Annotated in this window: 54 protein-coding genes (1 of these 54 running past the window's edge); 25 read left to right on the top strand and 29 right to left on the bottom strand. The window is 63.1% G+C overall.

All coding sequences use genetic code 11. The annotated features are described in order from the left end of the window. On the top strand, positions 1-78 hold the 3' end of the coding sequence (locus ACW4DH_RS18245) for a GntR family transcriptional regulator (RefSeq protein ID WP_459637829.1). Its footprint begins 702 nt before the window's first position; only the last 78 of its 780 coding nucleotides appear in the window; its start codon lies off the left edge, out of view; it ends in the stop codon at positions 76-78. 35 nt (positions 79-113) lie between these two features. Here the strand turns inward: ACW4DH_RS18245 and ACW4DH_RS18240 are convergent, their stop codons facing one another. From ACW4DH_RS18240 to ACW4DH_RS18230, 3 genes are all read right to left on the bottom strand, one after another. Continuing rightward, positions 114-785, bottom strand: a complete 672-nt coding sequence (locus ACW4DH_RS18240; protein ID WP_459637828.1) for a metal-dependent hydrolase — start codon at positions 783-785, stop codon at positions 114-116. A 136-nt stretch (positions 786-921) separates the two neighbouring features. Next, entirely contained in the window at positions 922-1455 is a 534-nt protein-coding gene (locus ACW4DH_RS18235; protein WP_459637827.1) for a gamma carbonic anhydrase family protein, read from the bottom strand. Between the two features lie 57 nt (positions 1456-1512). After that, positions 1513-2853 (bottom strand): sodium-dependent transporter, encoded by a 1341-nt coding sequence (locus ACW4DH_RS18230; protein WP_459637826.1) that lies wholly within the window; start codon positions 2851-2853, stop codon positions 1513-1515. A 163-nt stretch (positions 2854-3016) separates the two neighbouring features. Here ACW4DH_RS18230 and prlC point away from each other — a divergent pair, with 163 nt between their 5' ends. The 6 genes from prlC to ACW4DH_RS18200 all read left to right on the top strand — a co-directional run bounded on the left by prlC (position 3017) and on the right by ACW4DH_RS18200 (position 11055). Further along, positions 3017-5068 carry an oligopeptidase A gene (prlC, locus tag ACW4DH_RS18225; protein WP_459637825.1) on the top strand — a complete coding sequence of 684 codons (2052 nt, stop codon included), beginning with the start codon at positions 3017-3019 and terminating at the stop codon, positions 5066-5068. 72 nt (positions 5069-5140) lie between these two features. Next, positions 5141-5401 (top strand): YheV family putative zinc ribbon protein, encoded by a 261-nt coding sequence (locus ACW4DH_RS18220; RefSeq protein WP_459637824.1) that lies wholly within the window; start codon positions 5141-5143, stop codon positions 5399-5401. A gap of 224 nt (positions 5402-5625) precedes the next feature. Then, a complete protein-coding gene (locus ACW4DH_RS18215; RefSeq protein ID WP_459637823.1) occupies positions 5626-6867 on the top strand; it encodes a c-type cytochrome in 1242 nt (413 codons plus the stop codon). Between the two features lie 260 nt (positions 6868-7127). Continuing rightward, entirely contained in the window at positions 7128-7580 is a 453-nt protein-coding gene (locus ACW4DH_RS18210; RefSeq protein WP_459637822.1) for a (2Fe-2S)-binding protein, read from the top strand. 17 nt (positions 7581-7597) lie between these two features. Further along, positions 7598-9811: a xanthine dehydrogenase family protein molybdopterin-binding subunit gene (locus ACW4DH_RS18205; RefSeq protein ID WP_459637821.1), complete on the top strand. Its 2214-nt coding sequence runs from the start codon at positions 7598-7600 to the stop codon at positions 9809-9811. 2 nt (positions 9812-9813) lie between these two features. Beyond that, the gene (locus ACW4DH_RS18200; protein ID WP_459637820.1) at positions 9814-11055 is read left to right on the top strand and encodes a c-type cytochrome; all 1242 of its coding nucleotides are present in this window, start codon (positions 9814-9816) and stop codon (positions 11053-11055) included. A 120-nt stretch (positions 11056-11175) separates the two neighbouring features. Here the strand turns inward: ACW4DH_RS18200 and sodC are convergent, their stop codons facing one another. The 4 genes from sodC to yddG all read right to left on the bottom strand — a co-directional run bounded on the left by sodC (position 11176) and on the right by yddG (position 14782). After that, positions 11176-11703, bottom strand: coding sequence for a superoxide dismutase [Cu-Zn] SodC (gene sodC, locus ACW4DH_RS18195; RefSeq protein WP_459637819.1), 528 nt, complete (start codon positions 11701-11703; stop codon positions 11176-11178). A gap of 76 nt (positions 11704-11779) precedes the next feature. Then, positions 11780-12619, bottom strand: coding sequence for a methylenetetrahydrofolate reductase [NAD(P)H] (gene metF, locus ACW4DH_RS18190; RefSeq protein WP_459637818.1), 840 nt, complete (start codon positions 12617-12619; stop codon positions 11780-11782). Between the two features lie 228 nt (positions 12620-12847). Further along, complete coding sequence (locus ACW4DH_RS18185; RefSeq protein WP_459637817.1) at positions 12848-13831, bottom strand: cation diffusion facilitator family transporter; 984 nt, start codon at positions 13829-13831, stop codon at positions 12848-12850. A gap of 57 nt (positions 13832-13888) precedes the next feature. Continuing rightward, positions 13889-14782, bottom strand: a complete 894-nt coding sequence (yddG, locus tag ACW4DH_RS18180) for an aromatic amino acid exporter YddG (RefSeq protein WP_459637816.1) — start codon at positions 14780-14782, stop codon at positions 13889-13891. Between the two features lie 92 nt (positions 14783-14874). On the opposite strand from yddG, the gene ACW4DH_RS18175 reads away from it, so the two are divergent. Further along, positions 14875-15831, top strand: coding sequence for an AEC family transporter (locus ACW4DH_RS18175; RefSeq protein ID WP_459637815.1), 957 nt, complete (start codon positions 14875-14877; stop codon positions 15829-15831). Here ACW4DH_RS18175 and ACW4DH_RS18170 read toward each other — a convergent pair. The 5 genes from ACW4DH_RS18170 to ACW4DH_RS18150 form a co-directional block, all read right to left on the bottom strand. Further along, a complete protein-coding gene (locus tag ACW4DH_RS18170) occupies positions 15792-16538 on the bottom strand; it encodes a helix-turn-helix transcriptional regulator (protein ID WP_459637814.1) in 747 nt (248 codons plus the stop codon). The genes ACW4DH_RS18175 and ACW4DH_RS18170 overlap by 40 nt on opposite strands. Positions 16539-16814: 276 nt before the next feature. Then, complete coding sequence (locus tag ACW4DH_RS18165) at positions 16815-17072, bottom strand: hypothetical protein (protein WP_459637813.1); 258 nt, start codon at positions 17070-17072, stop codon at positions 16815-16817. Positions 17073-17345: 273 nt separating this feature from the next. Then, a complete protein-coding gene (locus ACW4DH_RS18160; protein WP_459637812.1) occupies positions 17346-17921 on the bottom strand; it encodes a manganese efflux pump MntP in 576 nt (191 codons plus the stop codon). Positions 17922-17969: 48 nt separating this feature from the next. Beyond that, positions 17970-19424, bottom strand: coding sequence for an ATP-binding protein (locus ACW4DH_RS18155; RefSeq protein WP_459637811.1), 1455 nt, complete (start codon positions 19422-19424; stop codon positions 17970-17972). Beyond that, entirely contained in the window at positions 19421-20083 is a 663-nt protein-coding gene (locus ACW4DH_RS18150) for a response regulator (protein ID WP_459637810.1), read from the bottom strand. Before ACW4DH_RS18150 ends, ACW4DH_RS18155 begins: the two co-directional genes overlap by 4 nt. A 201-nt stretch (positions 20084-20284) precedes the next feature. Between ACW4DH_RS18150 and ACW4DH_RS18145 the strand changes: the two genes are divergently transcribed. From ACW4DH_RS18145 to ACW4DH_RS18125, 5 genes are all read left to right on the top strand, one after another. Continuing rightward, the gene (locus ACW4DH_RS18145; protein ID WP_459637809.1) at positions 20285-21331 is read left to right on the top strand and encodes an NAD-dependent epimerase/dehydratase family protein; all 1047 of its coding nucleotides are present in this window, start codon (positions 20285-20287) and stop codon (positions 21329-21331) included. A gap of 114 nt (positions 21332-21445) precedes the next feature. Then, entirely contained in the window at positions 21446-22243 is a 798-nt protein-coding gene (locus ACW4DH_RS18140) for a glycosyltransferase family 2 protein (RefSeq protein ID WP_459637808.1), read from the top strand. Continuing rightward, a complete protein-coding gene (locus ACW4DH_RS18135) occupies positions 22240-22524 on the top strand; it encodes a lipid-A-disaccharide synthase N-terminal domain-containing protein (protein WP_459637807.1) in 285 nt (94 codons plus the stop codon). The genes ACW4DH_RS18140 and ACW4DH_RS18135 overlap by 4 nt, the downstream gene beginning before the upstream one ends. Positions 22525-22559: 35 nt before the next feature. After that, positions 22560-24287: an ArnT family glycosyltransferase gene (locus ACW4DH_RS18130; RefSeq protein WP_459637806.1), complete on the top strand. Its 1728-nt coding sequence runs from the start codon at positions 22560-22562 to the stop codon at positions 24285-24287. 59 nt (positions 24288-24346) lie between these two features. Beyond that, positions 24347-24685 carry a hypothetical protein gene (locus ACW4DH_RS18125; protein ID WP_459637805.1) on the top strand — a complete coding sequence of 113 codons (339 nt, stop codon included), beginning with the start codon at positions 24347-24349 and terminating at the stop codon, positions 24683-24685. 145 nt (positions 24686-24830) lie between these two features. Here ACW4DH_RS18125 and ACW4DH_RS18120 read toward each other — a convergent pair whose 3' ends face one another. From ACW4DH_RS18120 to ACW4DH_RS18100, 5 genes are all read right to left on the bottom strand, one after another. Next, entirely contained in the window at positions 24831-25157 is a 327-nt protein-coding gene (locus ACW4DH_RS18120; RefSeq protein ID WP_459637804.1) for a four-helix bundle copper-binding protein, read from the bottom strand. 377 nt (positions 25158-25534) lie between these two features. After that, positions 25535-27073 (bottom strand): phospholipase D family protein, encoded by a 1539-nt coding sequence (locus ACW4DH_RS18115; protein WP_459637803.1) that lies wholly within the window; start codon positions 27071-27073, stop codon positions 25535-25537. Positions 27074-27218: 145 nt separating this feature from the next. After that, positions 27219-28628 carry an adenosylhomocysteinase gene (gene ahcY / locus ACW4DH_RS18110; RefSeq protein WP_459637802.1) on the bottom strand — a complete coding sequence of 470 codons (1410 nt, stop codon included), beginning with the start codon at positions 28626-28628 and terminating at the stop codon, positions 27219-27221. A gap of 83 nt (positions 28629-28711) precedes the next feature. Next, positions 28712-29992 carry a cation:proton antiporter gene (locus ACW4DH_RS18105; RefSeq protein WP_459637801.1) on the bottom strand — a complete coding sequence of 427 codons (1281 nt, stop codon included), beginning with the start codon at positions 29990-29992 and terminating at the stop codon, positions 28712-28714. A gap of 52 nt (positions 29993-30044) precedes the next feature. Next, the gene (locus ACW4DH_RS18100; RefSeq protein ID WP_459637800.1) at positions 30045-31055 is read right to left on the bottom strand and encodes a PTS transporter subunit IIC; all 1011 of its coding nucleotides are present in this window, start codon (positions 31053-31055) and stop codon (positions 30045-30047) included. Positions 31056-31228: 173 nt separating this feature from the next. Here ACW4DH_RS18100 and ACW4DH_RS18095 point away from each other — a divergent pair, with 173 nt between their 5' ends. Further along, positions 31229-32335, top strand: a complete 1107-nt coding sequence (locus ACW4DH_RS18095) for a glutathione S-transferase family protein (RefSeq protein WP_459637799.1) — start codon at positions 31229-31231, stop codon at positions 32333-32335. A 98-nt stretch (positions 32336-32433) separates the two neighbouring features. Beyond that, on the top strand, positions 32434-33441 hold the full coding sequence (locus tag ACW4DH_RS18090) for an NADP-dependent oxidoreductase (protein WP_459637798.1): 1008 nt from the start codon (positions 32434-32436) through the stop codon (positions 33439-33441). Between the two features lie 102 nt (positions 33442-33543). On the opposite strand, the gene ACW4DH_RS18085 is transcribed toward ACW4DH_RS18090, so the two are convergent. The 6 genes from ACW4DH_RS18085 to metK form a co-directional block, all read right to left on the bottom strand. Next, on the bottom strand, positions 33544-34188 hold the full coding sequence (locus tag ACW4DH_RS18085; protein WP_459637797.1) for a 3-oxoacid CoA-transferase subunit B: 645 nt from the start codon (positions 34186-34188) through the stop codon (positions 33544-33546). Continuing rightward, positions 34185-34856 (bottom strand): 3-oxoacid CoA-transferase subunit A, encoded by a 672-nt coding sequence (locus ACW4DH_RS18080; protein WP_459637796.1) that lies wholly within the window; start codon positions 34854-34856, stop codon positions 34185-34187. The genes ACW4DH_RS18085 and ACW4DH_RS18080 overlap by 4 nt, the downstream gene beginning before the upstream one ends. A gap of 182 nt (positions 34857-35038) precedes the next feature. Further along, positions 35039-37216 (bottom strand): TRAP transporter permease, encoded by a 2178-nt coding sequence (locus ACW4DH_RS18075; protein WP_459637795.1) that lies wholly within the window; start codon positions 37214-37216, stop codon positions 35039-35041. A gap of 28 nt (positions 37217-37244) precedes the next feature. Then, positions 37245-37742, bottom strand: a complete 498-nt coding sequence (locus tag ACW4DH_RS18070) for a DUF1850 domain-containing protein (RefSeq protein WP_459637794.1) — start codon at positions 37740-37742, stop codon at positions 37245-37247. A gap of 34 nt (positions 37743-37776) precedes the next feature. Further along, positions 37777-38931 carry a TAXI family TRAP transporter solute-binding subunit gene (locus tag ACW4DH_RS18065; RefSeq protein WP_459637793.1) on the bottom strand — a complete coding sequence of 385 codons (1155 nt, stop codon included), beginning with the start codon at positions 38929-38931 and terminating at the stop codon, positions 37777-37779. Positions 38932-39170: 239 nt separating this feature from the next. Continuing rightward, a complete protein-coding gene (metK, locus tag ACW4DH_RS18060; RefSeq protein ID WP_459637792.1) occupies positions 39171-40391 on the bottom strand; it encodes a methionine adenosyltransferase in 1221 nt (406 codons plus the stop codon). A 371-nt stretch (positions 40392-40762) separates the two neighbouring features. Between metK and tkt the strand changes: the two genes are divergently transcribed. Further along, on the top strand, positions 40763-42766 hold the full coding sequence (gene tkt, locus ACW4DH_RS18055) for a transketolase (protein ID WP_459637791.1): 2004 nt from the start codon (positions 40763-40765) through the stop codon (positions 42764-42766). Positions 42767-42936: 170 nt separating this feature from the next. Here tkt and ACW4DH_RS18050 read toward each other — a convergent pair whose 3' ends face one another. Next, complete coding sequence (locus ACW4DH_RS18050) at positions 42937-43989, bottom strand: class I fructose-bisphosphate aldolase (protein ID WP_459637790.1); 1053 nt, start codon at positions 43987-43989, stop codon at positions 42937-42939. A gap of 335 nt (positions 43990-44324) precedes the next feature. Between ACW4DH_RS18050 and ACW4DH_RS18045 the strand changes: the two genes are divergently transcribed. From ACW4DH_RS18045 to ACW4DH_RS18010, 8 genes are all read left to right on the top strand, one after another. Next, positions 44325-44675 carry a CidA/LrgA family protein gene (locus tag ACW4DH_RS18045; protein ID WP_459637789.1) on the top strand — a complete coding sequence of 117 codons (351 nt, stop codon included), beginning with the start codon at positions 44325-44327 and terminating at the stop codon, positions 44673-44675. A gap of 37 nt (positions 44676-44712) precedes the next feature. Continuing rightward, positions 44713-45396 (top strand): LrgB family protein, encoded by a 684-nt coding sequence (locus tag ACW4DH_RS18040; RefSeq protein WP_459637835.1) that lies wholly within the window; start codon positions 44713-44715, stop codon positions 45394-45396. 130 nt (positions 45397-45526) lie between these two features. Next, a complete protein-coding gene (locus ACW4DH_RS18035; protein ID WP_459637788.1) occupies positions 45527-46777 on the top strand; it encodes an NAD(P)/FAD-dependent oxidoreductase in 1251 nt (416 codons plus the stop codon). 174 nt (positions 46778-46951) lie between these two features. Continuing rightward, the gene (locus ACW4DH_RS18030) at positions 46952-47761 is read left to right on the top strand and encodes a thioesterase family protein (RefSeq protein WP_459637787.1); all 810 of its coding nucleotides are present in this window, start codon (positions 46952-46954) and stop codon (positions 47759-47761) included. 68 nt (positions 47762-47829) lie between these two features. Continuing rightward, positions 47830-48900 (top strand): type I glyceraldehyde-3-phosphate dehydrogenase, encoded by a 1071-nt coding sequence (locus ACW4DH_RS18025; protein ID WP_459637786.1) that lies wholly within the window; start codon positions 47830-47832, stop codon positions 48898-48900. A gap of 12 nt (positions 48901-48912) precedes the next feature. Then, positions 48913-50076, top strand: coding sequence for a phosphoglycerate kinase (locus tag ACW4DH_RS18020; protein WP_459637785.1), 1164 nt, complete (start codon positions 48913-48915; stop codon positions 50074-50076). A gap of 85 nt (positions 50077-50161) precedes the next feature. After that, positions 50162-51226, top strand: a complete 1065-nt coding sequence (gene fba / locus ACW4DH_RS18015; protein WP_459637784.1) for a class II fructose-bisphosphate aldolase — start codon at positions 50162-50164, stop codon at positions 51224-51226. A 275-nt stretch (positions 51227-51501) separates the two neighbouring features. Next, a complete protein-coding gene (locus ACW4DH_RS18010; protein WP_459637783.1) occupies positions 51502-51768 on the top strand; it encodes a hypothetical protein in 267 nt (88 codons plus the stop codon). 72 nt (positions 51769-51840) lie between these two features. On the opposite strand, the gene ACW4DH_RS18005 is transcribed toward ACW4DH_RS18010, so the two are convergent. After that, positions 51841-52635: a M23 family metallopeptidase gene (locus tag ACW4DH_RS18005; protein WP_459637782.1), complete on the bottom strand. Its 795-nt coding sequence runs from the start codon at positions 52633-52635 to the stop codon at positions 51841-51843. Between the two features lie 285 nt (positions 52636-52920). Between ACW4DH_RS18005 and ACW4DH_RS18000 the strand changes: the two genes are divergently transcribed. Continuing rightward, entirely contained in the window at positions 52921-53007 is an 87-nt protein-coding gene (locus ACW4DH_RS18000) for a small membrane protein YohP (RefSeq protein ID WP_459637834.1), read from the top strand. 39 nt (positions 53008-53046) lie between these two features. Here ACW4DH_RS18000 and ACW4DH_RS17995 read toward each other — a convergent pair whose 3' ends face one another. The 4 genes from ACW4DH_RS17995 to ACW4DH_RS17980 all read right to left on the bottom strand — a co-directional run. Beyond that, a complete protein-coding gene (locus tag ACW4DH_RS17995) occupies positions 53047-53877 on the bottom strand; it encodes an ion transporter (protein WP_459637781.1) in 831 nt (276 codons plus the stop codon). A 75-nt stretch (positions 53878-53952) separates the two neighbouring features. Beyond that, on the bottom strand, positions 53953-54900 hold the full coding sequence (locus tag ACW4DH_RS17990) for a Gfo/Idh/MocA family oxidoreductase (protein WP_459637780.1): 948 nt from the start codon (positions 54898-54900) through the stop codon (positions 53953-53955). Between the two features lie 189 nt (positions 54901-55089). Then, positions 55090-56508 (bottom strand): aldehyde dehydrogenase family protein, encoded by a 1419-nt coding sequence (locus tag ACW4DH_RS17985; protein ID WP_459637779.1) that lies wholly within the window; start codon positions 56506-56508, stop codon positions 55090-55092. 385 nt (positions 56509-56893) lie between these two features. Next, positions 56894-57671: zinc-binding dehydrogenase (locus tag ACW4DH_RS17980; protein ID WP_459634295.1), on the bottom strand; the 778-nt coding region annotated here is incomplete at its 5' end.

Genomic DNA, 57671 nt, shown 5'->3' with positions numbered 1-57671 from the left:
GGGTTACTCGAGATGGAGCGCGCCGAGACGCGCGCCCAGCGTGCATTGCGCCGCGCCCAGACCTTGCCGTCTTCCTGAATTGCGGCGAATTCTCGCCAGCCGCCTCGGGCGGCCTATCGCCATAACCCCGCCCCTTGAGTAAACAGTTGCATCAGCGAGGGCCAGGGCGGCAGCCAGGGGAACAGCCCCAGCACCGCCAGCAACATCAATACGGAATTGCCTGGTTGACGATAATCGAACAGCTTGAAGGCGGTGCCAAACGAGCGTTTGAGGCGCGAACCGACCAGGTCGACGCTGTACATCTCGTCGAGCAGCAGATGGATCATCGCCCCCAGCGTCAATGCCAGCCCCTGGGCCCAGGCCATCTCGGCACGCTGCCCCAGCCACTGGAAGCTCACCGCCGACGTCACCACGCCGCACATCAAGCTGGCCAGCAGCGAATGCCAGATGCCTCGGTGCACGGTAAAACGCTTGAATACCTCGCCGGAGATATAACGTACGCCGACATACAGCGCGCCACACGCCACCACCAGAGCGCCATTACTCAGTTGGCCCTGCAGCAGCAATGCCCCAGCGATCACCGCCAGTACCGCCAATAGTGTGAAGATCAGCCGAATAGCCCTCGAGTGATCGGAATCGATATCGGGAAGGATGCCCCCGAAGGCCACCAGCAATGCCAATGGCATGGCTTCGGTGAAGGACCACAGCCCGACCTGCCAGCCGCCATAAGCGGCCACGGCCCCGCCGCCTGCGGCGACACTGAAATGCGTGCGAAAATCGGCCATAACCCGCCTATGAAGGAAATCATGATAACACTGGATGAAAAACCAGATTATCGCTTGGCGGGCTCTTGGAAAACAACGAGTTGCAAAAAGAAAAATGCCGCAACGCAGAGCGTCGCGGCGATATCGGATATGACACCTAGCCTTCTGCCAGGTACTGATCCTTCAATTTGACGTAGTTACCGGCGGTGTAAGCGAAGAAGGCTTGCTCCTGCTCCTTGAGCGGACGCAGCGGTTTGGCCGGATTACCGGCATAGACGTAGCCACTCTCAAGCCGCTTGCCCGGCGTCACCACCGCGCCTGCGGCGATGATCACTTCATCCTCGACCACCACCCCGTCCATGACGGTCGACGCCATCCCCACAAGCACGCGGTTGCCGATCGTGCAACCATGCAGCAACGCCTTGTGGCCGATGGTGACGTCCTCGCCGATAGTCAGCGGATGCCCACCGGGATTGAAATCGCTGGCATGGGTGATATGCAGCACGCTGCCATCCTGCACGCTGGTGCGCGCGCCGATACGGATACGGTGCATGTCGCCGCGAATCACCGCCATCGGCCACACCGAGCAGTCATCACCCAGCACCACGTCGCCCAGCACCACGCTGGTCGGATCGACGAAGACCCGCTCACCGAGGCGCGGAGTCAAACCCTGAAAAGTGCGAATCGTCATGTTCATGTCCTCTGAAGCTCTTGAGGCCAGTTTATAACATTCATGGGTTGGCACTGTTCACAATAGCCCAGACAACAGCACCACTACCGTCAGCGGAATGGAGACGTAGCGCACCAGCATCCGCCAGGCGCGGAAGCCGCGCGAGCCCGTGTCCAGTGCCCGCATGGTCACGTCACGCGGCAACACCCAGGCGGCGAAGATGGCGATGAACAGCCCGCCGACGGGCAGGAAGACATCCGGCGGCACCGTGGTCACCAGATCGAAGAAGGTCATCTCGCCGATCCAGTACACTTCGGCCATGCTGGAGAACGACAGCACCGACAACAGTCCCACCGCCCACACCAGCACGCCTACGATGGCCGCCGCATGGCCGCGTTTCAGACCCGCATCGGAAAGCATCGCCACCATGGGTTCGGCCAGATTGATCGACGAGGTCCAGGTCGCCAGAAGCAACAGCAGGAAAAACGCCCCCAGCCACAAGGCTCCTCCCGGCAGCTCGGAGAAGGCGATGGGCAACGTCACGAACATCAGTCCCGGCCCCTCCCCCGGGTCCATCCCCTGAGTGAACACCACCGAGAAGATGGCGATACCCGCCAGCAGCGCCACCGCCACATCGAGCACCGCCACCGCCACCACGGCGCGCGGCAAGCTTTGATGATCCGGCATGTAGGCACCGTAGGCCATCAGCGCACAGGCGCCTACCGCCAGGGTAAAGAAGGCATGGCCCATGGCGTTGATGACCACACTCAGGGTGATGGCCTCGGGATTGGGCGTGAACAGCCAGGCCAGTGCGGTGCCGAAACCCTCGGTGGTGGCGGCATATACCGCCAGCACCACCAGAATGAGATAGAGCAACGGCATCAGCAGGTTGTTGAGCTTCTCCAGCCCTCCCGATACGCCTGCGGCCACCACCGTCATCGTCAGCAACATGAACAAGGTATGGTTGAAGATCATGCGCAGCGGATCGGCGAGAAAGGCATCGAAGTTGCCCCCAATCTCGGCCGGCGTACGCCCGGCGAAGTCGCCCTTGAAGGCATCGATCAGATACTCGATCGACCAGCTCGACACCACTGAATAGAACGATAGAATGAAGAACACGGTGATGGCACCGAACGCTCCCAACCAGCGCCAGTGCGGTGTAGTGCCGGCCTGATAGGCCAGATGCGTGAGTGCCTGCATGGGGCTACGGCGTCCGGCGCGGCCGATGAGAATCTCCGCCATCATTACCGGTAGCCCCAGCACCACGACAAAGAACACATACAGCAGCAGAAAGGCCGAGCCGCCGTTCTCACCGGTCATGTAAGGAAAGCGCCAGATATTGCCCAGCCCGACCGCAGCTCCGGTGACCGCCAGGATGAAGGCGCGCCGTGAACTCCAGCGTTCCACCGTTTCACTCATGTTCCCTGTTCCTTGTCATGTCGTGCATTATCGTGAACCACGCGCGGCGCAAGCCTAGCAGGCAGGCTGCCCCCGGCCAATCGCTTCAGGCCGGGCGCATTGAAACCCGCAGCCCCGGCCCCCATCTAAACGGCAATGCAAACAGTTCTCTGACGAGGTGGTCATGTCCTCCAACCCCCTGCTCGAACAGCACACCCTGCCGCCGTTTGGCGAGATACAGCCGGAGCACGTGATCCCGGCCGTGGAGAAGATTCTCGACGACAACCGCCGTGCCATCGACTCGCTCGCCCAGCAGGACGACATTCGCTGGGAGACTCTGGCCGCACCGCTGGAAGCGCTCAATGATCGCCTGTCGCAGGCCTGGTCGCCAGTGTCGCATCTCAACGCGACGATGAATTCCGACGCTCTGCGCGAGGCTTACCAGGCGTGCCTGGCCAAGTTGTCCGAGTACAGCACTTGGTTGGGTCAGAACACCAGGCTGTTCGAAGCCTTTCAGGCGCTCAAGGACAGCCCGGAATATGCCACCCTGAGCGAGGCGCAACAGCGCTCCATCGACAATACGCTACGCGACTTCCGCCTGGCCGGCGTTGACTTGCCCGAAGACAAGAAGCGCCGTTACGGCGAGATCCAAGCCCGCATGTCGGAGCTCTCCAACACGTTTTCCAACCATCTCCTCGACGCCACTCAGGCCTGGCACAAGGATATCGCCGACGAGGCCGAGCTCACCGGACTGCCCGACAGCGCGCTGGAGGCACTCAGGGCCAATGCCGAGGCCAAGGGTATCGACGGCTACCGCATTACCCTGGACTTTCCGAGTTTCTTCCCGGTGATGTCCTACGCCCATGATCGCGAATTGCGTCGCGAGGTGTATACCGCTTTCGTCACCCGCGCCTCCGATCAAGGGCCCAACGCCGGAGAGTACGACAATGCCCCGGTGATCGAGGAGATTCTCAAGCTACGCCGTGAACTGGCCGAGCTGCTGGGCTTTGCCACCTACGCCGACTACTCGCTGTCGACCAAGATGGCCGAATCGCCCGAGCAGGTGCTGGGCTTTCTGACCGACCTGGCCCAGCGAGCCCATCCGCAGGCGCAGATGGAGTTCAATGAACTCCAGGCCTTCGCCAAGGAAACGCTGGGGCTCGAGGCGCTCGAGCCCTGGGATGTGGGCTACGCCAGCGAGAAGCTGCGCGAGGCGCGCTATGCCATCTCCCAGGAGCAGCTGCGGCCCTACTTTCCTGCACCCAAGGCTATCGAGGGGCTGTTTCAAGTCGTCCAGCGCCTGTACGGCGTGACCTTCGCCGAAGATGACAGTGCGCCGCGCTATCATCCCGACGTGCGCTACTTCAATATCCTCGAGAACGATGCGCCCATCGCCGGCTTCTACCTGGATCTGTACGCACGCGAGGGCAAGCGTGGCGGCGCATGGATGGACGAGTGCCGGGTGCGTCGCAAGCGCGAGGACGGCAGCCTGCAGTTGCCGGTTGCCTATCTGACCTGCAACTTCACCCGCCCGGTGGGCGGCAAGCCGGCACTGCTGACCCACGATGAAGTGCTGACCCTGTTTCACGAGTTCGGCCACGGTCTGCATCACATGCTGACCCAGCAGGATGTCGCCGATATTTCCGGCATCAACGGGGTGGCCTGGGATGCCGTGGAACTGCCCAGCCAGTTCATGGAAAACTTCTGCTGGGAACGCGAGGGGCTGGACCTGATCGCCTCGCACGTCGATACCGGCGACAAGCTGCCCGACGAACTGCTCGAAAAACTCCAGGCCGCGCGCAACTTCCAGTCGGCGATGGGCATGTTGCGCCAGGTCGAGTTCTCGCTGTTCGATTTCCGTCTGCACCATGAACTGGCCGCCCCCAGCGCGACAGACGTCCAGGCGCTGCTCGACGAGATCCGCGATACCACCTCGGTAGTGCCGCGTGCCGAGTTCAATCGCTTCCAGAACGGTTTCGGGCATATCTTCGCCGGCGGCTACGCGGCGGGATACTACAGCTATAAATGGGCCGAGGTGCTTTCCGCCGATGCCTACAGTGCCTTCGAGGAGGCCGGGATATTCGATGCCGCGACCGGTGCGCGTTTCCGCCGGGAGATACTGGAACGTGGCGGCTCGCGCGATGCCGCCGAGCTGTTCAAGGCCTTCCGCGGTCGCGAGCCCAGTATCGAATCGCTGCTGCGCCACTCCGGTATCGAAGACAGCGCCGCAGCCTGACACTGTGTTTTTCATCATTTACCGTGACGGCCGGGGCGGAGCAGCTCCGGCCGTCACGTTCAGGAGTTCACCATGGCGACGACCAAACGCTTCATTGCCGGCGCTATCTGTCCGCGCTGCGCGGCCATGGATCGCATTCGATCCTGGGAGCAGAACGGCATTCGCTATCGGGAATGCGTGTCCTGCGATTTCTTCGAACAGCTGCCCATCGAGGAGGACGCCACGCTGCAGGAGCTACAGACACGCGTCAGCCACCAGCGCGGTACGCAGGAGAACAGCGACTTCCAGCCGGTGAAAATTCTCGACCCCAAGGGGCCGGGCAAACCGCATTAATCGACATCCGCTCATCCCGGCAGCCTCCTGCGGGAGGCGTTATCGCTGTCTGTCCTGTGGTGCCTTCACGATCCGACATGGTCTGCGCACGCTCTTTTGACCCAGGTCATAATCGGTACGGACGCGCCTGGCGGGGCTATCCTCGCGACGGCGATAATCGCGCCGAACCCGCCTGTACCGCCTTGTTTCTACAGACGGCCAGGGTGTGAGACGGAGAACGGAACATGAGAAAAGCTCGTGCCCTGGCGTTGATGGCAGGCCTGCTGAGTGGCATGACGGCGCTGGGGACTGCGGCACAGCCGTCAGCGGATGATCGGGAGTCGCTCACGCAGGGCGAATACCTGGCCCGCGCTGCCGATTGCATTGCCTGTCATGTCACCGAGGGCGGCGAGCCCTTTGCCGGCGGGCTCGCCTTCGAGCTGCCGTTCGGCACGCTCTATTCGCCCAACATCACTCCCGACAAGGAGACCGGGATCGGTGACTGGAGCGACGACGACTTCATCAATGCCATGCAAAAGGGCGTCGGCAAGGATGGCAGGCACTACTATCCGGCCTTTCCTTACACGTCCTATACGCTAATGTCCCGCGACGAGATCCTCGCCATCAAGGCCTATCTGTTCAGCCTCGCGCCGGTTCACCAACCCAACCGGAAAAACGATATCGGCTTTCCCTTCAACCAACGCTGGGGAATGGCGCTGTGGAACTGGCTGTTTCTCGATGACGAGCGCTTTCAGCCGGACCCGGCCCGCTCCGATACGTGGAACCGTGGCGCCTACCTGGTCCAGGGACCGGGACACTGCGGTGAGTGCCATACGCCGCGCAACCTGTTTCAGGCGCGTGATGAATCGCAGCATCTGGCCGGCGCGATCGTTGACGGTTGGCATGCCTGGAACATCACTTCCGATCCGGAAGGCGGCATCGGCGCCTGGCCGGACGAGCAACTGGTGTCGTATCTCGCCATCGGCCGTGCCTGGCGATACGGTGTGGCCGCCGGCCCCATGGCCGAGGTGGTCAGCCACAGCCTGAACCACCTGAGCGAGGCTGATATCCAAGCCATCGTCACCTACCTCAAGAGCGTCCCGGCACAACCGGCCGAGGTGACACGGCCGCCCGAAAAGACCCTGTCCAACCACATGCCGGCCGACAGCGAACATCCGCTGGGTGTGCAGGTCTTCGCCAAGGCCTGTGCCAATTGTCATACCTGGGATGGACGCGGCACGCGTTCGGCCTACGCCGCCCTGATCGGCCTGCGTACGGTGCACGACCCCGATGCGGTGAACCTGGTGCAGGTCCTGCTCGAGGGTGCCGATCTGCATACTCGCCAGGGAGCCGCCTACATGCCCGGCTTCGACACCGGCTACTCCGATGAGGAGCTTGCGGCGGTGAGCCGCTTCGTACTCTCCCACTTCGGCTCGGTCGAAAGCCCGCTAGACGCCGCGACGATCGCCAATCGCCGCGAGCCCTGAAACACGTCTCCCATTTTCTCGCTTCCCCCCCTACGCCTTCGCCTTATATCGGGGGCGCTTGTCAGACCTCGCCCGATACGCGCACATACACTGGATATCGAAACCGATACGCCAGCATGACGCATCGCGGTGTCATCCAGTCGAAATGTGCTCCCCCTGCTTATCCGATTGAAGCATCAGCCGCTTCAGTACGTTACGATAAGGACAAATCGTTAGGCGGCAAACTGCCGCTTAAAGAATCAACAAAGGATGTTTCCCCAATGCTGACGCTGAATGTGAACGGCGAGTCCCACCAGGTCGACGTGCCTGAGGACATGCCGCTGTTGTGGGTGCTGCGCGACGTGCTGGGAATGACCGGCACCAAGTACGGCTGCGGCATCGCCCAGTGCGGCGCCTGTACCGTGCACGTGAACGGCGAGGCCGTGCGTTCCTGCGTACTGCCGGTGGCCGGGCTCGGCGACAAGTCCATCACCACCATCGAAGCGGTCGGCCAGTCGGAGCTGGGCCAGCAGGTGCAGGAAGCCTGGCTCGCGCACGAGGTCGTACAGTGCGGCTACTGCCAGTCGGGACAGATCATGTCGGCGGTCGCTCTGCTCAACGACACGCCGCAGCCCAGCGACAAGGAGATCGACCTGGGGATGGCCGGCAACATCTGCCGCTGTTGCACCTATACCCGCATTCGTGGCGCCATCAAGAGCGTGGCCACGCGCTGATGACAAGGACGACATACATGCATAAGGATGACGCCAAGCTGCAGTCCCCCGAGCGTCGCCGGCTGATCAAGGTCAGCGGCCTCGCCCTGGGCGGCCTGATGATCGCCACCTGGCTGCCGCCGGCGATACGCAAGAGTGCCGCCACGGAGATCCTCGAGGAGGAACCGGGCGACGACGTGCCGCCGCCGCCCACGGCGCTGGGGGCGTTCGTGCGCATCGATCGTGAAGGGAACGTCACGCTGATCACGCCCAAGATCGAAATGGGCCAGGGCGTGCAATCCTCGTTGGCCGCGATGCTCGCCGAGGAGCTCGAGGTGGGGCTAGACCGGGTGACACTGCAGGAAGCCCCGCCCAACGAGGACCTGTACGTCGACCCGATCCTCCACTTTCAGGCCACCGGCGGCTCGACCTCGACGCGCAGCTTCTGGGAGCCGCTGCGCACCGCCGGCGCGGCCGGGCGTCTCATGCTGGTCCAGGCGGCAGCCCGTCAGTGGAACGTCGCCCCCGATACCTGCCAGGCGCGCAACGGCATCGTCTACGGTCCAGACGATCGGCAACTGGGCTACGGCGAGTTGGTCGAGACCGCCGCAGAGCTGCCGGTCCCTGAGCGGATTCCGCTGAAGACGCCGGACCAGTTCCGCCTGATCGGCAAGCCGCTCCCGCGCCTGGACACGCCGGCCAAGGTCGACGGTTCGGCCAAGTTCACCATCGATCTGCAATTGCCGAACATGAAGATCGCCACCTCGCTGACCTGCCCGGTGCAGGGCGGCCGACTGGCCTCGCTGGACGACCGCGCCGCTCTCCAGGTTCCCGGGGTACGCCAGGTGGTCAGGCTCGACGATGCCGTGGCGGTGATCGGTGATCACATGTGGGCAGCGATTCAGGGCATCCGGGCACTGGATGTGGAGTGGGATCTGGGCGACAACGCCCGGCTCGATTCCGCCCAGATCGAACAGGCGCTGCGCGACGCCGCCTCACGCGACGGAGCGCTGGCCACCGATGCGGGCGATATCGACGCCGCGTTGGAAAACGCCGCCAGCCAAATCGAGGCGGAGTACGAGATGCCATTTCTCGCCCACTCCGCGCTGGAGCCGATGAGTTGCGTGGCCGAGGTGCGTGGGGAGACCTGCGAGCTGTGGGTCGGCACCCAGGTGCCGGTGATGGCCCAGGCGGCGGCGGCCGAAGCCGCGGGTGTGGCGCAGGAGAACGTCATCGTCAACAACCAGCTGATCGGCGGTGCCTTCGGCCGGCGCCTGGAGAGCGATTTCGTAGCCCAGGCCGCGGCCATCGCCCGGCAGGTCGATTATCCGGTCAAGCTGGTGTGGACCCGCGAAGAGGACACCACCCACGACCTGTATCGTCCGCACTATCTCGACCGTTTCACCGCCGCGGTGGATGAACAGGGCATGCCGACCGGCTGGAGACACACCATCGTCGGCGGCTCGGTCATGGCACGCTTCAGCCCGCAGGCCCTGGGAGAGAATGGCCTCGATTATGACGCCATCGAGATCTCCTCCGAGCCGTTGTATCGCCTGCCCAATCTGCACGTGCGCTACGTCCCCGAGAACCCGCGGGCCGTCCGGGTCTCCTGGTGGCGCGGCGTGGGGCAGCTGCACGGCGTCTATGTGGTGGAAAGTTTCATCGACGAACTGGCGCACGCCGCCGGGCAGGATCCGGTCGATTACCGCATGGCCCTGCTGGAAGCGCACCCCCGCGCCCAGGCGGTGCTCAGACGTGCCGCCCGGGAAGCCGGCTGGGGCCAGCCGCTACCGGAAGGACGCGGGCGTGGCGTGGCCGTGCACGGCGTGTTCGGCAGTTACGTCGCCACGGTGGCGGAGCTGGCCACCGATGCCCAGGGAGGCCTGCGCATCGAACGCCTGGTGTGTGCCGTCGACTGCGGCCTGGCCACCAACCCCACCTCGGTCAAGTCGCAGATCGAGGGGGGAACGTTGTTCGGGCTTTCCGCCGCCCTGTTCAATGAAGTCACCGTCAAGGAAGGCCGCGTGGAGCAGAGCAACTTTCACGATTACCGGCAGATACGCATGAGCGATGCGCCCCCGGTGGAAGTCCACCTGATCGCGAGCCAGGCCTCGCCCGGCGGTATCGGCGAAGCCGGCACCGCCCTCATCGCCCCGGCGCTGGTCAACGCGCTGCATGCCGCGACCGGCCGGCGCCTCCGCCGCCTGCCGCTGTCGCGTGCCGGCTACCATGTCGTGGCAAGGGAGGCCTGAACATGAAGACAGCACGACGTCTCGCCCTGATCGCCGGCCTGCTGGGTTGCGCTGCCGGCATGGCCAGCGCGCAACCGTCCCAGGAGAATGGACAGAGTCTGATCGAACGTGGCGAGTACCTGACCCGCGCCGCCGATTGCCTGGCCTGCCACGTCACCGAGGAGGGCAAGCCCTATGCCGGTGGAGTGGCGTTCGAGCTGCCCTTCGGCACGCTCTACTCGCCCAACATCACCCCCGACGAGGAGACCGGCATCGGTACCTGGAGCGACGACGACTTCGTCAACGCCATGCAGAAGGGGGTCGGCAAGGATGGCAAGCACTACTATCCGGCGTTCCCCTACACCTCCTACACCTTGATGTCCCGCGACGAGATCCTCGCCATCAAGGCCTATCTGTTCAGCCTCGAGCCGATCCATCAGCCCAATCGGGAAAACGACATCGGCTTTCCCTTCAATCAGCGCTGGGGAATGATGTTCTGGAACTGGCTGTTCAATGACGACGAGCGATTTGAGCCCGACCCCGCCCAGTCCGATGAGTGGAATCGCGGCGCCTATCTGGTCCAGGGGCCGGGGCACTGCGGCGAGTGCCACACGCCGCGCAACCTGTTCCAGGCCACCGATGACGCCAAGGCGCTGGCCGGAACGACCATCCAGGGCTGGCGGGCCTGGAACATCACCGGCGATCCTGAAAGCGGTATCGGCGCCTGGCCGGACGAGGCCTTGGCCGCCTATCTCGCCACGGGGCATGCCGAGGGTTATGGCCTCGCCGGCGGCCCGATGGCCGAAGCGGTCAACCACAGCCTGCGCCACCTGAGCGAGTCCGATATCCAGGCCATCGTCACCTATCTCAAGAGCGTTCCGGCGCAACCTTCCGACGTGACGCGCCCGCCTGAACGGGAACTGGCCAGCGGCGTTCCAGCAGACACCGCGCATCCGCTGGGGCTCAAGGTGTTCGCCGATGCGTGTGCCAGTTGCCATCTCTGGGACGGCAGCGGTCGTCAGGGCCCCTACGCTGCATTGCGAGGCCTGCGTACGGTCAACGATCCACAAGGCACAAACCTGGTGCGGATCCTGATCGAAGGCGGCGAGTTGCACACCGAGCAGGGCGAAGCGTCCATGCCCAGCTTCGACGAGGGCTACTCCGATGAGGAGCTCGCGGCGGTGAGCAACTTCGTGCTGTCCCACTTCGGCTCGGTCGAAGGCAAGCTCGATGCCGAGACACTTGCCGAACGCCGTCAGGAGTGATGCGCGGCACCAGGCGTAATTCATCTCGCAAAAAAGCCTCCCGACGGGAGGCTTTTCTGATTCCGGCTGTGCTCTGATTCCTGCGGGCCGGCTTCGCCCGGTCAGAGAAGACGAGCCGCTCTACTGCTGGACGACACCGCAGGCGACACGGCTGCCACCACCGCCCAGCGCGGGCTGATCGGAGTAGTTGTCGCCTCCCTCGTGCACCATCAGCGCATGCCCCTCGAGATCGGAGGTCTCCAGGCGCGGAGCCACGACCGGCGTGGAGGCGTTACCCTGCTCGTCGACCATCAGTACCGGCAGGTCACCCAGATGGCCATCGCCATAGGGCCCGGCATGGGTGCCGGTGTTCTGCGGGTCGAAGTGTCCGCCAGCGGCGGCTGCGGCCGTCATCTCGCCATCCTTCTCGGCCGGCTCGCAGCTCGCGTTCTGGTGGACGTGAAAACCATGCATGCCCGGTTCGAGCCCGGATAGGTCCGGGGTCAGCTTCAGGCCATATTCACTGTCCTCGACGTGAACGGTGCCGATACTCTCGCCGACGCCTTCGGCGCTGACTTGATGCATCTCGATGTCCTGCGCCGCATGCGCGGTACCCGCCAGCCACAGCGAGGCCCCCAGCCCTACCATCAAATTGCCTAAACGTGCCATGTCTTTCTCCTCCATGGATGGGACGTGCAACGCTATCAGGCTAGTCAAGGCAACGAGGGTGAGCCAGTCCTTGCGTTCAGTTCAAATTATCGAGAATGCGCAGCACCGGTGCGGACTGGTTGAGGGTGTAGAAATGCAGTCCCGGCGCGCCGCCCTCGAGCAGGCGCTGGCACAGCCGGGAGACCACCTCTTCTCCGAAGGCGCGGATACTCTCGTTGTCGTCACCATAGGCCTCGAGCTGCTTGCGGACCCAGCGGGGAATGTCGGCACCACAGGCATCGGAGAAACGCGCCAGCTTGGTGTAATTGGTGATCGGCATGATTCCCGGCACGATGGGAATCTCGACACCCAACGCCCGGGCCCGATCGACGAAATGGAAATAGGCGTCGGCGTTGAAGAAGTATTGGGTGATGGCCAGGTTGGCGCCGGCTTCGGTCTTGCGGACGAAGTTTTGAAGGTCCTGCTGGAAACTGGCGGCCTGGGGGTGGGCTTCGGGATAGGCCGCCACGGCAAGTTCGAAATGCTCGCCGGTTTCCGCGCGGATGAACTCGATCAACTCGTTGGCGTAGCGCAACTCGCCGATCCCGCCCATGCCGGAGGGGAGATCGCCACGCAACGCCACCAGGCTGTCGATACCTTCCTTGCGGTAACTCGCCAACAGCTCGCGCAATTCATCCTTGCTGCTGCCCACACACGACAGGTGCGGTGCCGTATTGATTCCACTTTCGCGCACCGCACGTACCGTATGGCTCGTGCGTGCCTGGGTCGAGCCGCCAGCCCCGTAAGTCACGGAAAAGAACCTGGGCCGACGAGCCGCGAGGGCATCGCGCACGCCGACCAGCTTCTCCTGCCCGGCCTGGGTGTTAGGCGGGAAAAATTCGAAGCTGATGCCCAGCGGATGTTCGCGTGTACTCATCGGTCAACCCTCTTCTGTTGTGCTCTAGCGTTCTCCTGTAGCGCGACACTCAGCGCGGCTACAGTAGGCGATACGCATGTGGGGCACACCTCCCAGCGGAAAGCAGCCATAAGCCGCCATTGTGCCGTTGCGCGCCGCGTGCTGACCAATGAAAGTTTCATGCCTCGCACATGAGCCGCAGTCATGCAGGTAGTACCCCCGGCCGGACGCGCCCCGAAGGGCAAGACGCTAGCAATCCCCTCCGGTCAGACAGTCGCGTCCCTCCAGTTGCAGGGTGACGTGCGTGATCCCGAAGCGCTCGCTAAGCAGCGCATAGGCGCGCCGGGTCACGGCCTCGTGTTGAGTCTCGTCAGGGACGACCAGATGCAGGCTGAGCAGCGGCTCTTGAGGCGTCAGGCCCCAGAGATGCAGGTCGTGCAGGCTCTCGACGCCGTCGAGAGCCTCGAGTTCGTGGCGAATCTGCCCGATATCCAGTCCCTCGGGCGTGCCCTCCAGCAGGGTATGCCCGGAACGCTGCAGGATCTTCCAGGCGGCACGCAGAATCAGTACTGCGGCAAGCATCGACAGGATCGGATCGGCGGCATTCCAGCCGGTGGCCATGATGATCAGCGAGGCGGCGATTGCGGCCACCGAGCCGAGCAGATCGCCCATGACATGCATGGCTGCACCGCGGATATTGAGATTGTCGCGATCGCCACGATGCAGGATGGCGAACACCCCGATATTGACGAACAGGCCGAGAATGGCGATCCCCAACATGGGGCCGGCCAGTACCTCGACGGGTGTATTTAGGCGCCGGATGGCGGCGATGACGATCGCCACGGCGATGGCGAACAGCGCCAATCCGTTGACGAATGCCGCGAGCACTTGAAAGCGTTGATAGCCGAAAGTGCGCAGGCGGTCCGGAGCGCGACGCCCCAAGCGGAAGGCGAACCAGGCCAGCGCCAGCGAAGCGGAATCGCTGAGCATGTGACCGGCGTCGGCCAACAGCGCCAGCGAACCCGACAGCCAGCCACCCACCACTTCGGCGAGCATGAACCCCGCCGTGATCAGCATCGCCCAGCGTACACGCTTCTCGCTATCGGCCGTCACCGTGGGGACATGGTCGTGGGCGTGTTCGTGAGAATGGCCGTGCCCATGAGAATGATCGTGACCATGGAACGGACCAGACACGTGCTCGTGGCCGGCCGGTGAAGAATCATGACGTGCCATGAAGACTCCCAGACAGAGAATATCTCTTCAGTCTATCTGCCTGGAGCGACTTTAGGGTCAAGCGGCTTTTTTGCCGCCCCACAGCCGGCCGCTGCCCACCAGCATGCCCACGGTGATCAACACCGCGGCGACCGCCAAGAGCGGCGTCGGCTCGGCAAAGCCGGTCACGATCAGTACCAGCGTCGAGAGCAGCGGCGTGAAGTAGGACAGCAGGCCCAGCAGGCGCAGGTCACCGTGCTTGACACCTACATCCCAGGTGAAGAAGGCGCTGCCCACCGGCCCCAGCCCCAGCCCGATCACCCCCAGCCAGCCCAGCCCCTCGGGCCAGCGTGTAGATTCGAACAATATGTGACATGACGCCGCCAGCACGGCCGTCGCCAAGCAGAAACCGCCCACGGCCGCCGTCGGCACGTTCTTTACCGCACGCGACAGTACCGAATAGCCGCTCCACACGAAGGCGCAGGCAAAGGCCGCGCCGTAGCCCAACGTACTCCCTCCGCCTCCAACGTCTCCGCCGACCAGCAGCGCCGCACCGGCGAACCCCAGCAAGCCCCCGGCCACATGGATGCCCTTGAGCCGCTCCCCCGGCAGCAGCGCGACGAAAATCACGATCAAAAGCGGCCAGAGATAGCTGATCAGCCCGGCGTTGGCCGGCGGTGCGTTCTGCTGGGCGACGAAATACAGTGCGTGGTAGCCGAACAGCCCGCCGACACCCAACGCCCAGACGCGAGGCGGCTGCTTGAGCGGCGCGATGAGCGACTCGCCGCGCAGACGTAGCCACACCGCAAAGCAGACAAAGGCGATGGCAAACGCCAGTGCGGTGAGCAGAAACGGCGGTACCGGCCCGGCGAGCTGGGTCAGCGCCGCCAGCAGCGCCCAGTTGAGCACGGTGGTAGCGCCGATAGCGGTGGCGCGGGAATCGGCAGTGGCACGGATGGACGTTTCACGCATAAGGCTCTCCTTGATCCGCCTCTAGCGTAGCGGCGCGACGCCCGCAAAACTTGTCGGATCCTGATGGCCTTCGGGTCCCGCCAGCAGGCATCATGGCATTTTTTCCACTGGAAACCTCGATGCCCACCGCCAATCTCACCCAACCGTTATGGATGTTGCTGGCCTTCGTCGCCCTCGGTGGGGTATGTGCCCGTCGACTGGCCATCGACCCGCGTCCCATCGCCACCCTGCTGGTCTACGTGATCGCTCCGCTGACCTTCTTTCGTGGCCTGGTGCTGGGCGGGCCGACGCCGGACCTGTTATGGCTCACCGTGGGGCTGTTTCTGCTTGCGAGTCTGATCTGTCTGGCCGTCAGCTTCGTGGCACGACACATGTTCGGCGCTCAGGAGGCGGCGCTGCTGGCCTTTTCGGCGGGTACCGGCAATACCGGCTACTTCGGACTGCCGATCGCCATGGTGTTGCTGCCGCCGGAGGGAGTGACGCAATATCTGTTCTGCCTGCTGGGTGTGACGCTCTATGAGTTCACCGTGGGCTTCTACATCAGTGCACGCGGGCAATTCTCGGCGCGCCAGAGCCTGGCCAGGATCGTGCGCCTGCCGCTGATCTACGCCTTTGCCGCCGCGCTGCTGGTCAGCGGGCTGAGCCTGCCGGTGCCCGGCGCGGTAATGGAGGGGCTCGACTACTTCAAGTACTGCTACACGGTACTCGGCATGATGATCATCGGCATGACGCTGGGCCGGGTGACGATGCGCGAGGTCGATATCCGCTTCATCGGTGCCTGCGTTGCGGCACGCTTCGTGCTGTGGCCGCTGGTCAGTCTCGCCGCAGTCCTCGCACTGCAAGCCAGCGTGGGAATTTCCGAGACGCTGGCCACGGTATTATTGTTGCTCGGCGTGGTGCCGATGGCCGCCAATGTGGTGGTGATCGCCATGGAACTCAACATCCGCCCCGAGAAAGGCGCCATCGCCGTGCTGCTGACCACCTTGGCCGCACCGCTGCTGATTCCGCCTTACCTGTACGTTCTGCTGACACTGGCCGGGTTGGCGTGAATACCGCGCCACTCCCGTGGCGAGCAGCCGTGATGGCGACGAAAGACCCGCGAGAAGTGCGCACCATCACCGAAGCCGCAAACCAGCGCGATCTCGGTCAGCGACGCGCAGGAGTCGCGCATGTGCCGGCAGGCCTGTGCCAGACGCTGGTCGGTCAGCCAGGCATGTGGCGTCTGGCCGGTCAGCGCACGGAACTGGCGGGCGAAGGCCGCCTCGGCGAGATGACAGCGCGCCGCCATCTCGCCGACCCGCCAGGGGCGGGCCAGATCGGCCATCACCTCGGGCAGCAAGCGAATCAGGCGTAGGCGCGGCGAGGCGCTTCGAGCGGGCGGGGCACTCAACGCCATCTGTAACCAACCGGCCAGGACGATGGGAGAAGCCTCGACCCACTGGCGCGCCTGGCTCAGCAATAGCGGCGGCACGCGCCGAGGTAGGGATACATTGCCGATATCCAGCTCCAGCGTCTCGCACCAGGCCACCGGCAGATCGAGCGCCAGGCAGCCATTGTGACCAGGCGCCAGGTAGTGGTGTTCATCACCGGCGGCAATCGGCACCAGCACACCCGCACCAACCTGCACGCCTCGCCCGGCCACCTCGAGTTCGACATGGCCCTCGAGTCCCAACAACAGTTGATGAAAGGCGTGACGATCGGTGAGGACACGCGGTGGATAGGTGCGCTTTTCGATGACGGGTCGGATGGCGGACATGGACAGCAGAATACACGAGGGTAGAAGACAGAACCTTTAGTCTGCCACAAACTGGCAATGCGAACGCATGTTTGCGCGGTGCATGCAGCGAATCGTCGAGATACCGCATCGAGCCCGATCAGGGTGCCTCGGAAGAGAGGGTGCGTCTTGGCGGCTAGCGCAGGTAGGGGGAGACAGCAGGACAGCCATTGTCAGCTTGTTCAGACACGTCTTGGATTTACCCCTTCGCGAGAAAAAGGCCGCTCCCGCGCGATTCTCTGGAGCGGCCCGAGGATGTCAGTTACCGGTGTCGGTCTTCTGGGCTTCTTGCATGGCCGTCATCATGGCATTGCACTTCGCCATCATCGGCTGCATCTGCGCCATCATGCCCATCATGTTGTCGTGCATTCCGCCACCTTCCATCATGTTGTCGTGCATGCCATTGCCGATCTGCGCTTCCTGCTGGCCTTTGTCCTGGGCCAAGAGGGAACCAGCACCAAAGGTCGTGACAGTGAGTACGGTTGCGGTCAGCGCTACGTTACGTAAATTTTTCATGACAGTTTCCTCGTGTCTCACGGATCAGAACGCGACTTGCGGTTAGAATCTCTGCTCACCAGACGTAGCGCCGAGACGGCACGCACCTTATCCATCCCCACAATCGCCACATCCGGTATTGTGACTCTAAAACTTGTGGCCTACCTGCAGGTCAATAAGGAAATCGGCATAGCGTCTCTTGGGCCATTCAAGATGATGACCTATATGACCGAGGGTGGGGCGCAGCCGACGAGCTTACGGTAGCGCTTACGGCCTGTTCGGTTACCGCCTCGATCAGAAGGGTAGCGCCTCCTGCACATGTGAATAGAAGATCGAGACGCCGATGGCGATCAGCACGCCACCGCCGAGGATTTCGGCTCGGCGCCCCAGCAGCGTGCCAACCCGTGGGCCGATCAGCAGGCCCAGCGTACTCACGCAGAACGAAACACCACCGATTATCGCCACCGCGGCGCCAATATGCATGGGGATAAAGGCGAAGGTGATGCCGATCGCGGCGCCGTCGATGCTCGTGCCGATGGCGGCCAAGAGGAGTTTCGGCTTGCCATTGCCGGCACCGCTCGCAGACACGTCCATATCACTTTGCATGCCCTCATGGATCATGTGTCCACCCACCGCGCCGAGCAGCAACAGGGCAATCCAATGGTCGACTCCGGTAATCAGTTCGGCAAAGCCCGACCCCAGTAGCCATCCCATCAACACCATGCCGGCCTCGACGAGCCCGAATACGCATCCCGAACGGGCCGCCGCACGCATACCGACATTGCGGGCGGCCGCGCCACGGGCGACATTCACCGCGAAAGCGTCGGCCGACAGGCCCACCGCGATAAAGAAATGTGATACGAGCGACATCCCACTCATCCATAGCCATAGCGACAGGCTGCATCATACCGGAGATGGTCACCCTTTGTGTTCGACAGCCTGACCGTCGCGCTGCGTCTCGCCCGCACCCTGGCGCGCAGGCGGCAGCCATTCAATGCAGGCTTCCAAACCATGCGGCCGACGGTTTTTCAGATGCAGTTGCGCGCGCTGGCGCTGTACCAGCTCCAGTACGATGGAAAGCCCCAGGCCGCTGCCGGTGGTGCGCTGGTCGGCCGCGCGACGAAAGCGCTCGGTGACCTTGTCGATCAGTGCCTCGGGAATGCCGGGGCCGGTATCGCGTACGATCAGTTGCGGTGAGTCACCCGCCTGGCCTAGCTCGATCTCGACATGTGCCCCGTCAGGGGTGTAGCGCAGCGCGTTGTCGAGCAGATTACGCAGCAGGATACCGATCTCGACCGGATCGGCGCAGACCTCGAGGTGCTTCAGCCCGCTCAGTGTCAGATATTGTTGTCGGGCATGCGCCAGTGGCCACAAGTCGGCCATGAGTTCGACGACGACGGGGTAGATGTCGATCACCTGGGGCGGAGTGCTGGCGGAGCGGTCCAGCCGTGCCAGGACCAGCAATTGCTCGACCACACGCTGCAGCCGTTCGACTCCGATATAGGCCTTGTCCAGCGAGCGCTTCTCGCCGGCCCGGGCATTATCCAGATGAATCTTCAGCGCGGCCAATGGCGTCCGCAGTTCATGGGCGGCATCGGCAGTGAAGCGCCGTTCGCGCGCCAGCGTCTGGCCGAGCCGGGTAATGAAATCGTTCAGCGACTGTTGCAGACCCGCGAGCTCTCGGGGAGGCTGGGTCTCGACCAGGCGCAGATCGCGGGCATCGCGTCCCTGCACCTGGTTGGAGAGCGCACCGATCGGCGCCAGGCCACGGCGAATGATACGCGCCATCAGCCATAGCAGCACCGGCAGCATGATCAACATCGGCAGCAGGTTGTTCCACGTCACGCGCTCGACGAGGCTCTTATGAAAAGTATTGCGCAGCCCCATGCTGACCCAGGTGGCACTGGCCGCGTCGAACAGGCTGAACACCCGCCAGTGCTTGCCGTTGTATTTCACCCAGCGGTAGCCCTCTTCCTCGGGAGCGGGAAAAGCACCGGCATCATTCCACTCGGCCCCCAGCAGACGTGGAGAACCGTCACGATTCCAGAAGCCGAGGGTCAGCTTGCGCTCCTCTTCGTGGTAGAGCGTCGCTGGGATCTCGCCGACATCCATGGGCAAGGGCTCGCCATCACGGTACAACCGGGCCGGATGGCCCGGAATGGACAGATGCCGGGCGATGCGTGCATATTCCTCGCGCGACATATCCGGTGTGATCTGTCCGGCGACGATACGGCTATGCTGACTGAGCTGGGTATCGAGAATCTCTTCCAGCTCATGATCGGTAATCAAGTACGCGGCCGTGACTGCCACGCCGGCGGCGGTTACGAATATCAGCGCCAGGGTCTGCACCAGGTAACGGCGAATCGACCTCATGCCGCGCTGCTGTCCAGGCGATAACCGATGCCGCGCACGGTGGCGATCAAGCGTTTATCGAGCTTCTTGCGCAGATGATGCACATGGACCTCCACGGCATTGGATTCGACTTCATCCCCCCAGCCGTACAGCAGGCTTTCGAGTCGCGGTCGCGACAGTACCTTGTCGGGCTGGCGGGCCAGTTCCAGCAGCAGCGCATATTCGCGACGTCCCAGCTTGATCTCCTCGCTCCGCCAAGTCACGAGATGTCGCGCCTCATCGATGCAGAGCGCCCCGAGGGTCAAAAGCTGCGAGGCGCGCCCCTCGGCCCGGCGTATCACCACACGCAGGCGCGCCAGCAACTCCTGCAGGTCGAAAGGTTTGAGAACATAGTCGTCGGCGCCGGCATCCAGCCCGAGGATACGATCCTCCACTGCATCGCGGGCCGTCAGGATCAGGATCGGCAAGGCGAAATGCTGCCGGATACGGCTCAGCACCTGCATGCCGTCCATGTCGGGCAATCCCAGATCGAGCACCAGCACGGAAAACGTCTCGCTGGTGACCGCGCTGATCGCCTCGCGGCCGTGGCGAAACCAGTCGACGGCATACCCCTCGCGTTCCAGGGCGACCTTGATACCGTCGCCCAGCAGCGGGTCGTCCTCTATCAGCAGTACGCGCATGGCCTCCCTCCTCGTCAGCCCGGTGTCGCATCATCGCCTGCCACGCTTAAGCTTTCCTTAAAGCCAACCGGCCGTACAGGTCCATCCAGGGAAGAAGCGCCCCGGTGGGTGGGGTGCAGAGCAGTTTTATGCTTAAGCTCACCTTAAGATCGCCTTAAGCTTACCGGTGCAAGCTGCCGCGAATCACTACCGGGAGTATTCATGAACGTACTCATCACTGGCATGGCGGGATTCATCGGCCATGCCCTGGCGTGCCGACTTGCCGAAGACACGAATTGCCACATCGTGGGTATCGACAGTCTCAACGACTACTATGACGTGACTCTCAAGCAGGCACGCTTGGGCCACTTGTCAGATCTTGATAGCGTGCGCTTCGAGAAGCTGGACCTGGCGGATAGCGAAGGCATGCAGCGCCTGTTTGCCAGGCATCGCTTCGATTGTGTGGTGCACCTGGCGGCCCAGGCCGGTGTGCGGCACTCGATGGAGAGCCCCCTGGCGTATGGCCAGGCCAACATGATCGGCCATCTCAACGTGCTCGAGGGCTGCCGTCGCCACAATGTCGGTCATCTGGTCTACGCCTCCTCGAGCTCTGTATACGGACTGAACGCTTCCGCGCCCTTCTCGGTCCACCACAATGCCGATCATCCCGTCAGTCTCTATGCCGCCAGCAAGAAGGCCAACGAGCTGATGGCGCACGCCTATTCGCATCTCTACGATCTGCCCACCACGGGTCTGCGCTTCTTCACGGTCTACGGCCCCTGGGGGCGTCCCGACATGGCGATCTTCAAGTTTACCCAACGCCTTCTGGAAGGCCGGCCCATCGAGGTCTACAACCGCGGCGACATGTCCCGCGACTTCACCTATATCGATGATGCGATCGAAAGCATCCTGCGAATCATCGGCCTCGCTCCTCGGCGCAACGCCCAGTGGGACCCCAAACAAGGTAGCCCCGCGGAGAGCAGCGCCCCTTATGCGCTCTACAACGTCGGCCATGGCAGTCCGGTCGGTCTGATGGATGTCATCCATGCCATCGAACAGGCGACCGGCTGTCAGGCGCGCTATGAATACCGGCCCATGCAACCGGGCGATGTCCAGCACACCTGGGCGGATACCGGCCCCTTGCTGGCAGCGACGGGTTACCAGCCGCATATCGCCGTAGCGGAGGGCGTGCAGCGCTTCGTGAACTGGTACCGGCAGCACTACCATCATGCCCATTTCTCGTACCCGTCACGGCATTGCTATCTTTAAGCGCTCGGCAAGTCCGGATGCCGCTTGCGGCCGGTTCGCCACTCCGGGCGCCACGCACCCCTTATGTCACCCCGGCCTCGCGGCTTATCGTTAACGGATCAAGGATTATCACGCATGCAGACCCCTTTCGTGTCGGTCATCATTCCCGCCAAGGACGAAGCGGAGAATCTTTCGGGGCTGCTCGACGAGGTGGCCAACGCCTTGAGAGATGTCAGCCATGAGGTTCTGGTCGTCGATGACGGTTCCAGCGATGCGACCTGGACACTGCTGGAGACTCGCGCCGCGCAGGATGCCCGCCTGCGCCCCTTGCGCCATGCGCAGAGCGCGGGCCAGAGCACCTCGGTATGGCAGGCGGCCCACGCCTCCCGCGGCACCTGGCTGGCGACGCTGGACGGAGACGGCCAGAACGACCCTGCCGATATCCCGCGCCTGCTCGAGCGGGCCCGTCAGGGCGATGCCACGCTGATTGCCGGGCACCGCGTGTCGCGTCGCGACGACTGGCTAAAGCGGCTGTCATCGCGTCTCGCCAACCGGGTCCGCGCTGCCCTGCTCAACGACGGCACGCCCGATACCGGCTGTGGCCTCAAGGTCATCTCCCGCGAGGCATTCGTGACGCTGCCCTACTTCAACCACATGCATCGCTTCCTGCCGGCCTTGGTGAAATCCCAGGGCGGTCAATGCATTTCCCTTCCCGTCAATCATCGCTCGCGAAGTGCTGGCCAATCGCATTACGGTGTCAATAACCGTCTCTGGGCGGGCTTGCTGGACATGCTCGGTGTCATGTGGTTGCAGTACCGCTCACGGCTACCCGCGCCAGTCATACAAGTGCCCCCCCAGGCGCAGGAAGCCGTTTTTTCACCGGACGATACGGGCGGCAGCGTACCGCTCGACGGCCCGCGAGGTGACCTATGACCCCGTCGTGGCTGTGGTTGGCTATCGGCTTTCTCGGCCAGGCCCTGTTCTCGGCACGCTTTCTGGTGCAATGGCTGGCCAGCGAGCGAGCCAAGAAGAGCGTCGTGCCCAAGGCTTTCTGGTTTTTCAGCCTGGCCGGCGGAGCCACGCTGCTCATCTATGCCATCTACCGGCGCGACCCGGTATTCATCGTCGGCCAGGGCGCGGGACTGCTGATCTATATCCGCAATCTGGTGCTGATCCGGCGCGAGAATCGCCTCGCCCAGGAAACGCAGAACTGAGCCCCCCTCATTCCGCAAGCCACGAGTCGTCAGATATGCGCCGACCCGCTTTCCTTCGTCATTCCGTCCCCCTGGCCTGGTCCGCCATCTTCCTGTTCGCCCTCATCCTGCTGGGACTGGGCATCGGGTTGCGTGACCCCTGGCCGGCGGACGAGCCGCGCTTTGCCCTCAACGCCTTGGAAATGCTCGATACCGGCCAGTTCTGGTTCCCCCATCGTGGCGGCGAACTCTATCCCGACAAGCCGCCGCTCTTCATGTGGGCAAGCGCGCTGGCGATCGCCCTGACCGGCTCGGTACGTCTGGGATTCCTGCTACCGTCGCTGATCGCCGCCCTCGGCACGCTGGCACTGGTCATGGACCTTGCCCGCCGCCTGTACGATGCGCGTATCGCCAGCTTGGCGGGCCTGGCGCTGCTCGCCACCCTGCAGTTCGTGCTGCAGGCCAAGACCGCGCAGATCGATATGCTGCTGACCTTCTTCACCACGCTGGGGACTTACGGCCTGTTGCGCCATGCACTGCTGGGTCCGGCTCGCGGTTGGTGGTACGCCGGTTGCGCCGCGATGGGACTGGGTATTCTCACCAAGGGGGTCGGTTTCCTGCCGCTGCTGTTATCGCCCGCCTGGGCCTGGTATGCCTGGCGCGGCCAGGCGCAACGCCTGGCCTGGAAGGATCTGGGCCTGGGACTGGCGACGCTGCTCGGCGTCGTCGCCCTATGGGGCGTGCCGATGATTCTCGTCGCCACCTTCAGCGACGATCCTGCGCTTGCCGCCTACCGCGACGACATTCTTTTCAAGCAGACCGGCGAGCGCTACGCCGAGTCCTGGCATCATCTCAAGCCGTGGTACTACTACCTCGTCCAGGTGCTGCCCTGGGCCTGGATGCCGCTGATTCTCGCGCTGCCGTGGGCGGTTCCCGCCTGGTGGCGCAGCGCCCGCCACGATAATGCGCGCATGCTGCTGCCGCTGAGTGGCGTATTGCTGATCGTGGTGTTCTTCTCGTTATCGGGCGGCAAGCGCGGAGTCTATGTGCTGCCGACGCTTCCGCTGCTGGTGCTGGCGCTGGCGCCGCTTCTGCCCGAGTTGTTACGCAAACGCGGCCTCAACTGGCTGGGGGCGGGCGTGTTGGGACTCTGCGGCGGCCTCTTCCTGGTGGCCGGGCTACTCGGCGCGCTGGGGCTGCCGGCCCTGCGAGAGCTCGCCGAGCGTTACGACATCACGCCCTGGGCCTGGTGGATCATGCTGGGTCTGGTGGCGGTGGGCCTTCTGGCCGGGCTACGCCCGCGCCGTGGCATTCTCGCACTGCCGTTATGGTTTACGGTGTTCTGGGTCAGTTGGTCGACTTGGGGCTATTTCCTGCAGGATCATGCCCGCTCGCCGCGTGACATGATGCAGCAGGTCGCGGCCATCACCGGACCAGGCGCCTGGCTGGCGCTTCCCGAGTTTGGCGAGGAGTTCCTGCTGCAGTCGCAACAGCCCAGCGTGCATTTTGGCGAACAGACGCCGCTCGACGCTCAGATCGCACGTGCGTATGCCTGGCTGCAACAGGCACCGAATACCCGCTGGATGCTGCTTGAGCGGGACATTGGCGAAGAGATCACCTGTCTCGATACGACGCAGGTCCAGGCAATAGGTCACCAGAACAGCGACTATTGGTGGCTGGTCCCGGGTCACGCCGTAACCGCCTGCCAGGGCGATCCGAACGCCGCACCGCTCTTCGTGGCGCCCACTACGGTCGACGACACCCAGGGGTTACACGGGCAATAAGAAAGCGTTAAGCCACGTTCGCCACAATACCTCTCACGACCGTCCTGAGAGGTATTTTTATGTGTGAGGTATTACCGCGGCGACCCGCCAACCCGCGGGCGGTGAGTCAATGGACCGGGCGCTGGCAAGTCACTGGCCTAGTGGGCGGCCTGACCCTCGCCGTCGGGCTGGTATTGACCGCATCGCCGAGTATTGTCGAGTTACTTGCGCTCTACGCGCTTTTAACCGGCACTATGGCCCGGTTACTCGAACAGGGCAGAAAGCGCGGACGAAGGCATTGTCGGCAAAGCGCAGGAGATGCGCTCGAGAGCATCATCGACGCTGACTTTATTAGCGGACTTTATGCACTTGCCAGTGCCTGTATCGGCACGCTAGTGATGCTTGGCTTGCTGGCATGAGCGCTGGCAGGACGCAAACATCAGAGTATCTCTAGACAGGCGCCGTCACGGTTTTGCCCGTGGAGTGCGTTATGGGATATGCGTACGCGCTTTATTCGATTGCGGAGCCCAGCGGTTGCCGAGCTCCAATACTGTTGTGCCACCCTCAGGCCATGGCGGCACACTCTTCGGCGCAGCGATGGCACGCCTTGGCGCATTCCTGGCAATGGTCCATGTCATGCTTGGCGCACTCGTCGCCACACTTCTGACAAATGTCTGCACAGATCTTGCAGATGTCGCGAGCATATTCGCTGCCCTGCGCCATGAAGGAGGCGGCCAGCCGACAGATCTGAGCACATTGCATATCCAGACGAATACACTCGGCCATCATTTTGACGTTGTCTTCCTGTAGGCAGGAGGCTGCACAATAATCACAATAATTGGCGCAGCTATTACAGGCCTCAATGCAAGACTTGAACTTTTCGAAATCCATCTCATCACTCCTTAAGTCTGTTGCGTCGCGTAAACTAGCTGACGCGGTCTGCGCGAAGTGCACTTATCTGGAACGCATTTAATGTCTAGACGAGAACAAGCACCCAGGCAAGCCAACACACATATCGTTACTTTTTCGCCGTTAACTCATTGATAATACTGCCCATAACTTTGTTGACCCTGCATGACGGAGGCAGGTCCCGCCGGCTTGTAACGCTACGATTTTCGCCCGGCACAACTGACGATAACCCACCGGCAATTTCGGACACATGTTTATAAAACCGCCCATCGCCGCTTCAGATTTATCAGCCGTCAGAGCCAATTGTGGCTCTTCAAGTTGAGATTACAGAAGTCACTATCCTGACGAATAATAGAGAATCAAAGCAGGTGCTCGATCGGTAGCAGACGCAAGACCCAAGCCTTGAAATGACGCCAGGTGCCGCCCGGTTCCTCGGTCAGAACGCTCGGGTGGCCGTCCACCTGGGTCTGCCATGTCAGGCGGCCATTCGCTGTCAAGTGAACGGCGTAGCTGTGCTCGGGGCTCATGCCCCGCTCCGCCAATGTCCAGAGCTGGCGGGCCAGCGCCGGACTGTCGATCAGCAGTCCCACCTCGCTGTTCCACCATACCGAGCGCGGATCGGTGTTCAGCGAGCCGATGAATACCCGCCGCTCATCGAATGCCATGGCCTTCATGTGCAGACTGGATGTGGTATCCGAGTCGTCCGCATCCGAGCCACCCGGATGACCGCGCAGCTCGAAGAGGTGTGCCCCGTTGGTCAACAGCGCCGGACGCCACGGCGCATAGGCGCCATGCAGCGAGGCCAGGTCCGTGGCTTCCAGCGCATTGGTGAGCACCGTCAGCTCGACGCCGCGCGCCGCCAGGCCCGCCTGGTAATGGATGCCGGCCCGAGTCGGCACGACATACGGCGAGATGATCAGCAAACGGTGCTGCAGGTCGGCGAAGGCCTCGTCCAGTTGCCCGAGCAGAGTCAATCCCAGCGCGGGATAATCCGGTTGCGCGAGTTTCTCCGGCAGATCCCACACGGCGATGGCCGGCGCCCAAGTCAATGATGTACGCAGGACCTGGCCCGAAACACCGGCAAGTTGCTGTACCGCGCCTGGCGTGACGAGAGCATCGCCTTGCCCGGCCGCTGCGTCAGACGCGGTGAGCCATTCGCGCCAAGCGCCCGCCGGAGCTTGTGCAAAACGCCGTAGCGGTACGGCAAGCCGGTGGTTCCAGTAGGCATCGAAGCTTCCGGAAAGCGCCGCCACCACCGGCCCGACGGCCATGACGTCGAGATCGTCGAAATTGGTCTCCTTGGCGACATCGAAGTACTCATCGCCGAGGTTGCGCCCCCCGGTGATGGCAACCGCGTTGTCCGCCAGCCACAGCTTATTATGCATGCGTCGGTGACGGTGCTCGAAGTCGCTGACCAGCGCCAGATGATAGGTGAGCCAACACTCGCGCCCCACCGGTACCGGATTGAAGACCCGCACCTCGAGATTGGGGTGACTGTCGAGTGCCGCCAGCCAGGCTTGTTTGCCAAGACTCGCGGTGTCGTCGAGCAGCAGGCGCACGCGTACGCCACGCTGCGCGGCGCGCAATAGGCGCTGCAACAAGGCGCGACTGGTGCGATCCTCCTCAAGGATATAGGTCTGCACATCGAGGGTTTGCTGGGCGTGAGCCGCCAGGGATGCACGCAGGTCATAGGCCTCGCGGCCGTCGGCCAGTAGACGCAGACCGCTGTCTCCCGCATGTGCCGCATCGTCCTGATGCGCCCAGGCGCCCAGGTAGGTCGCCTGGATAGCGTCCTGATCCAGCGCGGTGGAAGATATGCGAACCACTTCCGGCACGGCACAACCACCCAACAGCAGCATGCCGACCATCATCAGCAGGATTGGCTTGCCGGTTATCACATCGCTACCTTATGCCGGATTGACGTTGCATTATGTCAAACAACGCTACGTTACGGCACCGACACGGCGATAACCTCTCTCGTGACATGCACGACATGAGAACGCCGCCCGTGAGGCGGCGTTCTCATGTCGCAACAGGTTCGGCTCAGTAGCGATAACTGTCCGGCTTGAAGGGGCCTTCCAGCGATACGCCGGTATAATCGGCCTGCTCTTCGGTCATGCGCGTGACGACTCCGCCGAACCCCTCGACCATGTAGCGCGCCACCTCCTCATCGAGTGACTTGGGTAGCACCTTGACGGTGACGTTGGCACTTCTCTCGGCAGTCGGCAGCTCGGCGAACCGGCCTTGATAGAGATACAGCTGTGCCAGGACCTGATTGGCAAACGAGCCATCCATGACCCGCGAAGGATGGCCGGTGGCGTTACCCAGATTCACCAGGCGGCCTTCGGAAAGCAGGATCAAGTAGTCGCCGCTGTCCGGATCAAACTCGCCGGGATCGCTGTCACGGTAGATCTTGTGCACCTGGGGTTTGACCTCCTCCCAGTGCCACTGGCGACGCATGTAGGCGGTATCGATCTCGCTGTCGAAATGGCCGATGTTGCACACCACCGCCCCCTTCTTGAGCGCCTTAAGCATCGGCGCATCGCAGGCATGGACGTTACCGGTGCAGGTCACCACTAGATCGATCCGGCCGAGCAGGGCCTGATCGATACTCTCGACGCCCCGGTTAATCCCGTTCACGTAGGGCGAGACCACTTCATACCCGTCCATGCAGGCCTGCATGGCGCAGATCGGGTCGATCTCGCTGATCTTGACGATCATGCCCTCCTGGCGCAGCGACGCCGCCGACCCCTTGCCGACATCGCCATAGCCGATCACCAGCGCCTGCTTGCCGGCCAGCAAATGGTCGAGGCCACGCTTGATGGCATCGTTCAAGCTATGCCGACAACCGTACTTATTGTCGTTCTTCGACTTGGTCACGGCATCATTGACGTTGATCGCCGGCACCTTGAGCGTACCGTCGCGCAGCATTTCCTGCAGACGGTGCACGCCGGTGGTGGTCTCCTCGGAGATACCATGGATAGCCTCGAGCAGTTCGGGGCGCCGCTCATGCAGCAGTGCGGTCAAGTCGCCGCCGTCGTCGAGCACCATGTTGGGCGCCCAGCCGTCGGGGCCGGCCACCGTCTGCTCGATGCACCACCAGAACTCCTCTTCATTCTCGCCCTTCCAGGCGAACACCGGCACACCGGCAGCAGCGATCGCCGCCGCGGCGTGGTCCTGGGTCGAGAAGATGTTGCACGACGACCAGCGTACCGAGGCGCCGAGCGCGATCAACGTCTCGATCAACACGGCGGTCTGGATGGTCATATGTATACAGCCGGCGATACGCGCGCCGGCCAGCGGCTGTTGATCGCGATACTTGGCGCGGATCTTCATCAGCGCCGGCATTTCGGTTTCGGCAATACGAATCTCGCGCCGGCCCCAGTCAGCCAGCGCGATATCGGCCACCTTGAAATCGTCGACGAGCACTGCGGATACGGCAGGTTGAGTCATGCGGCACCTCGTGATCAAGAGGAAAGCAGCCGCCAGCGTGACGGCATGTTTTCACTATAGGCAGAGCGCCGCCAACCTGCCGCTCACGCGTCCGTCGTGGCGTGCCCCTTCTCCCCGGCGGCCTTGTCCGGCGATTCGCCAAGCAGCCAGGTGACGACCCGGCCGATGGACAATCCCTGGACCAGAATCGAGAACAGCACGATCAGATAGGTTACGGTCAGCAGCACGTCGCGCGTCTCGCCTTCCGGCAAGGCCAGCGCCAACGCCACCGAAATGCCGCCACGCAGCCCGCCCCAGGTCAGGATACGTGCCGAGCCGCGTCGAAAACCCAGGTGATTGCGCATCATCATCACCGGCACGCCGATAGTGACAAAACGTACCGTCAGGATGGCCACGATCAGCCCGGCACAGACCCATAGGTGCCCCATTTCGAAGGGAATCAGCAGCACCTCGAGCCCGATCAACACGAACAGCAGCGTATTGAGGATTTCGTCGATCAGCTCCCAGAAAGCGTCGAGGTGTTCGCGGGTCGTATCCGACATCGCACTCTGGCGGGCCTTGTTGCCCACCAGCAACCCTGCCACCACCATCGCGATGGGCCCCGAGACGTGCAGTTGCAACGCCAGCGCGTAGCCACCCAGCACCACGGCCAGCGATAACAGCACCTCGATACGGTACTCGTCGATGCTGCGCATCATGAGGTACGCCAGGCAGCCTACCGCCAGCCCCAGCAGCACCCCGCCGCCCGCCTCGACCAGGAACAGCTCACCGGCATGCGCGACGGTCAGCGCCTCCGCCCCTGTGGCCGCGCCGAGCAGAAGTGTGAAGACCACCACCGCCACCCCGTCATTGAACAGCGACTCGCCGACGATGCGCAGCTCGAGGTCCACCGGCGCGTTGGCCTTGCGCAGGATGCCCAGCACCGCGATGGGATCGGTGGGCGCGATCAAGGCGCCGAAGACCAAGCAATACATCCATGGCACCGAGAAGCCGAACATCTCGAGTAAGAAATAGGCCACCGCACCGATGGCCAGGGTCGAGATCACCACCCCGAACGTGGCCAGAAAGCCGATCGACCAGCGATAGCGGCGCAAGCGGTCCAGGTCGATGTGCAAGGCACCGGCGAACAGCAGCAGCGAGAGCATGCCCTCCATCAGCAGCTCGTTGAAGTCGATGCGCGAGAGCATGGCCTCGGCATAGTCCTCGACGGCCGTAAAGCCTAGCGAAGCCAAACCGTGCAATCCCCATGACAGCGCCAGGGCAAGCGCCATGACGCCGATGGTGGTGGGCAGGCGGATGAATTGATGATTGAACCAGGCAAGAATCGCTGTCAGCGAAACGATGATGGCAATGAGTTCCAGCATGAGCCTTCCTTTGCAGCAGTCGGGTGAACGGCCAGGGCGCGAGGCCTCCGGTTTATCCCTGTTGAATCGTCATGTCGCCGGGCTTGATCCAGCCGCGTCTGCGCATGCCTTCCGACAGCGCCAGGCTTAGCAGAGCCGGGCCGGCAATCTGTAGCAGCAGTACGCCCAGCAACGCCTGAAAGGTAAACCCCATGGTCTGGAAGGTCATGATCGGCCCGACCAGGCCGCTGGTGCCCATGCCCGCCCCCGCCGGGTTGTTCTCCATGACCAGTAGCGTGGTGGCCAGTGGACCCAACAGCGCACCGGCCAGCGTGGGCGGCAGCAGGATCAGTGGCTTCTTGACGATATTGGCGATCTGCAGCATTGAGGTTCCCAACCCCAACGCCAGCAGACCGGACACGCCGTTCTCACGATAGCTACTGGCAGCGAATCCCACCATTTGCGCTGCGCAGCCCACCGTGGCCGCACCGGCCGCCACGCCCTTGAGCTCGAGCATGATGGCAATGGCCGCGCTCGAAATCGGCGCGGTCAACGCCAGGCCCATGACCACGGCCACCACCACCCCCATGATGATGGGCTGTTGGGCGGTGGCCCACATGATGGTTTCCCCGAGCCCCACCAGGAGCGACTGGATCAGCGGCCCGAACCCGGCGGCGATGACATAGCCGACGGCGATGGTCACAAGCGGCGTGGCCAGGATATCCACCGGGGTCTCCTTGGACACCAGCTTGCCGATCTCGGCACTCGCCAGCGCAGCCACGAAGGCGCCCGCCGGGCCGCCCAGCGTGGCGCCGGCCGCCCCCGAGACCAATGCCGAAAACAGCACCAAAGGCGGTGCCTGCAGGGCATACGCCACCGCCACGCCGATCGCCGGCCCCATCAGCGTGATCGCCAGTTGGCCCATTTCGGCCAGGAAATCGATGCCCAGTTGGGTGCCCAGCGTCTTGAGAATCAGGCCGATGATCAACGAGGCGAACAACCCCAGCGCCATGTGACTCAGGCACGTAATGAAATACAGCCTCAGCGAAGGCGTGACGTTCTTGCGGGCAAGAAAAGCATGCATGGCAACCCACCTGAAGTGATACAAAAGAGCTCCCAGTGTAGCGAGCAAATCGCCTCCCTTCAGCCGCTGCCGTTAACACCGGTAAACAAACGACCGTATAAGCGGTTGGTCTAGACGCTAGACGCTTCAGGATACGTTATCGTCAGACGTTCGGCGGACGAAGGGGCTTTTGCATGACCCGATCACCACGCTATACGCTCTACGGTACAGAGTTTTCCCTGTATACCGGCAAGGCACGGGCCTATCTGCGCTACAAGGGCATTCCCTACCGGGAGAAGCTTTCCACCCTGGGGGTTTACAAGCGCATCATTGTGCCCAAGACCGGGGTGCGCTTCATTCCGGTGCTCGAAACGCCCCAAGGCGAGGTCATTCAGGATACCACCGTCATCATCGATTGCCTGGAAGCACGCTTTACCCAGCGCGCCATCTATCCCACCACACCCCGCCAACGCCTGGTCGCGCTGCTGCTCGAACTCTACGCCGACGAGTGGCTGGTGATTCCCGCCATGCATTATCGCTGGAGCTTTCCCGAGCAGAACGAGCGTTTCATCATGGCCGAGTTCGGCAAGGTGGCCGCCCCTTGGGCACCGGCATTCATCCGCCGTCGACTGGCGCGCTCGCGAGCCGGGCATTTCTCGGGAATGCTGCCGACGCTGGGGATCTCGCCGGCCACGGCTCCGGCGATCGAGCAGTGGTACATCACCCTGCTGGGGATCCTCGACACTCACTTCAGTCGCCACCGCTACGTACTCGGCGACCGCGCCAGCATGGCCGATTTCGGTCTGATCGCCCCGCTCTACGCCCATCTCTACCGCGACCCCGCCCCCGGCGCCATCATGCGCCGTGACGCGCCGCATGTGGCGCAGTGGGTCGAGCGCATGTTCGAGCCCGAGCCGGCCATCGGCGACTGGCTCGCCGATGATGCGATTCCCGATACGCTGCTGTCGTTGCTGCGTCTGCAATTCGAGGAGCAATTTCCGGTGCTGCGCGACACCGTCGAGGCCGTGGCCCGCTGGGTCGAGACGCATCCCGGCGAGCGCCTGCCGCGGCGTATCGGCCAGCACCGCTTTCGCATCGGCGAGGCGGAAGGCGAACGCTCGCTGATGCCGTTCCCGCAATGGATGCTGCAGCGCCCGCTGGACTATTACCGCAGCCTGACCGGCCCCGAGCGCGACTCGGTCGATGCCCTGCTGGCGCGCTGCGCCGGCCTGAAGGCGATGCAACTCGAGATTCCCTGCCGGCTCGAGCGCCGCCACAACCGCCTGGTGCCGGTCGCCTGACACACATTTCAATGCGGACGGGTATCTCGCGACGCGGTGCCGCATCGACGAGCTCCCGCCGCCTGCCATCCCTCCGTCAATCACAAGGAGCCTTACCGATGTCCAGTCAGACTAATACCCAGGTACGCCTGGCCCAGCGCCCGGTCGGGGAACCGCAAAGCCGCGACTTCGAAATCGATACATCGCCCTGCCCGCAACCGGGCGATGGGCAGGTCTTGGTCGAGACCCACTACCTGTCGCTGGACCCGGCGATGCGCGGCTGGATGAACGAAGGCAAGTCCTACGTGCCACCGGTGGGGCTCGGCGAGGTGATGCGCGCCCTGGGCGTGGGGCAGGTGATCGAATCCCGCCATCCCGATTTCCAGGCCGGCGACTATGTCTCGGGCACCCTCGGCGTGCAGCAGTACGCTGCGGTGGCCGGCAAGGAACTGCACAAGATCGACCCCAATCTCGCCCCGCTGCCCACCTATCTCAACGTGTTGGGCATGACCGGGATGACCGCCTATTTCGGCATTCTCGAAGTCGGCGCGCTCAAGGAGGGCGAAACCGTACTGGTGTCGGGCGCCGCCGGCGCGGTGGGCTCCACCGTGGGCCAGATCGCCAAGATCAAGGGCTGTCGAGTGGTGGGCATCGCCGGGGGGGAGGAGAAAAAGGCCTATCTGATCAACGAGCTGGGCTTCGATGAGGTCATCGACTACAAGTCCGAGGATCTACGTCAGGGTCTCAAGCGTGCCTGTCCCGAGGGCGTCGACGTGTACTTCGACAATGTCGGTGGCGATATCCTCAACGAAGCCCTGACACGCCTGCGCATGCACGCCCGGGTGGTGATCTGCGGGGCCATTTCCCAGTACAACAATACCGAGGCGGTGAAGGGCCCGAGCAACTACATGTCGTTGCTGGTCAACCGTGCACGCATGCAGGGCATGGTGGTATTCGACTACGCCAAGCAGTACGGCCAGGCTGCCCAGGAGATGGCCGGCTGGATGCAGGCCGGCAAGCTCAAGCACCGCGAGCACGTCGTCGAGGGCATCGAGCGGTTTCCCGAGCATCTGATGATGCTGTTTCGCGGGGAAAACGTCGGCAAGCTGGTTCTCAAGGTCAAATAAGCAAGGCGGCATGCCACTCGGGCATGCCGCCTCTTTCTTGTCGCACTGCGTGGAGCGCTGCATAGCGCGGAAGGTTGCACCGTGCAGAAGCGCGAGCCGGGCTTACTGCAGCGGTGGCAGCAGGCGTGCCTCGGTCACCGCCTGCACGTCTTCCAGGCTATTGCCGTTATACAATTCGCGCACCCGCAAGCCCTGCGGCGTGACGTCGAGGCAGGCCAGGTCGGTGTAGATGCGATTGACGATGCCCTGCCCGGTCAGCGGATAGCGGCATGCCTCGAGAATCTTCGGCGCTCCCTCGTTGGTGGTGTGCTTCATCAGCACGTAGACCTGCTTGGCGCCCACCGCCAGATCCATCGCCCCGCCCACCGCCGGCGGCAGCGTATCGCTATCCGTCGCCCAGTTGGCGAGATCGCCGCTGGCCGACACCTGAAACGCCCCGAGCACGGCGATGTCGAGATGCCCGCCGCGCATCATGGCGAACGACTGCGACACGTCGAAGTAGGAGCCGCCGGGCAGGATCGTCACCAGCTGCTTGCCGGCGTTGATCAGGTTGGGGTTTTCCTGGCCTTCGGCGGGCGCCGGTCCGACACCCAGAATGCCGTTCTCGCTATGGTAGATGACGGTGCGGCCCTCGGGGACGTAGTTGGCCACGGCAGTGGGCAGACCGATGCCCAAGTTGACGTAGGCACCGTCGGGGATATCCTGCGCCACGCGCTGGGCCATTTCCTTGGAGCTCAGCTTGTTCATTCGCCCTCTCCTCCACTGCTGACGCGATCGACGAAGATGCCCGGCGTGACCACCTGCTCGGGCTCGAGTTCTCCCACTTCGACAATCGAAGAGACTTCGGCGATGGTGACCCCCGCCGCCATGGCCATGATGGGATTGAAGTTACGCCCCGCCGTGTCGTAGACGAGGTTGCCCCACGCATCGGCGCGCTCGGCCTTGATCAGCGCGAAGTCCGCCGTCAGCGGCATCTCCAGCACGTAACCCTTGCCGTCGATGATGCGCGTCTCCTTGCCCTCCGCCAGCTTGGTGCCGTAAGCGGTGGGCGTGAAGAAGCCGCCAAGCCCGGCGCCGGCGGTACGGATACGCTCGGCCAGCGTGCCCTGCGGTACCAGCTCCAGTTCGAGTTCGCCTTTCTCATACAGCCGCTCGAACCAGATGGAACCGGCGGAGCGCGGAAAGGAACAAACCACCTTGCGCACCAGGCCATCACGCAGCAAAGCGGCGATGCCCTCCTCGGCAACCCCGGAGTTGTTGGAAATGATGCACAGGTTACGCGCCCCGTGCTGGCGCAGCGCCTCAATCAGCCGAAAGGGCGTACCGGAATTGCCGAAGCCGCCGATCATGACGGTAGCCCCGTCCGGAATGTCGGCGACAGCCTCGGCAAAGGTGTCTAGGGTTTTATCGATCATGGGATGTGTTCCATCACACTGGGGTTCGTGAACGTCGCTAATCAAACCGCCTACTGTGCCTGAAGCGCCGGTGCAAGACGATACGACCAATAGCGAGCTAATCAGAATTGGGAACAAGCCCGGCGTCGGCCGGGCCCGATATCTCAACTGCGCCGACGCCACGCGCCGGCGCTCGCATGCACTCAGGCCGTGGCGGGCTTGTCCTGCTGCTTGGCGAGCAGGAACAGGACCCCGGTGATGATGGCACCGATCACGTCACTGAGCAGGCCAGGATAGATCAGCGCCAGAGCCCCCACCAGTCCCAGCAAGCGCCAGAAGGGATTGAGCGGCCGGCGCAGATAGCCCTCGACCGCCACCGCCAACAGCAGCACACCGACGACCCCGGTCACGACTACCCATAGCGTGTTCATCAGCGTGGCGTCAATCATCAGCATGCTATGGGCGAACACGAACATGTAGGGCACCACGAAACCGGCAATCGCCAGTTTCATCGCCTGGAAACCGGTGGCATTGGGCGAGCCGCCGCTGATACCGGCACCGGCGTAGGCCGCCAGCGCCACCGGCGGTGTGAGGTTGGCGAACAGCCCGAAGTAGAACACGAACATGTGCGCGACGAAGATTGCCGTCTCGTTGCTCCCGGCCAGTTCGCGAAACAGGGGCAGATTGAGCAGGATCGGCGCCGCCATGGTGCTGGTGATGATGTAGGTCGGGATGCTCGGCAGGCCCATGCCCAGCACGATCGACGCGATCATGGTCAGAAACAGCGTGACCAGCAACTGAATCATGGGTATCGGAATCTGCTGGCCCAGCGTCACCACGGCATCGGCCGCTTCCAACGCGACGCCGGTCAGCGTGGCAATGCCCACGATGATGCCCACCGCGCCACAGGCGATCGCTACCGGGATGGCGTTGCGCACGCCATCGCCCATTGCGTCACGACAATCTCCGATATTCATCTTCTCGGCCACCAGGCCAAGTCGGGCGCGGAGTGCATTGATCGCCACCGGCACCGCGATGATCACGAACAGCGACCCGCGACTCACCGGCATGCCGGGCAGCGCACGGCCATCGAACAGCGCCCGCAGTTGCGGTTCGAAGATCAGCAGCGCCAGGATCACGCTGAGCCCGACGGTGACGCGGCGCGTGCCGCAGATCAGCACGGTCGCGGCGATTGACCAGAATGCCGCGAAGAACGGCGCCCGCCCTTCGAACAGCAGCCACATCAGCACCACCATCGGCACCAGCAGATGACCGCGCTTGAGCATCACCTCCTTGAGCGGCGTCAGCTGCGACCGGGGAATCCCCTCGAGTCCGTTGCGCATCGCACGCAGATGCACCTGGAACAGCACGCCCAGATAGAACAGCAGCGCCGGGATGATGCCCGCGAGGACTACCTGCGTATAGGGCACCGACAGCACTTCGGCCATGATGAATGCCGCCGCCCCCATGATCGGCGGCAGGATCTGCCCGCCGACGCTCGCCGCGGCTTCCACCGCGCCGGCGAAATTAGGCTTGTAGCCGGTCCTCTTCATCAGCGGAATGGTGAAGGCGCCGGTGGTCACCACGTTGGCAATCGCCGAGCCGTTGATGGAACCCAGAAAGCCGCTGGCGATGACCGCCACCTTGGCCGGACCGCCGCGCGTATGGCCGGCGATGGCCAGTGCCAGGTCGTTGAACAACTGTCCGAGCCCCGACTTGCCGAGGAAGGCACCGAACAGGATGAACAGAATGATGTAGCTGGCCGACACGCCGATCGCCGTGCCCAGCAATCCCTCGGTGATGAACACCAGGTGCGACATGATCTGCCGGCAGGTGGCCAGGATGATCGTCTCGTTGAGCTGCGGATAGAACGACAGCTTGGCGTAGAAACCGTAAACCAGAAACAGTGTGGCCAGGATCGTCAGTCCCCAGCCCGTCACCCGACGCGTGGCATCGAGCACCAGCAGGATGGCCAGGAAGCCGACCACCAGATCGATATCGTTGATGCGCCCGGCGGAAGCGATGACCCGCTCGGAGACCACCAGCATGTAGATGCCGACACCGAACGCCAACAGCGCCAGGAGAGCATCACCCCATGGCACGCGATCGCGCGCGCCCTTGCGGGTCAGCGGATAGAGGATGTACGCCAGCCCCAGCAGGGTATAGAGATGAATGCTGCGCTGTGCCACGTCGACCAGCGGGCCGGAAAAGGACGTGTAGAGATGAAACAGGGCGAGCAGCACCGACACCGCTGTCACGAACTTGACCACGGCAGCCGGCAGGGCATCGCGCACCAGACTCTCGCGATCGTACTTTTCCAGGGATTCCTTGATCGCCTTGCCTTCGGCGTCGCTCAAGGGCGCCATTTCTTTGTCAGACATGATGGACCTTATCCTCGCCAAGCGAGACCTACGACAGCCAGGGCCGCACCAGCGCCGGGAAAGCTCGCCAGAGGGGTGCCCTGAGGATAGTAAACGTGAGAATCGGTGGTGGATCGGTCTGCGAGAGCACGACCGTATGTCCAGCATAAATCATTCGATAATGCTCTGCGGCCGCCGCCTGTACCGCAAGCGGGTCCACGACACGATCGATGCCTGTCATTACCACCCAGCCATTATCGAGATGCGTCTCGCGCCCGGCCGCCGCAGGAACACCGGCGCCGAAGGTCTTGAAGCGCGTCCCGGTGATCTCGATGGCGCCGGCATCGGTCACCTCGAACCACTCCTCCCAATCCTCCTTCTCGACGGAGTGCATCCAGCGCAGGGTGAAATGCGTTCCCTCCCCGCCCGGAAAGGCGAAACGCCACTGCCCGCCGTCGCGAATCACCAGCCAGGGGAAGGGATACGCAACGATGGCGACCGCCAGGATCGCCATCGTCAGGGTGATCAACCACCTTCTCTGCGTCATGCCGCGCCGGTCGCCTTACGGCATCACCGTCAGCTTACTGGGCATTGTCGCTACTGGCCGCTTCGTCACTTTCGGCTGGCTGTGCGGCGCCATCGTCGGACAGCGAGTCGTAGAAGGACTCGGCGCCGGAGTGTAGCGGCACGACCAGATTCTGGTCCATGGTGCTGGGGTCGAACTGGTTGAGCGCACCCACGGAAACGTTGCCGGAGTCCAGATACGCGTGGAAGCGCTGGGTCAGTTCCTCGGCGACATCGTCACGCATCGATGCCGGCACGATCAGCATGTTGCGAATCGCCACGGTATCCACGGCATCCCCCAGATCATAGCGCTCAGGAGCGCCTGCGGGGATGGTATAGTTCTCGTAGTAGGGATAGTTTTCGAGCAGCGTATTGGCCACTTCGCCGGTCACCGGCACGAAGGTGATATCGGTGCTCTGCATCAACCCGGTGATGCTGGAGTTGGGGACGCCGGAGGTGAAGAAGGCGGCGTCCAGGTTGCCATTGCTCATCCCGGTGACGCTATCGGCGTAGCCGGTATGGCTCACCTGGGCCAGATCGTCATAGCTCAGCCCCGCGGATTCCAGTACCTTGGCGGCGCTCTGTTCGACACCGGAACCGACCTTGCCGACCCCGACACGCTTGCCGGCCATATCCTCGATGCTGTGGATGCCGCTGTCGGCCGTAGCCACGACTTGCACCACGTTAGGGTACAGCCCCGCCAGCGCCCGAATATCGGCCTCGCGCCCCTCGAACTGGTTCTGGCCGTTGACGGCGTCGTAGGCCACGTCGCTCATGACGATGGCGATCTGGTTGAGACCATCGGTGATGTTGTTGATGTTCTGCACGGAGGCGCCGGTGGAAACCACCTGCACATTCTCGATCAGGTCGCTCTTCTCGAAGACACTCTTCAGTGCGCCACCGATGGGATAGTAGCTACCGCCGGTGCCTCCCGTGCCGAAGATCAGATTGACCGACTCGGCGCTGGCAGTCTGCGCCTCGCCGCCTGACGCGGCGTTCTCATTCGCCGGCGCCTGCTGCTGGGTCGAGCCTTCGTTCTGCGTCTGGGAGATCGAGCTTTCGCCCTGCGCCGCCTCGTTGGAAGCCGTGTCCTCACTGTCGTCGCCACAGCCCGCCAGCAGTGCGCCAGAAAGGCCGAGAGCCGCCATGAGCGTCAGAGTACGATTCGCCATGTATTCCATCCTTTGTTATCCATCGGTTCCAGGGTCGTAAATCAACATAGCTTACGAAATCTAACTCCGGAGATACCACGCTAGCGCGCGGCGTTGCAACTATCGTCACGTCACGCCGCGCCCTCTCGTGTTCACCGGTCATTGCGGCGCGGTTAATCACCGCCGTTGAAAACGTCTCCCCTACACACGACGAAGCCCCGAATACGGGGCTTCGTCAGCGGTCAACGCTGCGTGACGGATCAGAGATTCGCCGCCTGACGCAGCGCCTCTGCGCGGTCGATCTTCTCCCACGGAAAGGCGGTGAAGGTTTCGCTGCGCTCTTCGCCGTTGACATCTTTCCACGTGTAGGTGTGCTCGAACGGATTGCGTCCGAAGTGGCCATAGGCGGCTGTCAACTGATACATCGGGTGCAGCAGGTCGAGCATCCTGGTGATGGCGAAGGGGCGCAGATCGAAATGCTCGCGCACCAGCTCGATGATCTTGTCATCGCCGATGCGGCCGGTGCCGAAGGTATTGACCGACACCGAAGTCGGCTCGGCGACGCCGATGGCGTAGGAGACCTGGATCTCGCAGCGGTCGGCGAGGCCGGCGGCCACGATGTTCTTGGCCACGTAGCGCCCGGCATAGGCGGCGCTGCGGTCGACCTTGGACGGGTCCTTGCCCGAGAAAGCCCCGCCACCGTGACGCGCCATGCCGCCATAGGTGTCGACGATGATCTTGCGCCCGGTCAGGCCGCAATCACCCACCGGACCGCCGATGACGAACTTGCCGGTGGGGTTGATGTGGAATCGGGTCGTGTCGGTCAGCCACTCGGCCGGCAGCACCTGCTCGATAATCTCGCGCTTGACCATCTTGCGCAGGTCATCCTGGTCGATTTCCGGATCGTGCTGGGTCGACAGTACCACCGCCTCCACCGCCACCGGCTTGCCGTCATCGCCGTAGCGGAACGTCACCTGGCTCTTGGCGTCGGGCCGCAGCCACGGCAGCAGGCCATTCTTGCGTAGCTCGGCCTGACGCTCGACCAGACGATGCGAGTAGTGGATCGGCGCCGGCATGTACGACTCGGTTTCGTTGGTCGCATAGCCGAACATCAGGCCCTGATCGCCGGCGCCCTGGTCTTCCGGCTTGCTGCGATCGACGCCTTGGGCGATGTCCACGCTCTGCTTGCCGATCAGGTTGAGCACGCCGCAGGTTTCACCATCGAAGCCCACGTCCGAGGAGTTATAGCCGATATTCAGGATGACCTTGCGCACCAGCTCCTCGAGGTCGATCCACGCATTGGTGGTGACTTCACCGGCAACGATCGCCACGCCCGTCTTGACCAGCGTTTCGCAGGCCACGCGGGCCTGCTTGTCGCGTGCGATGATCGCATCGAGCACCGCATCAGAAATCTGGTCGGCAATCTTGTCCGGGTGCCCTTCGGATACGGACTCGGAAGTAAACAGGGAATATTCGCTCATTGGCGTCCTCGGCCCTCTCTTATGCTTTTTCACGACCGTAAGCGTAATGGGCAGTCGCGATAAAAGGGGGAAACAGCGCCGCATGCCGGATGACAGGCAATGAGCGACGCACGACAGGCCCGGCGCTGCGATGCCGGCGCGGGTTCATGAGTCTACACGCTGGCCTTCAGGCTGCCTAGCGATGCCAGGCCCATGATACGCGGCGTGCACGCATGTCGATTTGCCGCAAATGCCCTTCTCGGCGACAATAAGCGCCCGAATCCCGAGCGCCTTGCATCCTGGCACGGCGCGACCCCCAGCCAGGCTGTGCCGCAGGGAACTGCGACGTCCCCCGGCACCTTATCTATTTGCCTCAGGCAAGGAGCGACACAATGCCGTCCCGTTTCGATTTGGCGAATGCGATCCGCGCGCTGTCCATGGATGCCGTGCAAAAGGCCAAGTCCGGCCACCCCGGCGCCCCCATGGGCATGGCCGACATCGCTGAAGTGCTGTGGAACGATTACCTCAAGCACAACCCGGCCAACCCCGAGTGGGCCGATCGTGATCGCTTCGTGCTCTCCAACGGCCACGGTTCAATGCTGCAGTACTCGCTGCTGCACCTGACCGGCTATGCGCTGAGCCTGGAAGACCTGCAGAGCTTCCGCCAACTGCACTCCAAGACCCCGGGACACCCCGAGCTCGGCTACACGCCGGGCGTCGAGACCACTACCGGGCCGTTAGGCCAAGGGCTGGCCAACGCAGTGGGCATGGCCCTTGCCGAGCGCGCCCTAGCCGCGCAGTTTAACCGTCCAGGTCATGAGATCATCGATCACAACACCTACGTGTTCGTCGGTGACGGTTGTTTGATGGAAGGCATCTCGCATGAAGTGTGCTCGCTGGCCGGCACTCAGGGCCTGGGCAAGCTGACCGCCTTCTACGATGCCAACGGCATCTCCATCGACGGCGAGATCCATGGCTGGTTCACCGACGACACCGCCAAGCGCTTCGAGGCGTACGGCTGGCACGTGGTCTCCGTCGTCGACGGCCACAACCCCGACGAGATCAAGGCCGCTATCGAGCTGGCCCGTCAGAACGACGATCGTCCCAGCCTGATCATCTGCAAGACCATCATCGGCTTCGGCGCGCCCAACAAGCAGGGCAAGGAAGAGGCGCACGGCGCACCGCTGGGCGACGACGAGATTCAGGCCGCGCGCGAGCAGTTGGGTTGGCATCACGCGCCCTTCCACATTCCCGAGGATATCTACCGGGGCTGGGACGCCACCGCCCGCGGCAAGCAGCACGAAGACCACTGGAACGCCCGCTTCGAGCGCTATCAGCAGGCGCATCCGGAGCTCGCCAAGGAGCTCAAGCGGCGTCTTTCCGCCGAGCTGCCGGTCGACCTCAAGAGCGAGAAACTGATCGAGGACGCCCAGGCGCGCGGTGACAGTATCGCCACCCGCAAGGCCTCGCTGATGTGTCTGAACGCACTCGGCCCGCAGCTGCCGGAGCTGCTCGGCGGCAGTGCCGATCTGGCCCCGTCCAACCTGACCTTCTGGCAGGGCGCCCGCCCCATCACCCAGACCTCGCCCGACGGTAACTACATGCATTACGGCGTGCGCGAGTTCGGCATGGGCTCGATCATGAACGGCATCAGCGCACATGGGGGATTCATCCCCTACGGCGCGACCTTCCTGACCTTCATGGAGTACATGCACAACGCCGTACGCATGACCGCGCTGATGAGCCGCCAGGCCATCTACGTGTTCACCCACGATTCCATCGGTCTCGGTGAGGATGGCCCCACGCACCAGCCCATCGAGCAGATGGGGGCACTGCGCTCGACGCCCAACCTGTCGACCTGGCGTCCTGCGGACGCGGTGGAGACCGCCGTGGCCTGGCATGCCGCCCTCAAGCGCCGCGGCGCGCCGACGGCGCTGGTACTGTCGCGCCAGAACCTGCCGCACCAGCAGCGTGACAAGCACCAGCTGGCCGATATCCAGCGCGGGGGGTACGTGCTCAAGGATAGCGACACGCCTGCCGAGGTGATCCTGATCGCCACCGGCTCCGAAGTCTCCTTGGCGATGGACGCCGCCGCCGCCCTGGAAGCCAAGGGCAAGACGGTACGCGTGGTATCGATGCCCTCCACCGATACCTTCGACGCCCAATCCGCGGAATATCGCGAGTCGGTGCTGCCGGCCGCGAACCCCCATCGCGTGGCCATCGAAGCCAGCCACTACGCCTACTGGTACAAGTACGTAGGCCTGAACGGGCGTATCGTCGCCATGAACAGCTTCGGTGAGTCGGCCCCTGCCGCGGATCTGTTCAAGTACTACGGTTTCACCGTCGACAACGTGGTCGAGCAGGCCGAGCAGATGCTGGCGCAAGACTCCGCCTAATCTCTCGACAGCGACTTTAGAAACGACAAAGGGCACGGCTTGCGCCGTGCCCTTTGCATTATCGAGTCTCTTTCACTGCTCATTCGCCACTGACTGCTAATTCGCCTGAGAAGCGCCGACCTATGGCACAGGCGAAGATAGGGTGAGCGCCACCCTAAGTCAGCCTTTCCTCAGGCGATGGTGACGTCCTTCGACAGATACACGTCCTGAATGGCGTTGAGCAGCTCGACACCTTCCTTGAACGGCTTCTGGAACGCCTTGCGTCCGGAAATCAATCCCATGCCACCGGCACGCTTGTTGATGACCGCGGTACGCACGGCTTCTCCGAGATCGGAATGGCCCTTGGAACCGCCACCCGAGTTGATCAGCCCGGCACGGCCCATGAAGCAGTTCGCCACCTGATAGCGGGCCAGATCGACCGGATGATCGGTGGTCAGCTCATCGTAGACCTTGTCGTGGGTGTGCCCGAAGCCGACCGCCTTGTAGCCGCCGTTGTTCTCAGGCAGCTTCTGCTTGACGATATCCGCCTTGATGGTCGCGGCCATGTGGATGGCCTGGCCGGTGAGATCCGAGGCGACGTGGTAGTCCTTGCCCTCCTTCTTGAATTCGGGATTGCGCAGATACGACCACAGCACGGTGACCATGCCCAACTGGTGCGCGCGCTCGAAGGCCTCGCTGATTTCGGTGATCTGGCGACGGCTTTCCGGCGAGCCGTAATAGATGGTTGCACCCACCGCCACACAGCCCATGTCATGCGCCTGCTCGACCTGGGCGAACAGCGTCTGGTCGTAGATCGCCGGGTAGGTCAACGTCTCGTTGTGGTTGAGCTTGACCATCATCGGGATCTTGTGGGCATAGCGGCGCGCCACGGACGACAGCACGCCCAACGTGGACGCCACGCAGTTGCAGCCGCCTTCGATGGCCAGTTCGACGATGTTCTTGGGATCGAAATACATCGGGTTGGGCGCAAACGAGGCCCCAGCAGAGTGTTCGATACCCTGATCCACCGGCAGCATGCCCACGTAGCCGGTCCCTGCCAGCCGTCCATGATTGAACAGGCTCTGCATGTTACGCAGCACGTGGGGGCTGCGGTCGCTGTCCGCCATGACCCGGTCGATGAAATCCGGCCCCGGCAGGTACAGATCCTCTTTCTTGAACCCGCTACAGGTATGGTTGAGCAGGCTGTCGGCTTCCTCGCCCAATAACTTGGCTATGTCGGTCATGGGTCTCGCTCCTTGTCCTTGAATGATGCATGCTTCCCGCAACGATCAGTGGCCCTGGCCACCCCCCGGGTAAAGATAAACGACGACGTCCGTCACTTCACGTCCGGCTTCGCTTGTCCCGCCCTCTCAACGGCAGTGGAAACTGTCACTGCGTTATTCGCGACGCTCCCGGGCCGGGTTATCTTACCAGCCGATGGTCCCTGGTTCCTGCTGTTCAGGCGCTTTCCGTCAGCGTTTAAGACATTATCAGGCGCTAGCACCAAATCCCACATCCCCGAGTCGCTTTGCTATCATGGCGGCTCGCCTTGGCTTCGTTAACTCCGGACTCCGACCTCATGCCCCTGCTGCGCGGTTTTCTGTGGCTGATCGCCTTTCAATTGTTGGGAGAAACCCTGGTGTGGCTGTTCGTCCTGCCGGTCAGCGCCAGCGTGGTCGGCCTGCTGTTACTGACGGCCTGGCTGATGTGGCGCGGGCGGGTCAGCGACGACCTCACCGCCGCCAGCCAGCCGTTGATCACCTTTCTCACCATGCTGATCATGCCCGGCGTGGTGGGGGTATTCTTCATGGGCGATCTGCTCCGTGCCGAATGGCTGCCGATCAGCGGCGCCTTGATCGGCGGCACGCTGCTCAGCGTAATAACCACCTTGCTGCTGCTGAAGACATTCACCGGAGAGTCGCGTGACTGATTTTCCAACGCGCTGGTACGCCCTGCCCGAGCATCTCATGGCAACACCGATGCCGGCCATCGGCCTGACATTGGCGACCTTTCTGATCGGCATGCGCCTGTTTCAGAGTATGGGCCGCCCCACCTGGTGTCCGCCAGTGCTGATCGCCAGCGTCCTGCTCGCCATCAGCCTGGCCGTGGTCGGCATTGATATCGCCGACTACCAGCACGGTGCCGCCTGGCTGATGCTGCTGCTGGGTCCGGCTACCGTGGCGCTAGGGGTACCGCTCTACCAGCAGATTCACCATGTGCGGGCGATGTGGAAACCCATCCTCATCTGTCTGCCGCTGGCGGCGAGCCTGGCCGCGCTCTATGCCGTGGTCATCACCTGGGCGCTGGGCGGCTCCCACACCATTATCGCCTCGCTGGCGCCCAAGTCGGTCACCGCCCCGATTGCAATGGGCATCACCGAGCAGATCGGCGGCTCGGTGGGACTGCTGCTGGGGGCGCTGTTGGCGACCGGCGTGTTGACGACCCTGTTCGTCGGCGTGCTGGTCCGCTACCTCTGCATCCGCGACGAGCGCGTCATCGGCTTCGCCCTGGGCCTCAATGGCCACGCCATCGGCACGGTGCGTGCCTTTGAGATCAGCCCACTGGCGGGCGCCTTCGCCTCGCTGGGTATGAGCCTGACCGGCATCTTCACCGCCATCGTCCTGCCTGCCGTCTGGCGGCTGTGGGCGTAAGCGAGCCGCGGCGGACAGAAAGCCTGCGCCATTCCATCAACGCGAGAATCGTCGGTCTCGCACCCCAACCGTTTTCCATCGCAATAGGGTGGGGCGCAGACGGTCTTCAGAAGTGACCCAGGAGGACAGGATGGCTCACGATACTCTGGTGCTGGGCGCTGGCATGGTCGGTGTCGGCGTGGCTTACTCACTGGCGCGACGCGGCCGCAGCGTATGCCTGGTGGACCGTAGCGCCCCCGGACGCGAAACCTCGTTCGGCAATGCAGGCATCATCCAGCGCGAGGCGGTAGCGCCGCATGCCTTTCCGCGAGAGATGGCCACGTTGTGGCGTATGCTGGGTAACCGCGGCGTGGATATCCGCTATACCCCGGCCGGCGTCCTTCATGCCGCCAAGGCCCTGCTGGGCTACTGGCATCATTCCGCCCCGAGCGCCTATGCCCGTATCGTGCCCGAGTACGCCTCGCTGATTGCGCTGTCGATCGACGCCCATGCGCAGATGATCGAAGCCGCCGGCGCCGAGGCGCTGGTTCACCGCGAAGGCTGGATGGAAGTGTTTCGCACCCCGGCGGCATTGGCGCGGCGAGAAGCCGAGGCGCACGAGTATCGGCACCGCTTCGGTGTCGGCTTCGAGGCGCTGGATACCCGCGCCCTGCGCCGTCGTGAGCCGGATCTTGCGGCGTCCGCCATCGGCGCGGTGCATTGGCAGGACCCATGGACCGTGGCTGACCCCGGCGCCCTGGTCGCTGCCTATGCCGGCGCCTTCGAAGCCGAGGGCGGCGAGGTCATGCGCGCCACGGTTCAGTCGCTTGAGCGCCACGGCAGCGGCTGGCGGGTCACGACCGACCAAGGCCCGCTCGAAGCATCGGAAGTGGTCTTGGCCCTGGGCCCCTGGGCCGACGTATGGCTCAAGCGGCTGGGCTATCGCTTGCCGCTGTTCGTCAAGCGTGGCTATCACATGCACTACACCGCCCAGGGCGAAGCCCGGCTGCATCACTGCCTGCTGGATGCCGAGACCGGCTATCTGCTCGCACCGATGCGCGCCGGAATTCGCCTGACCACCGGGGCAGAGCTGGCCCCACGCGATGCCCCGGCCAGCTATCGACAGCTCGAAGCGGCGGAAGCCGCGGCACGCAGGCTGTTTCCGCTGGGCGAACGTCTCGAGGCCACGCCCTGGAAAGGAGCCCGCCCGTGCACGCCGGACATGAAACCGGTAATCGGCCCCGCACCGCACCATCCTGGACTGTGGTTCGCCTTCGGCCATGCCCACCAGGGCTTCACACTGGGCCCCGCCACCGGTCAACTGCTGGCGGCAATGATGCACGGCGAGACGCCGGCCATCGACATGGCGCCGTTTCGCGCCGAGCGATTCTTACGCACGTGAACACATCATTGTCTTCCTGAACGCTCCGGCCTGCTCGTCGTCGTCAACGTACGCCCCGTACGATAGGCGCATGCCCAGCGCAGGCCGCTGGCGCTATGCTTAGCGAACGATTCAGATGCCATCGGCCGGCACGTAAAGCGCCGACCAGAGCGGCCCATGACAAGGAAGACTTTCATGAACGATACGCAGTCCCGCACCCCATTATCCGCGGTTCTCAACGACCTCGTGCCCAACGCAGACGGGTTTTCGGCCTCGGTACCCACGGACTGGCTGCAAGGGCGGGCCATTTACGGCGGTCTGTCGGCCGCGCTGTGTCTCGATGCAACGCTTAAGGCCTTCGAAACCTTGCCACCACTGCGCTCGGCACAGCTGTCGTTTGTCGGTCCGGCGTCGAGCGACGTCGAACTCAAGCCGATGCTGGTCCGCCAAGGCAAATCGACGGCCTTCGTCACCACCGATCTGATCAGCGAAGGCAAGCTGGCAACACGCGCCACCTTTTGTTTCGGCGCAGCGCGCGACTCCTCCCTCTCGACGCTCGGATTGCCGGCTCCCGAGGTCAACGCCCCGGAGGCATGCGAGCCATTCTTCGAAAAGAGCCGGATGACGCCGAATTTCGCTCAGCATTTCAACAGCCGTTACGCCGCCGGCAACCTGCCGATCACCGGTGCCGATCACGGCGATATCACCGCCTGGCTGCAACACAAGGACGGCATCGTCACGCCAGCCATCGTGGGCCTGGTGGCGCTGGCCGACGCCCTGCCTCCGGCCGCCATGAGTCTGTTCACCCAGCCGGCGCCGGTCAGTTCCATGACCTGGATGTTCGACGTGCTGTCCGACACGCTGCAAACCGAGGACGGTTGGTGGCTGTCACGCAGTGTGGCCGAGGCCACCCGCGACGGCTATTCGAGCCAGGCCATGCAGGTTTGGAATCGCCGCGGCGAACCGGTCATCGTGGGACGCCAGAACGTCGCGGTGTTTGCCTGAGCGGTGCTTGGTCAATGGGCCACAATCTGCGCTAGAATCCTCGCTTCACCCATTGTCGAGCCTGCCTCATGGCCTATCGCATCGCCATCAACGGTTACGGTCGCATCGGCCAGAGCGTGCTGCGCGCCTTGGTCGAGAAGACCGAACAGCGCGGGGAACTGCCGTTTGAAGTGGTGGCGATCAACGAACTCTCCGACCTGGCCACCATCGCCTATCTGACCCGCTACGACACCACTCACGGACGCTTTCCCGGCCAGGTGGAGACCCGCGATGGGCAGCTGATTGTCAACGGCCAGGCGATCAGCGTGCTCTCCGAGCCCGATCCGGACCGGCTGCCGTGGCGCTCGCTGGACATCGATCTGGTGCTGGAGTGTTCGGGCAGCTTCAAGGACCGCACCACCGCCGAGCGCCACCTGGCCGCCGGCGCCAAACGGCTGCTGTTCTCCCAGCCTGCCGAGAGCGATGTCGACGCCACCATCGTCTGCGGCATCAACGACGCCCAGCTCACGCCCGAGATGCGCATCGTTTCCACCGCTTCTTGCACCACCAACTGCCTGGTGCCGGTGCTCACCGTGCTCGACGAGGCGCTGGGCCTGGAACATGGCGTCACCACCACCATCCACTCGGCGATGAACGACCAGCCGGTGATCGACGCCTACCATAAAACCGACCTGCGCCTGACGCGGTCGGCCATGCAGTCGATCATTCCCGTGGATACCGGACTCGCGCGCGGCATCGAGCGGCTGATGCCACACCTGGCCGGACGCTTCGAGTGCCTGCACGTGCGCGTGCCGACCATCAACGTCTCGGCCATGGACATGGCGCTATCGGTACGCAGCGCCACCAGCGCCGCCGAGGTCAACGCCCTATTGTATGACGCCAGTCGAACCCGCCTCGCCGCTCGGTTAGGCTACACTGAAGAGCCCATGGCCTCGGTCGATTTCAACCACGACCCGCGCTCGGGTATCGTGGACGCCACCCAGACCCGCGTGGCAGGGGGGCATCTGATCAAGCTGCTGTGCTGGTTCGATAACGAGTGGGGCTTCGCCAACCGCATGCTCGACGTCGCCGAACATTGGCTGGTACCGGACATGCGGCAGGCCGCGGCCCCAGACAAGAGTCAATTCCCGGAGAAGTGAGGAACACGCTCCATGAACGTACGCACGATGAACGACCTGGATCTCGCCGGCAAGCGGGTGCTGATCCGTGAAGATCTCAACGTTCCGGTCAAGGATGGCCGCGTCACCAGCGACGCGCGTATCCGCGCCAGCCTGGCAACCATCGAGGCCGCCCGCGACGCCGGCGCCAAGGTACTGCTGATGAGCCATCTCGGTCGCCCCACCGAGGGCGAGCCCGCTGCGGAATTCTCCCTGGCCCCGGTCGCCAGGCATCTTGGCGAGCTGCTGGGCCAGGAAGTAAGGCTGGTCAGCGACTATCTCGACAGCCCGGTCGATCTCGACGCCGGGGAGGTGGTGCTGCTCGAGAATGTGCGCTTCAACCAGGGCGAGAAGAAGGACGACGAGGCCCTGTCGCGCGCTTACGCCGATCTCTGCGACGTGTTCGTGATGGACGCCTTCGGCACCGCCCACCGCGCCCAGGCCTCCACGCATGGCGTGGCCCGTTATGCGCCCACCGCCTGCGCCGGCCCGCTGCTCGCCCAGGAGCTCGAGGCGCTGGAGAAAGCGCTGGCCACACCCAAGCGCCCCATGCTCGCCATCGTCGGTGGCTCGAAGGTATCCACCAAGCTCGACGTGCTCAACGCTCTGTCCGAGAAGTGCGATCAGCTGATCGTCGGCGGCGGCATCGCTAATACCTTCATCGCCGCAGCCGGTTACAACGTCGGCAAGTCCCTGCACGAAGCCGACCTGATCGACCAGGCCAAGAGCCTGATGGCCAAGGTCGAGATCCCGCTGCCCACCGATGTCGTCGTGGCCACGGAGTTCTCCGAGTCCGCCGATGCCGTGGCCAAGCCGGTCGATCAGGTGCAGGATGACGAGATGATCCTGGATATCGGCCCGGACACGGCCAAACGCTTCGCCGCGTTGCTCGAAAATGCCGGCACCATCCTGTGGAACGGTCCGGTCGGCGTGTTCGAGATCGACCAGTTCGGCAAGGGCACCGAGGTGCTCTCCCATGCCATCGCCGCGAGCCCGGCTTTCTCCATCGCCGGTGGCGGCGACACTCTGGCCGCTATCGACAAGTATGGCATCGAGGACAAGGTCTCCTACATTTCCACCGGCGGCGGCGCCTTCCTCGAGTATGTGGAAGGCAAGACGCTCCCCGCCGTCGCGGCGCTGGAAGACGCCGCCAAATAAGCCGAGCTTTATGGCACTATAGCGACGCCCCCACGCCCAACCGGGCGCGGGGGCGTCGTATTATCAGTCATTGAACAGGTAAATCATGGCCCTGATCAGCATGCGCCAGTTGCTCGACCACGCCGCCGAGTACGGCTACGGCGTGCCGGCATTCAACGTCAACAATCTCGAACAGATGCGCGCCATCATGGAAGCCGCCGACGCCACCGACTCCCCGGTCATCGTCCAGGCCTCTGCCGGTGCCCGCAAATACGCCGGCGCGCCTTTCCTGCGCCACCTGATCCTCGCCGCGGTCGAGGAATTCCCGCACATCCCGGTGGTCATGCATCAGGATCACGGCACCAGCCCCGCGGTGTGCCAGCGCTCCATCCAGCTCGGCTTCTCCTCGGTGATGATGGACGGCTCGCTGGGCGAGGATGGCAAGACGCCGACCGACTACGCCTACAACGTCGACGTGACCCGACGCACCGTCGAGATGGCCCACGCTTGTGGCGTCTCCGTGGAGGGCGAACTGGGCTGTCTGGGCTCGCTCGAGACTGGCATGGCCGGCGAGGAGGACGGCATCGGCGCCGCGGGCAAGCTCTCGCACGAGCAGATGCTGACCGATCCCGAAGAAGCCGCCGAGTTTGTCAAGGCGACCCACGTCGATGCGCTGGCCATCGCCATCGGTACCAGCCATGGCGCCTACAAGTTCACCCAGCCGCCTACCGGCGACACCCTGTCGATCGCGCGCATCAAGGCGATCCACGCGCGCATTCCCAACACCCACTTGGTAATGCACGGCTCCTCCTCGGTGCCCCAGGAGTGGCTGGAAGTGATCAATGAGTTCGGCGGCACGATTCCCGAAACCTACGGCGTACCGGTCGAGGAGATCATCGAAGGCATCCGGCACGGGGTACGCAAGGTCAATATCGACACCGACCTGCGCCTGGCCTCCACCGGTGCCATTCGCCGCTTCCTGGCGCAGAACCCGGCCGAATTCGATCCGCGCAAGTATCTCAAGGAATCGGTCAGTGCGATGCGCGATCTGTGTATTGCCCGCTACGAGGCCTTCGGTACCGCCGGTAACGCCAGCCGCATCACGCCGCTCAGCCTGGACGCGATGTTCGAGCGCTACGCGCGCGGCGAACTGGACCCGCAGGTGAACTGAGTTTCTAGCGCTAACTCTTTGAAACGGCCTTTCCTATCGGGAGGCCGTCTTTTGCCGCTATCCTTCTGTTTCTTGCGAGCCGACTCAGGAGGGGTCAGTGACAGGCGCTTTATGGATTATTGCTGCCGCCTTCCTATGGGGCGTGGCTGGCGGCCTGGCCGGTCTTTCCCAGAGTGTAGTGATCCACTACGCCACGAGCTTTCAGTTGATCAGGTAGATCACTCACATCATGGTCTATGCTCGGGAGACATCGCCAAGCTTCATGAGAGGTCACCATGCCAGATGCCTCGACGTTCGCCGCCAGCCGTGTTGCCGCATTTCCACCATCGATTGGGAACCGTCCACCGGAGGAGGAGACGTCACCTCTTCGTCCCGAGGAGGAGCCCGTGCAGCCGCCGCATCCCGGTGACGATCCCGATCGCCGGCCCGATCCGCCTGACGAGGATCCTCAGCCGACCCAACCTCCGCGCCCCGACAACGATCCCGACAAGAAGCCTCCCGAGGAGGCACCATTTCCCAAGCCACCGCTTCCACCGGGGTGAGCCTGGTCGGGGCACTGCCATCCGGCGCGCCCTATCTATCCATGGCTTCCGACCGATGGTGCATGAAGCCGCCTAACGGCTGCGCTCCAGTACCAGTAGCGGGTCGATGCGCACATCGAGCCAGTTCATGCCCCAGTGCAGATGCGGCCCCGTGGCACGCCCGGTCGCCCCGACCGCACCGATGACCTCGCCCTGCTTGACATGATCACCGATCTTCACGTCGAGCCTTGAGAGGTGCAGGAAATTGGAACTGATGCCGAAGCCGTGATCGAGCAGCAGCGTGCCGCCGGTGAGATAGAGATCGGGATCGGCAAAGGTCACCACGCCATCCGCCGGAGCCTTGACCGGAGTCCCCTTGGGCACGGCGATGTCCATGCCCGAATGGGCCGAACCCGGCGTGCCGTTGTAGACGCGCTGATTGCCGAAGCGTCCGCTGATGCGTCCTTCCACCGGCCAGATGAAATACTGGGCGAAACCGACCCGGTCGTCGTCGCGTGTGCGGGCCTCGCTGACCCGGGCCTGTTCACGGCGGATCCGCTCGGCGATTTCGGGAGGCGGCGATACCGTCCTGGGCGGCACGCCATTGATGCGCTCGATCGGCCAGTCGCGCGGTGCGACGGCAATGGATGCGGTCTGCGTCGCCCCGCCGGGAGGTGTCACCTGTACCGTCCGATGCCCCGAGGCATCCCGGGCCACGCCGAACACCACCGTGCCGTAATCCGTCACGCGCAGTTGCCGCCCGCTGTATTCGACCCGGCTTCCCGGCGGCACCTTGCCGATCACCATGGCGCCTTGTTGTACGCTTTCGGGAAATATGACGCGCGCATCATCCGCTGTTGCAGGCGCGACCATGACGGCCAGGAGCATAAGAGCCCCAAGGAGGGTACTCATCAACACAAATGGCCCCAACCGCAGGGGGCGGGTGGAAATTGATCTGAACCTCATGACCGAGCATCCTTGTCGGGAATCGATCCCCAGACTGTACTGCAGTGCAGCCTCGCATGCATGTTGCTCTACGGCTGCGTGGCGTGGCGCTCGGGTGCGCCTTGTGTCTGCCCGTACCCTTACCTACATTAAAAGTCGCAACAGCGGCTGATTGATGCAATCCGGCCTTTTAAGTGCATGGAGGCTTGAACAGACAAGGAGCGTAATATGTTGAAATTTCTCGCCAGTACCGCAGGCATCATCTTTCTCATCGGTCTGATCGTGGTCATCGGTCTGTTGATGCTGATCTTCTAAGGACTGCCCAGCGCCCCCGCAGCCATGCCCTCGACGGATTCAACCGTCACGGTGTTTCTTCACTGGCGCATCGGCCATCGACGGGCAACGTGTCACTTCTCCCTCAGCCTCGTCGTCGCGGGGGCGGTTGGCCATTTCGGCGCGTAGCGCCCGAACTTCCTCAGTCAGAATCGTCAGTTGACCATGGAGATGGCGGATCATTTCGCGATCCGCCTTGTGCTGGCGCGACTCTTGGTTGCCTTGATCGTGCACGAACAGCGAACTCACGTAGGCGGCGAAGCTGCCGAACAGTCCCACCCCGCCTATCATCAGCAACGCGGCGACCAGACGCCCCAGCGATGTGACCGGATAGTAGTCACCGTAGCCGACCGTGGTGATGGTGACGAAGGCCCACCATAACGCCTCCTCGGCGGTATCGATGGAGCTTTCGGGATTGGGCCCCTCGACCAGCAGCATGGTCAGTGCGCCGAAGGCCACCAGCAGGATGGTCATCGTGGCTACCGAGGCGAATATGCCCTTGGCGCGATTACGGAACAATATCCGCCAGACCATGTTGAAGGACTTCAATGCCCGCAGCAGGCGAATCACCTGGACGACACGAAAGGCGCGCCCGCCCAGCAGCAGCCCGGCGGGGATACTCGCCAGCAGATCGATCCAGCCCCAGCGCATGAAGCGCCACTTATCCTTCGCCGCACGAAAGCGGATGCAGAAATCGGTGAAGAAGAACACGCAGACGATCACGTCCATGTAATAGAGCAGTTGCGACACTTCGGGCGAGAGATTGAAAAAGGTGTCGGCGATCAGTGCGCCCAGGACGTAGAAGGACAACACCAGAATGAACAGCTGAAACGGCGTAATGCGGTCTTCCATCGGCAGCCTGTCATCAAGGTCAACGGCGTTATGACCATACGCCAAGCGCACAAATAGAGGAAGCGGCCGATCCGTTCAGCCTCGCATCATTCGCTCAAGGCGATCCAGCAGACGCATGGTGGGCAGACAGCCGCCGAAAGAGGCCTCGGGACTGCGCCCCTGACGGATCGCGGCGATAAACTCGCTGTCCTGTTGCACGAACCCTTGGCCCTGCAGGGTAATGGGGACGTTTTCGTGATCCCTGAGCTCATCGCGAAAGGCATGCAGGGTGGCCTCTTCCCCGATGTAGCGGTAGAACCCGCCGAACGGCCCGCGATTGTTGAACGACAGCGCCAGGGTGGCGAGCACGCCGCTGCGCGAACGCAGACCAATATTCATGTCCATGGCAATGTCCAGCTCGGGATGCCGGGGCCCGGCAGCGCCCCACACGTCGAGGTCGAAATCGTCGAGCAGCCAAGCGAACAGATCCACCGTGTGGCAGGCGTGATGCCACAGCAGATGGTCCGTCCAGCTGCGCGGCTTGCCGTGCATATTGAGATTCTCGCGGCGCAGGAAGTAGGTTTCGGCGACGAGATGCTGAAGATGGAATTCGCCGGTCTGCAGGCGACGCTTGAGTTCGCGGTGCGGGGCGTTGAAGCGCCGGGTGTGGGCAACCATGCAGACCCGGTCCGAGCCCTCGGCCAGCGCGGTGAGACGCTCGGCATCCTCCAGATTCAGACTCATGGGAATCTCGGCAAGCACATGCTTGCCGGCCACGATCGCCTGCTCGGCCTGACGGGCATGCAGCGGACTCGGCGAGGCCAGGATCACCGCATCGATATCCTCGCGCGCGAGACAGGCTGCATAATCCAGCGACGTTTCGGCGATCTCCCACTGCCGGGCGAACTCGCGGGCATCCGCCTCGACACCGCCGGCAACACAGGCGACCTCGACGTTCTCGAGCGTCCTCAGTGCTTGCATGTGAATGCCGGCAATGGCGCCTTCGCCCACCATCAGGATGCGTAGGGTGTCGTCGTGGTTCATGGATCACTTTTCCTTATAAGCAGTGATATTTTATGCGTTGGCCGGAACATAGACTGTATCGAAACACCGCAGGCCGAACCCATGTTGCTCATTGACGGTATTCACCCAGGCTTCCATAACTACACGCTGGGCACGGTCTTGCCCGCTATCCTGATTAAAAAGCCGGACGGTCATCGTGGCACACGACATTCATCCACTCGATGGGTCGAGTTGCATATTGATCACTTGGCGCTGGGTAAACTCCTCTAGTCCTTCTTGCCCATACTCGGTGCCGATACCGGATTGCTTGGCACCGCTGAAGGGAATCTCGGCCTGTAAGTTTAAGTGCCGGTTGACCCATACCGTCCCTGCCTCAAACCGCTGAGCGAGGGCATAAGCACGATCAAGATCCTGCCCCCACACGGTGCCGCCCAGCCCCCACTGGCTGTCGTTGATCTGCGCAAGGGCCTCCTCGACATCACGATAGGAAAGCACAGGTAAAATAGGGCCGAATTGCTCTTCGCTCACCAAGGGTGAACTATCGTCGATATCTCGCACGATCGTGGGCGGTACGAAATACCCGGGGCCCTCAGGCAGCTCGCCTCCGGCGATGACATTGCCATCGCGCTTGGCAATGTCGAGATAACCTTTTACCTTCTCATATTGCGTTTGGTTCTGGATCGGCCCCATTTGCGAGGCGGGGTCCCGCCCATCACCCACCACCATGGCCTTGGCATGTCGTGCGAGCGCCTCACACACCTCGTTATAGAGCGACTCGTGGACATACGCCCGCTTGATCGCTAAACAGATCTGGCCACAATTAAGCGTCGCGCCACGTAGCAAGTGTTCCGCCACGTCCGCTGGGTCGCAATCCTCCAGCACTAACGCGGCGTCGTTACCCCCGAGCTCCAGCGTCAACCGTTTCAACGTACTCGCGGCACTTTCCATCACCCTCCGTCCCGTCTCGGTGGACCCCGTAAAGGCAATCTTGGCGATGCCCGGATGACGGGTCATTACAGCGCCCAAATCGTTGTCATCGGCGATGATATTAACCACCCCTGGTGGGAACAGTGTGGCGCAGATCTCGCCTACCAGAAGGGTGGTCAACGGCGTCGTCGGCGCGGGCTTGGCCACGACGGTATTACCCGCGAGCAAGGCCGGGGCAAGCTTGATGGCCAACAGAATGAGCGGCATGTTCCAAGGGGTGATCGCCCCCACGACTCCAAGCGGGACGCGATGTTGCACGATGCGCTCGGCGTCATCCTCCTTAAGCACCTTCGGCGGTAAATCCAGCATCGCGATATAGCGGATATAGCCAGCGGTACCCGCGATTTCTCCCTTGGCATCCCCCAAGGGTTTCCCCTGCTCCTGCGTTAACACCAGTGCAATTTCATCGCTGCGTTCCTCCAGCGAATCCGCCAAACGCCCCAATATCTCAGCCCGTTCAGCCAGGGGACGGCCCGCCCACGCAGGAAACGCCTTCCGTGCCGACGACACCGCATTATCGAGTATCGACTCATCCGCTTGAGGACATTGTGCAAAAGTTTCCCCGGTGGCCGGATTGATAACGCCCCGAGTGGTATAACCGTCAATCAATTCTCCATTGACAAGTAGCTTATATACTTGCATGGCGCACTCCCAATCAACACTATTAATCAATGCCACGCTGCCACTGGCTCAGCGATTCTTTTCCGCTTTTATAAAGATGAGCATTACGGCTGCAATTAGCGACCCACACACCATCAAAAGGGCCACATCTTGCAAAGCGACTCCACTTTCAAACGTTATTCCGGCCATAATCGAGGAAAGCACTTAAGCGGGAAGCGTTAAGGTAGAACTGGGAGTGCTCATTATAGCGCCTTGTGCCCTGACCACTAACACCATTCCAATCTCAAAAAATTTACAAATTGATCAACATTAGACTTGGGTGCAATAGCCAAACAACTATTAACTATTAAACATTACATAACTGACTCCCCTCGTTAAAAAGGGAGTCAGCTCAATACTGTTGTAATTAAGCCGCGCCCAACAATCCGTGCGGGTCGAGGACAAACTTGCTGGCCACACCGGAGTCGAACTGCTGATAACCCTGGGGAGCGTCCTCCAGGGAGATCACCTGGGCATTGACGATCTCGGCAATGTTGAGTCGTCCGTGCAGGATCGCCTGCATCAGCTGTCGGTTGTACTGCACCACCGGCGTCTGTCCGGTATGGAAGGAGTGGGCCTTGGCCCAGCCCAGTCCGAAGCGCAGGCTCAGATTGCCGCTCTGGGCCGCCTTCTCGGTGGCGCCGGGGTCCTCGGTGACGTACAGCCCGGGAATACCGATCGATCCCGCCTCGCGGGTCACTTCCATCATCTGGTTCAAGACCACGGCGGGCTGCTCCTTGCCGCCATGACCCACCGCCTCGAAGCCGACCGCATCGATGGCGCTGTCCACCTGGGGCTCGCCGACGATCGCCGCGATCATTTCGCCGAGCCGATCGTGCTGGCTGAGATCCACTGGCTCGAATCCCATCTTGCGGGCATGTTCCAGGCGCTGCGGGTTGAAATCACCGATCATGACCACGGCGGCGCCCAGCAGGCGGGCCGAAGCCGCTGCCGCCAGTCCCACCGGACCGGCGCCGGCCACGTAGACCGTCGAGCCTACGCCGACCTTGGCATTGAGTGCACCATGAAAGCCGGTGGGCAGAATGTCGCTGAGCATGGTCAGGTCGCGAATCTGGGCCATGGCCTGATCGCGATCGGGAAACTTGAGCAGGTTGAAGTCGGCGTACGGCACCATGACGTAGTGA

This window comes from Halomonas sp. WWR20 (assembly GCF_054602495.1).
The sequence above is the reverse complement of the archived record's forward strand: the minus strand, read 5'-3'. Positions and strand labels throughout refer to the sequence as shown.

Coding starts and splice junctions, on each gene's coding strand:
- ACW4DH_RS18240 (WP_459637828.1), bottom strand. CDS start 785: ATGGCCGATTTTCGCACGCATTTCAGTGTCGCCGCAGGCGGCGGGGCC.
- ACW4DH_RS18235 (WP_459637827.1), bottom strand. CDS start 1,455: ATGACGATTCGCACTTTTCAGGGTTTGACTCCGCGCCTCGGTGAGCGG.
- ACW4DH_RS18230 (WP_459637826.1), bottom strand. CDS start 2,853: ATGAGTGAAACGGTGGAACGCTGGAGTTCACGGCGCGCCTTCATCCTG.
- prlC (WP_459637825.1), top strand. CDS start 3,017: ATGTCCTCCAACCCCCTGCTCGAACAGCACACCCTGCCGCCGTTTGGC.
- ACW4DH_RS18220 (WP_459637824.1), top strand. CDS start 5,141: ATGGCGACGACCAAACGCTTCATTGCCGGCGCTATCTGTCCGCGCTGC.
- ACW4DH_RS18215 (WP_459637823.1), top strand. CDS start 5,626: ATGAGAAAAGCTCGTGCCCTGGCGTTGATGGCAGGCCTGCTGAGTGGC.
- ACW4DH_RS18210 (WP_459637822.1), top strand. CDS start 7,128: ATGCTGACGCTGAATGTGAACGGCGAGTCCCACCAGGTCGACGTGCCT.
- ACW4DH_RS18205 (WP_459637821.1), top strand. CDS start 7,598: ATGCATAAGGATGACGCCAAGCTGCAGTCCCCCGAGCGTCGCCGGCTG.
- ACW4DH_RS18200 (WP_459637820.1), top strand. CDS start 9,814: ATGAAGACAGCACGACGTCTCGCCCTGATCGCCGGCCTGCTGGGTTGC.
- sodC (WP_459637819.1), bottom strand. CDS start 11,703: ATGGCACGTTTAGGCAATTTGATGGTAGGGCTGGGGGCCTCGCTGTGG.
- metF (WP_459637818.1), bottom strand. CDS start 12,619: ATGAGTACACGCGAACATCCGCTGGGCATCAGCTTCGAATTTTTCCCG.
- ACW4DH_RS18185 (WP_459637817.1), bottom strand. CDS start 13,831: ATGGCACGTCATGATTCTTCACCGGCCGGCCACGAGCACGTGTCTGGT.
- yddG (WP_459637816.1), bottom strand. CDS start 14,782: ATGCGTGAAACGTCCATCCGTGCCACTGCCGATTCCCGCGCCACCGCT.
- ACW4DH_RS18175 (WP_459637815.1), top strand. CDS start 14,875: ATGGCATTTTTTCCACTGGAAACCTCGATGCCCACCGCCAATCTCACC.
- ACW4DH_RS18170 (WP_459637814.1), bottom strand. CDS start 16,538: ATGTCCGCCATCCGACCCGTCATCGAAAAGCGCACCTATCCACCGCGT.
- ACW4DH_RS18165 (WP_459637813.1), bottom strand. CDS start 17,072: ATGAAAAATTTACGTAACGTAGCGCTGACCGCAACCGTACTCACTGTC.
- ACW4DH_RS18160 (WP_459637812.1), bottom strand. CDS start 17,921: ATGTCGCTCGTATCACATTTCTTTATCGCGGTGGGCCTGTCGGCCGAC.
- ACW4DH_RS18155 (WP_459637811.1), bottom strand. CDS start 19,424: ATGAGGTCGATTCGCCGTTACCTGGTGCAGACCCTGGCGCTGATATTC.
- ACW4DH_RS18150 (WP_459637810.1), bottom strand. CDS start 20,083: ATGCGCGTACTGCTGATAGAGGACGACCCGCTGCTGGGCGACGGTATC.
- ACW4DH_RS18145 (WP_459637809.1), top strand. CDS start 20,285: ATGAACGTACTCATCACTGGCATGGCGGGATTCATCGGCCATGCCCTG.
- ACW4DH_RS18140 (WP_459637808.1), top strand. CDS start 21,446: ATGCAGACCCCTTTCGTGTCGGTCATCATTCCCGCCAAGGACGAAGCG.
- ACW4DH_RS18135 (WP_459637807.1), top strand. CDS start 22,240: ATGACCCCGTCGTGGCTGTGGTTGGCTATCGGCTTTCTCGGCCAGGCC.
- ACW4DH_RS18130 (WP_459637806.1), top strand. CDS start 22,560: ATGCGCCGACCCGCTTTCCTTCGTCATTCCGTCCCCCTGGCCTGGTCC.
- ACW4DH_RS18125 (WP_459637805.1), top strand. CDS start 24,347: ATGTGTGAGGTATTACCGCGGCGACCCGCCAACCCGCGGGCGGTGAGT.
- ACW4DH_RS18120 (WP_459637804.1), bottom strand. CDS start 25,157: ATGGATTTCGAAAAGTTCAAGTCTTGCATTGAGGCCTGTAATAGCTGC.
- ahcY (WP_459637802.1), bottom strand. CDS start 28,628: ATGACTCAACCTGCCGTATCCGCAGTGCTCGTCGACGATTTCAAGGTG.
- ACW4DH_RS18105 (WP_459637801.1), bottom strand. CDS start 29,992: ATGCTGGAACTCATTGCCATCATCGTTTCGCTGACAGCGATTCTTGCC.
- ACW4DH_RS18100 (WP_459637800.1), bottom strand. CDS start 31,055: ATGCATGCTTTTCTTGCCCGCAAGAACGTCACGCCTTCGCTGAGGCTG.
- ACW4DH_RS18095 (WP_459637799.1), top strand. CDS start 31,229: ATGACCCGATCACCACGCTATACGCTCTACGGTACAGAGTTTTCCCTG.
- ACW4DH_RS18090 (WP_459637798.1), top strand. CDS start 32,434: ATGTCCAGTCAGACTAATACCCAGGTACGCCTGGCCCAGCGCCCGGTC.
- ACW4DH_RS18085 (WP_459637797.1), bottom strand. CDS start 34,188: ATGAACAAGCTGAGCTCCAAGGAAATGGCCCAGCGCGTGGCGCAGGAT.
- ACW4DH_RS18080 (WP_459637796.1), bottom strand. CDS start 34,856: ATGATCGATAAAACCCTAGACACCTTTGCCGAGGCTGTCGCCGACATT.
- ACW4DH_RS18075 (WP_459637795.1), bottom strand. CDS start 37,216: ATGTCTGACAAAGAAATGGCGCCCTTGAGCGACGCCGAAGGCAAGGCG.
- ACW4DH_RS18070 (WP_459637794.1), bottom strand. CDS start 37,742: ATGACGCAGAGAAGGTGGTTGATCACCCTGACGATGGCGATCCTGGCG.
- ACW4DH_RS18065 (WP_459637793.1), bottom strand. CDS start 38,931: ATGGCGAATCGTACTCTGACGCTCATGGCGGCTCTCGGCCTTTCTGGC.
- metK (WP_459637792.1), bottom strand. CDS start 40,391: ATGAGCGAATATTCCCTGTTTACTTCCGAGTCCGTATCCGAAGGGCAC.
- tkt (WP_459637791.1), top strand. CDS start 40,763: ATGCCGTCCCGTTTCGATTTGGCGAATGCGATCCGCGCGCTGTCCATG.
- ACW4DH_RS18050 (WP_459637790.1), bottom strand. CDS start 43,989: ATGACCGACATAGCCAAGTTATTGGGCGAGGAAGCCGACAGCCTGCTC.
- ACW4DH_RS18045 (WP_459637789.1), top strand. CDS start 44,325: ATGCCCCTGCTGCGCGGTTTTCTGTGGCTGATCGCCTTTCAATTGTTG.
- ACW4DH_RS18040 (WP_459637835.1), top strand. CDS start 44,713: ATGGCAACACCGATGCCGGCCATCGGCCTGACATTGGCGACCTTTCTG.
- ACW4DH_RS18035 (WP_459637788.1), top strand. CDS start 45,527: ATGGCTCACGATACTCTGGTGCTGGGCGCTGGCATGGTCGGTGTCGGC.
- ACW4DH_RS18030 (WP_459637787.1), top strand. CDS start 46,952: ATGAACGATACGCAGTCCCGCACCCCATTATCCGCGGTTCTCAACGAC.
- ACW4DH_RS18025 (WP_459637786.1), top strand. CDS start 47,830: ATGGCCTATCGCATCGCCATCAACGGTTACGGTCGCATCGGCCAGAGC.
- ACW4DH_RS18020 (WP_459637785.1), top strand. CDS start 48,913: ATGAACGTACGCACGATGAACGACCTGGATCTCGCCGGCAAGCGGGTG.
- fba (WP_459637784.1), top strand. CDS start 50,162: ATGGCCCTGATCAGCATGCGCCAGTTGCTCGACCACGCCGCCGAGTAC.
- ACW4DH_RS18010 (WP_459637783.1), top strand. CDS start 51,502: ATGCCAGATGCCTCGACGTTCGCCGCCAGCCGTGTTGCCGCATTTCCA.
- ACW4DH_RS18005 (WP_459637782.1), bottom strand. CDS start 52,635: ATGCTCCTGGCCGTCATGGTCGCGCCTGCAACAGCGGATGATGCGCGC.
- ACW4DH_RS18000 (WP_459637834.1), top strand. CDS start 52,921: ATGTTGAAATTTCTCGCCAGTACCGCAGGCATCATCTTTCTCATCGGT.
- ACW4DH_RS17995 (WP_459637781.1), bottom strand. CDS start 53,877: ATGGAAGACCGCATTACGCCGTTTCAGCTGTTCATTCTGGTGTTGTCC.
- ACW4DH_RS17990 (WP_459637780.1), bottom strand. CDS start 54,900: ATGAACCACGACGACACCCTACGCATCCTGATGGTGGGCGAAGGCGCC.
- ACW4DH_RS17985 (WP_459637779.1), bottom strand. CDS start 56,508: ATGCAAGTATATAAGCTACTTGTCAATGGAGAATTGATTGACGGTTAT.